The 55,877-nt window shown below is 63.0% G+C and carries 52 protein-coding genes and 11 tRNA genes (1 of these 63 running past the window's edge); 31 read left to right on the top strand and 32 right to left on the bottom strand.

Translation table 11 applies throughout. From position 1 onward, the window contains the following. Positions 1–328: the 3' portion of a GtrA family protein gene (locus tag VME63_RS14055; protein WP_325433980.1), read on the top strand. The gene continues 83 nt to the left of window position 1, outside the view; only the last 328 of its 411 coding nucleotides appear in the window; its start codon lies beyond the left edge, outside the window; the stop codon is at positions 326–328. Between the two features lie 137 nt (positions 329–465). Next, entirely contained in the window at positions 466–3,072 is a 2,607-nt protein-coding gene (gene gyrA, locus VME63_RS14050) for a DNA gyrase subunit A (RefSeq protein WP_325433979.1), read from the top strand. 94 nt (positions 3,073–3,166) lie between these two features. Here gyrA and VME63_RS14045 read toward each other — a convergent pair whose 3' ends face one another. Further along, entirely contained in the window at positions 3,167–3,451 is a 285-nt protein-coding gene (locus tag VME63_RS14045) for a hypothetical protein (protein ID WP_325433978.1), read from the bottom strand. A gap of 113 nt (positions 3,452–3,564) precedes the next feature. Continuing rightward, positions 3,565–4,053, bottom strand: coding sequence for a peroxiredoxin (locus tag VME63_RS14040; protein WP_325433977.1), 489 nt, complete (start codon positions 4,051–4,053; stop codon positions 3,565–3,567). 136 nt (positions 4,054–4,189) lie between these two features. Here VME63_RS14040 and VME63_RS14035 point away from each other — a divergent pair, with 136 nt between their 5' ends. Continuing rightward, complete coding sequence (locus VME63_RS14035; protein WP_325433976.1) at positions 4,190–4,636, top strand: Hsp20/alpha crystallin family protein; 447 nt, start codon at positions 4,190–4,192, stop codon at positions 4,634–4,636. Between the two features lie 95 nt (positions 4,637–4,731). Beyond that, complete coding sequence (locus tag VME63_RS14030) at positions 4,732–5,631, top strand: DnaJ C-terminal domain-containing protein (protein ID WP_325433975.1); 900 nt, start codon at positions 4,732–4,734, stop codon at positions 5,629–5,631. A 75-nt stretch (positions 5,632–5,706) separates the two neighbouring features. Here the strand turns inward: VME63_RS14030 and pilH are convergent, their stop codons facing one another. The 10 genes from pilH to purB form a co-directional block, all read right to left on the bottom strand. Continuing rightward, on the bottom strand, positions 5,707–6,072 hold the full coding sequence (pilH, locus tag VME63_RS14025; RefSeq protein WP_325433974.1) for a twitching motility response regulator PilH: 366 nt from the start codon (positions 6,070–6,072) through the stop codon (positions 5,707–5,709). Positions 6,073–6,254: 182 nt separating this feature from the next. Continuing rightward, positions 6,255–7,259 (bottom strand): YhdH/YhfP family quinone oxidoreductase, encoded by a 1,005-nt coding sequence (locus VME63_RS14020; protein ID WP_325433973.1) that lies wholly within the window; start codon positions 7,257–7,259, stop codon positions 6,255–6,257. 34 nt (positions 7,260–7,293) lie between these two features. Beyond that, the gene (locus tag VME63_RS14015) at positions 7,294–7,890 is read right to left on the bottom strand and encodes a TIGR00730 family Rossman fold protein (RefSeq protein WP_325433972.1); all 597 of its coding nucleotides are present in this window, start codon (positions 7,888–7,890) and stop codon (positions 7,294–7,296) included. 148 nt (positions 7,891–8,038) lie between these two features. Continuing rightward, complete coding sequence (lpdA, locus tag VME63_RS14010; RefSeq protein WP_325433971.1) at positions 8,039–9,478, bottom strand: dihydrolipoyl dehydrogenase; 1,440 nt, start codon at positions 9,476–9,478, stop codon at positions 8,039–8,041. Between the two features lie 124 nt (positions 9,479–9,602). Further along, on the bottom strand, positions 9,603–10,799 hold the full coding sequence (odhB, locus tag VME63_RS14005; RefSeq protein WP_325433970.1) for a 2-oxoglutarate dehydrogenase complex dihydrolipoyllysine-residue succinyltransferase: 1,197 nt from the start codon (positions 10,797–10,799) through the stop codon (positions 9,603–9,605). Between the two features lie 17 nt (positions 10,800–10,816). Next, positions 10,817–13,663, bottom strand: a complete 2,847-nt coding sequence (locus VME63_RS14000; RefSeq protein WP_325433969.1) for a 2-oxoglutarate dehydrogenase E1 component — start codon at positions 13,661–13,663, stop codon at positions 10,817–10,819. Between the two features lie 250 nt (positions 13,664–13,913). Further along, entirely contained in the window at positions 13,914–14,423 is a 510-nt protein-coding gene (locus VME63_RS13995) for a hypothetical protein (RefSeq protein ID WP_325433968.1), read from the bottom strand. Further along, positions 14,420–15,631 (bottom strand): cupin domain-containing protein, encoded by a 1,212-nt coding sequence (locus VME63_RS13990; protein WP_325433967.1) that lies wholly within the window; start codon positions 15,629–15,631, stop codon positions 14,420–14,422. Before VME63_RS13990 ends, VME63_RS13995 begins: the two co-directional genes overlap by 4 nt. Beyond that, positions 15,628–16,380 (bottom strand): sulfite exporter TauE/SafE family protein, encoded by a 753-nt coding sequence (locus VME63_RS13985; protein WP_325433966.1) that lies wholly within the window; start codon positions 16,378–16,380, stop codon positions 15,628–15,630. The genes VME63_RS13990 and VME63_RS13985 overlap by 4 nt, the downstream gene beginning before the upstream one ends. Before the next feature lie 67 nt (positions 16,381–16,447). Then, positions 16,448–17,815: an adenylosuccinate lyase gene (purB, locus tag VME63_RS13980; protein ID WP_325433965.1), complete on the bottom strand. Its 1,368-nt coding sequence runs from the start codon at positions 17,813–17,815 to the stop codon at positions 16,448–16,450. Positions 17,816–17,918: 103 nt separating this feature from the next. On the opposite strand from purB, the gene VME63_RS13975 reads away from it, so the two are divergent. Beyond that, a complete protein-coding gene (locus tag VME63_RS13975; RefSeq protein ID WP_325433964.1) occupies positions 17,919–19,316 on the top strand; it encodes a class II fumarate hydratase in 1,398 nt (465 codons plus the stop codon). 63 nt (positions 19,317–19,379) lie between these two features. On the opposite strand, the gene VME63_RS13970 is transcribed toward VME63_RS13975, so the two are convergent. The 7 genes from VME63_RS13970 to VME63_RS13940 all read right to left on the bottom strand — a co-directional run bounded on the left by VME63_RS13970 (position 19,380) and on the right by VME63_RS13940 (position 23,977). Next, positions 19,380–19,910, bottom strand: a complete 531-nt coding sequence (locus VME63_RS13970; protein ID WP_325433963.1) for a hypothetical protein — start codon at positions 19,908–19,910, stop codon at positions 19,380–19,382. Between the two features lie 41 nt (positions 19,911–19,951). Beyond that, the gene (locus VME63_RS13965; protein WP_325433962.1) at positions 19,952–20,491 is read right to left on the bottom strand and encodes a hypothetical protein; all 540 of its coding nucleotides are present in this window, start codon (positions 20,489–20,491) and stop codon (positions 19,952–19,954) included. Positions 20,492–20,540: 49 nt separating this feature from the next. Next, the gene (locus VME63_RS13960) at positions 20,541–21,506 is read right to left on the bottom strand and encodes a hypothetical protein (protein WP_325433961.1); all 966 of its coding nucleotides are present in this window, start codon (positions 21,504–21,506) and stop codon (positions 20,541–20,543) included. Beyond that, positions 21,503–22,360, bottom strand: coding sequence for an ABC transporter ATP-binding protein (locus VME63_RS13955; RefSeq protein WP_325433960.1), 858 nt, complete (start codon positions 22,358–22,360; stop codon positions 21,503–21,505). Before VME63_RS13955 ends, VME63_RS13960 begins: the two co-directional genes overlap by 4 nt. Continuing rightward, the gene (locus VME63_RS13950) at positions 22,357–22,731 is read right to left on the bottom strand and encodes a GntR family transcriptional regulator (protein WP_325433959.1); all 375 of its coding nucleotides are present in this window, start codon (positions 22,729–22,731) and stop codon (positions 22,357–22,359) included. Before VME63_RS13950 ends, VME63_RS13955 begins: the two co-directional genes overlap by 4 nt. Before the next feature lie 4 nt (positions 22,732–22,735). Continuing rightward, a complete protein-coding gene (locus VME63_RS13945; RefSeq protein WP_325433958.1) occupies positions 22,736–23,056 on the bottom strand; it encodes a hypothetical protein in 321 nt (106 codons plus the stop codon). 264 nt (positions 23,057–23,320) lie between these two features. Then, positions 23,321–23,977, bottom strand: a complete 657-nt coding sequence (locus tag VME63_RS13940) for a YidC/Oxa1 family membrane protein insertase (RefSeq protein ID WP_325433957.1) — start codon at positions 23,975–23,977, stop codon at positions 23,321–23,323. Between the two features lie 123 nt (positions 23,978–24,100). On the opposite strand from VME63_RS13940, the gene VME63_RS13935 reads away from it, so the two are divergent. The 4 genes from VME63_RS13935 (at position 24,101) to zipA (ending at position 29,299) form a co-directional block, all read left to right on the top strand. Next, positions 24,101–24,403: a YciI family protein gene (locus VME63_RS13935; protein ID WP_325433956.1), complete on the top strand. Its 303-nt coding sequence runs from the start codon at positions 24,101–24,103 to the stop codon at positions 24,401–24,403. After that, positions 24,400–24,660, top strand: a complete 261-nt coding sequence (locus tag VME63_RS13930; protein WP_325433955.1) for a BolA family protein — start codon at positions 24,400–24,402, stop codon at positions 24,658–24,660. Before VME63_RS13935 ends, VME63_RS13930 begins: the two co-directional genes overlap by 4 nt. Before the next feature lie 134 nt (positions 24,661–24,794). Then, positions 24,795–28,304, top strand: coding sequence for a chromosome segregation protein SMC (gene smc, locus VME63_RS13925; RefSeq protein WP_325433954.1), 3,510 nt, complete (start codon positions 24,795–24,797; stop codon positions 28,302–28,304). An 11-nt stretch (positions 28,305–28,315) separates the two neighbouring features. Further along, positions 28,316–29,299, top strand: a complete 984-nt coding sequence (gene zipA / locus VME63_RS13920; RefSeq protein ID WP_325433953.1) for a cell division protein ZipA — start codon at positions 28,316–28,318, stop codon at positions 29,297–29,299. A 69-nt stretch (positions 29,300–29,368) separates the two neighbouring features. Here the strand turns inward: zipA and VME63_RS13915 are convergent, their stop codons facing one another. Beyond that, a complete protein-coding gene (locus VME63_RS13915) occupies positions 29,369–29,947 on the bottom strand; it encodes an FMN-dependent NADH-azoreductase (RefSeq protein ID WP_325433952.1) in 579 nt (192 codons plus the stop codon). Positions 29,948–30,061: 114 nt separating this feature from the next. Between VME63_RS13915 and VME63_RS13910 the strand changes: the two genes are divergently transcribed. The 17 genes from VME63_RS13910 to VME63_RS13830 all read left to right on the top strand — a co-directional run bounded on the left by VME63_RS13910 (position 30,062) and on the right by VME63_RS13830 (position 43,244). Then, on the top strand, positions 30,062–31,051 hold the full coding sequence (locus VME63_RS13910; protein ID WP_325433951.1) for a LysR substrate-binding domain-containing protein: 990 nt from the start codon (positions 30,062–30,064) through the stop codon (positions 31,049–31,051). Between the two features lie 172 nt (positions 31,052–31,223). After that, entirely contained in the window at positions 31,224–32,369 is a 1,146-nt protein-coding gene (locus tag VME63_RS13905) for a pyridoxal phosphate-dependent aminotransferase (RefSeq protein WP_325433950.1), read from the top strand. Beyond that, positions 32,357–33,160, top strand: a complete 804-nt coding sequence (locus VME63_RS13900) for an amidohydrolase (protein ID WP_325433949.1) — start codon at positions 32,357–32,359, stop codon at positions 33,158–33,160. Before VME63_RS13905 ends, VME63_RS13900 begins: the two co-directional genes overlap by 13 nt. 188 nt (positions 33,161–33,348) lie before the next feature. Next, positions 33,349–33,425, top strand: a tRNA-Arg gene (locus VME63_RS13895). A 171-nt stretch (positions 33,426–33,596) separates the two neighbouring features. Then, positions 33,597–33,673 (top strand) — tRNA-Pro (locus tag VME63_RS13890). A 22-nt stretch (positions 33,674–33,695) separates the two neighbouring features. Next, positions 33,696–33,772: transfer RNA gene (locus VME63_RS13885), tRNA-Arg, on the top strand. A 14-nt stretch (positions 33,773–33,786) separates the two neighbouring features. Then, positions 33,787–33,863, top strand: a tRNA-His gene (locus VME63_RS13880). 17 nt (positions 33,864–33,880) lie between these two features. Beyond that, positions 33,881–33,956, top strand: a tRNA-Lys gene (locus VME63_RS13875). A 228-nt stretch (positions 33,957–34,184) separates the two neighbouring features. Continuing rightward, positions 34,185–34,270, top strand: a tRNA-Leu gene (locus VME63_RS13870). Between the two features lie 83 nt (positions 34,271–34,353). Then, complete coding sequence (gene tig, locus VME63_RS13865; RefSeq protein WP_325433948.1) at positions 34,354–35,646, top strand: trigger factor; 1,293 nt, start codon at positions 34,354–34,356, stop codon at positions 35,644–35,646. 82 nt (positions 35,647–35,728) lie between these two features. After that, complete coding sequence (gene clpP, locus VME63_RS13860) at positions 35,729–36,358, top strand: ATP-dependent Clp endopeptidase proteolytic subunit ClpP (RefSeq protein ID WP_325433947.1); 630 nt, start codon at positions 35,729–35,731, stop codon at positions 36,356–36,358. Positions 36,359–36,467: 109 nt separating this feature from the next. Next, complete coding sequence (clpX, locus tag VME63_RS13855) at positions 36,468–37,769, top strand: ATP-dependent Clp protease ATP-binding subunit ClpX (RefSeq protein WP_325433946.1); 1,302 nt, start codon at positions 36,468–36,470, stop codon at positions 37,767–37,769. Positions 37,770–37,939: 170 nt separating this feature from the next. Further along, positions 37,940–40,450, top strand: coding sequence for an endopeptidase La (gene lon, locus VME63_RS13850; protein ID WP_325433945.1), 2,511 nt, complete (start codon positions 37,940–37,942; stop codon positions 40,448–40,450). Between the two features lie 327 nt (positions 40,451–40,777). After that, positions 40,778–41,050, top strand: a complete 273-nt coding sequence (locus VME63_RS13845) for an HU family DNA-binding protein (protein ID WP_325433944.1) — start codon at positions 40,778–40,780, stop codon at positions 41,048–41,050. A gap of 17 nt (positions 41,051–41,067) precedes the next feature. Next, positions 41,068–41,142, top strand: a tRNA-Val gene (locus VME63_RS13840). A gap of 6 nt (positions 41,143–41,148) precedes the next feature. Further along, a tRNA-Asp gene (locus tag VME63_RS13835) sits at positions 41,149–41,225 on the top strand. Positions 41,226–41,321: 96 nt separating this feature from the next. Further along, positions 41,322–43,244 (top strand): SurA N-terminal domain-containing protein, encoded by a 1,923-nt coding sequence (locus VME63_RS13830; RefSeq protein WP_325433943.1) that lies wholly within the window; start codon positions 41,322–41,324, stop codon positions 43,242–43,244. Positions 43,245–43,338: 94 nt separating this feature from the next. Here the strand turns inward: VME63_RS13830 and VME63_RS13825 are convergent, their stop codons facing one another. The 3 genes from VME63_RS13825 to gloB form a co-directional block, all read right to left on the bottom strand. Continuing rightward, positions 43,339–44,121 carry an enoyl-ACP reductase FabI gene (locus tag VME63_RS13825; RefSeq protein ID WP_325433942.1) on the bottom strand — a complete coding sequence of 261 codons (783 nt, stop codon included), beginning with the start codon at positions 44,119–44,121 and terminating at the stop codon, positions 43,339–43,341. Between the two features lie 100 nt (positions 44,122–44,221). Beyond that, a complete protein-coding gene (locus tag VME63_RS13820; protein ID WP_325433941.1) occupies positions 44,222–45,472 on the bottom strand; it encodes a LysM peptidoglycan-binding domain-containing protein in 1,251 nt (416 codons plus the stop codon). After that, complete coding sequence (gene gloB, locus VME63_RS13815) at positions 45,469–46,233, bottom strand: hydroxyacylglutathione hydrolase (RefSeq protein WP_325433940.1); 765 nt, start codon at positions 46,231–46,233, stop codon at positions 45,469–45,471. Before gloB ends, VME63_RS13820 begins: the two co-directional genes overlap by 4 nt. 213 nt (positions 46,234–46,446) lie before the next feature. Here gloB and VME63_RS13810 point away from each other — a divergent pair, with 213 nt between their 5' ends. The 3 genes from VME63_RS13810 to dnaQ are packed head-to-tail and all read left to right on the top strand — an operon-like array spanning position 46,447 to position 48,313. Continuing rightward, complete coding sequence (locus VME63_RS13810) at positions 46,447–47,124, top strand: methyltransferase domain-containing protein (RefSeq protein ID WP_325433939.1); 678 nt, start codon at positions 46,447–46,449, stop codon at positions 47,122–47,124. A gap of 32 nt (positions 47,125–47,156) precedes the next feature. Then, positions 47,157–47,600: a ribonuclease HI gene (rnhA, locus tag VME63_RS13805; RefSeq protein ID WP_325433938.1), complete on the top strand. Its 444-nt coding sequence runs from the start codon at positions 47,157–47,159 to the stop codon at positions 47,598–47,600. Beyond that, a complete protein-coding gene (gene dnaQ, locus VME63_RS13800; RefSeq protein ID WP_325433937.1) occupies positions 47,597–48,313 on the top strand; it encodes a DNA polymerase III subunit epsilon in 717 nt (238 codons plus the stop codon). The genes rnhA and dnaQ overlap by 4 nt, the downstream gene beginning before the upstream one ends. Positions 48,314–48,334: 21 nt before the next feature. Here the strand turns inward: dnaQ and VME63_RS13795 are convergent, their stop codons facing one another. The 7 genes from VME63_RS13795 to ppsA form a co-directional block, all read right to left on the bottom strand. Then, entirely contained in the window at positions 48,335–49,036 is a 702-nt protein-coding gene (locus VME63_RS13795) for a PP2C family protein-serine/threonine phosphatase (protein WP_325433936.1), read from the bottom strand. 127 nt (positions 49,037–49,163) lie between these two features. After that, complete coding sequence (locus VME63_RS13790) at positions 49,164–49,445, bottom strand: hypothetical protein (RefSeq protein WP_325433935.1); 282 nt, start codon at positions 49,443–49,445, stop codon at positions 49,164–49,166. Continuing rightward, positions 49,432–50,046, bottom strand: coding sequence for a type II toxin-antitoxin system HicB family antitoxin (locus VME63_RS13785; protein WP_325433934.1), 615 nt, complete (start codon positions 50,044–50,046; stop codon positions 49,432–49,434). The genes VME63_RS13790 and VME63_RS13785 overlap by 14 nt, the downstream gene beginning before the upstream one ends. Continuing rightward, positions 50,030–50,389, bottom strand: a complete 360-nt coding sequence (locus tag VME63_RS13780) for a hypothetical protein (protein WP_325433933.1) — start codon at positions 50,387–50,389, stop codon at positions 50,030–50,032. The genes VME63_RS13785 and VME63_RS13780 overlap by 17 nt, the downstream gene beginning before the upstream one ends. Positions 50,390–50,576: 187 nt before the next feature. Beyond that, a tRNA-Ser gene (locus VME63_RS13775) sits at positions 50,577–50,666 on the bottom strand. Positions 50,667–50,742: 76 nt separating this feature from the next. Beyond that, the gene (gene lepB / locus VME63_RS13770) at positions 50,743–51,441 is read right to left on the bottom strand and encodes a signal peptidase I (RefSeq protein ID WP_325433932.1); all 699 of its coding nucleotides are present in this window, start codon (positions 51,439–51,441) and stop codon (positions 50,743–50,745) included. A 155-nt stretch (positions 51,442–51,596) separates the two neighbouring features. Continuing rightward, positions 51,597–53,969: a phosphoenolpyruvate synthase gene (gene ppsA / locus VME63_RS13765; RefSeq protein WP_325433931.1), complete on the bottom strand. Its 2,373-nt coding sequence runs from the start codon at positions 53,967–53,969 to the stop codon at positions 51,597–51,599. 224 nt (positions 53,970–54,193) lie between these two features. Here ppsA and ppsR point away from each other — a divergent pair, with 224 nt between their 5' ends. After that, positions 54,194–55,009, top strand: a complete 816-nt coding sequence (gene ppsR / locus VME63_RS13760; RefSeq protein WP_325433930.1) for a posphoenolpyruvate synthetase regulatory kinase/phosphorylase PpsR — start codon at positions 54,194–54,196, stop codon at positions 55,007–55,009. Between the two features lie 34 nt (positions 55,010–55,043). Beyond that, positions 55,044–55,511, top strand: coding sequence for a DUF1249 domain-containing protein (locus VME63_RS13755; protein ID WP_325433929.1), 468 nt, complete (start codon positions 55,044–55,046; stop codon positions 55,509–55,511). Between the two features lie 66 nt (positions 55,512–55,577). Here the strand turns inward: VME63_RS13755 and VME63_RS13750 are convergent. Together VME63_RS13750 and VME63_RS13745 are read right to left on the bottom strand one after the other, a co-directional pair. Next, a tRNA-Asp gene (locus VME63_RS13750) sits at positions 55,578–55,654 on the bottom strand. An 82-nt stretch (positions 55,655–55,736) separates the two neighbouring features. Continuing rightward, a tRNA-Glu gene (locus VME63_RS13745) sits at positions 55,737–55,812 on the bottom strand. Between the last annotated feature and the right edge of the window lie 65 nt (positions 55,813–55,877).

Raw genomic sequence — 55,877 nt, 5'->3', positions numbered from 1 at the left:
CGTTAGCTTTGCGCACGTCGATCCTTATGCGGGCAGGGTGGTTTCTTTCCTGATCGCCGCCACGGCGACATGGTGGTGGAACCGCAGCCGCACCTTTGCGGCCCGCCACAGCGGGCGTTCGCTGGTTGGCGAATGGCTGCACTGGATGGCCCTCATGAGCGGTGGGGCGGCGGTCAATTACGGCGCTTTCGCCATCTGTCTGCTGGCTTTTCCCAGCTGGCACCGATGGCCGGTGCTGGCCGTGGCCGTGGGTTCGGTGGCCGCCGCCGTGGTCAATTTCATCAGCGCCCGGACACTGCTTTTCAAGCGCGCCAAAACCCACCCGTAAGTCATTGATTAAAAAGGCTTAAATAAGCCCTTTCCAGGCCTGTTTGTGGTACACTTTCAGCCTACTGTCTGACCCTCGCGGACACGCGTTTTCTGCGCCTGTCCGGGGTCGCTATTTGTCACCAGGGAAGCCGATTGATGGCAGAGCTCGCCAAAGAAGTCATCCGCGTCAATATCGAAGACGAAATGCGCCAAAGTTACCTCGATTACGCCATGAGCGTGATCGTGGGACGCGCCCTCCCGGATGTCCGAGATGGCTTGAAGCCCGTACATCGTCGCGTGTTGTTCGGCATGTACGAAGCCAACAACATGTGGAACCGCCCGTATGTGAAGTGCGCGCGCATCGTCGGCGACGTAATGGGTAAATTCCATCCGCACGGCGACAGCTCGATCTACGACGCGCTGGTGCGCATGGCGCAGGACTTCTCGCTGCGCTACCCGCTGGTCGATGGCCAGGGCAACTTTGGCTCGATCGATGGCGACGCCGCCGCGGCCATGCGCTACACCGAGTGCCGCATGGAGCGGCTGTCGGCCGAGCTGTTGCAGGATATCGACAAGGAAACCGTCGATTTCGTGCCCAACTACGACGAGAAGGAACTGGAACCTTCCGTCCTGCCCACGCGCGTTCCCAACCTGCTGATCAACGGCTCCGCCGGCATCGCGGTGGGCATGGCGACCAACGTGCCGCCGCACAATGTCGGCGAGGTGATCTCCGCCACCATCGCCTTGGTCGACGATCCAAGCTTGTCCATCGACGACCTGATGCAGCACGTGCAGGGGCCGGATTTCCCCACCGCGGGCATCATCAACGGCGCCGCCGGCATCGTCGAGGCGTACCGCACCGGGCGCGGCCGCATCCTGGTGCGTGCGCGCACCGAGATCGAAACCGAATCCAACGGTCGCGAGACGATCATCGTCCACGAACTGCCATACCAGGTTAACAAGGCGCGCCTGATCGAGAAGATCGCCGAGCTTGTAAAGGAAAAGCGCGTCGAAGGCATTTCCGAATTGCGCGATGAGTCCGACAAGGACGGCATGCGCGTGGTCATCGAAATCCGCCGCGATGCGATGGCCGATGTGGTGCTGAACAACCTGTTCCAGCAGACCCAGCTGCAGGTCACCTTCGGCATCAACATGGTCGCGCTGGTCGATGGCCAGCCGCGCACGCTCAACCTCAAGGAGATCCTCGAGGCGTTCATCCGCCATCGCCGCGAAGTTGTTACCCGGCGCACCATCTTCGACCTGCGCAAGGCCCGCGCCCGCGCGCATATTTTGGAAGGCCTCACCGTCGCGCTTGCCAACATCGACGAGATGATCGAGCTGATCAAAACCTCGGCCTCGCCGCAGGAAGCGCGCGAGCGCATGCTGGCGCGCACATGGCAGCCGGGCATGGTCGGCGCGCTGTTGGCGGCGGCCGGTGCCGAAGCATCGCGTCCGGAGGACCTGGACCCCCGCGACGGCCTGAAAGCCGATGGCTATCAGCTGTCCGACACGCAGGCGCAGGAAATCCTCGCCATGCGCCTGCATCGCCTGACCGGCTTGGAGCAGGAAAAGCTTTCCGACGAATACAAGGAAATCCTCGGTGCCATCCGCGGCCTGATCGAGATCCTGGAAGACCCCGCGCGCCTGCTGGCCGTCATTCGCGAAGAACTCGAAGCGGTGAAGACCGAGTTTGGTGATGCGCGCCGCACGGAGATCCAGCACTCGCAGGAAGACCTCAACGTGCTCGACCTGATCGCGCCCGAAGACGTGGTCGTCACCCTGTCGCACGCCGGCTACGTCAAGCGCCAGCCCGCGAACATCTATCGCGCGCAGCGCCGCGGCGGTAAGGGCCGCTCGGCGTCGGCGCTGAAGGAAGAGGATTTCGTCGAGCAGTTGTGGGTGGTCAACACGCACGACACGCTGCTTACCTTCACCAGTACCGGGCGCGTCTATTGGCTGAAGGTCTATCAGATGCCCGATGCAGGCCCGAACGCGCGCGGCAAGCCGATGGTGAACTTGTTGCCGCTGGCGGAAGGCGAGAAGGTGCAGGCCGTGCTGCCGGTGCACGAGTACACCGATGATCGCTTCGTGTTTTTCGCCACCGCGCAAGGCACGGTCAAGAAAACGCCGCTCACCGAATTCGCTTTCCAATTGCAGAAGGGCAAGATCGCCATCAATCTGGAAGAGGGCGATGCGCTGGTCGGCGTGGAGCTGACCGACGGCAACAGCGATGTATTGCTGTTCGCGTCCAACGGCAAGGTCGTTCGCTTCGACGAAAGCGAAGTGCGCCCGATGGGCCGTACCGCCACCGGCGTGCGCGGCATGAAGCTCACCGATAGCGCCAAGCTGGTCTCGCTGATCGTTGCCGCGGAAGGCGACATCCTTACCGCCACCGAACGCGGCTATGGCAAGCGTACGCAGTTGGATGAATTCCCCAAGAAGGGACGCGGCACGCAAGGCGTGATCGGCATCCAGTGCTCGGAGCGCAACGGTGCCCTGGTTGCCGCCGCCCAGGTGACCCAGGCGCACGAACTGATGCTGATTTCCAACCAGGGAACCCTGGTGCGTACGCGCGTGGCGGAAGTGTCGCAGCTTAGCCGCAATACGCAGGGCGTGACGCTCATTCGCCTTCCGGCCGAGGAGGCGCTGGTCAGCGTCGTGCGACTGGATGCCGACGAAAGTAACGGCGATGAGGCGGATACCGACGAAGGCTTGCCGCCCGAACAGGGCCAATCGCCCGATGCGTCACCATCTGCCGAATAAGCGTTGCGCAGATGCCAAGGAAAAGCCCCGATCATTCGGGGCTTTTCCGTCTAAGCGTCCAGGTTGTTGCGCGAAGCCGCCGCTGAGGAGCTGGCTACTGGTAGGTCGAGCTTATGACGATGGCGTTTTTCGGTGCGTAGCTGGCGTAGAAGTCGAGCACATGGCTTTGCAGCAGTTTTTGCGCCTTGTCGAGCGAATAGGTTTGCATCGTCCGTTGCGGCACCTGCTGACCTGCTGAGTGGAAGGTCATGGATGCTGAGGCGGGTAGATAAACCCGGCCGGTGAAATAAATGAATGCCGATGATGCGGTGCTGGCATGCGCGCAGGTTATCGACATGACCAGTGCTGCAAGGGTCATTGAGATGCGATGGTTCTTCATGGTCGTACCCCCTTCAGAGCGACTTCGCTTAAGCGCGGAGTCGAAGGCTTGTAGCTACTCTGTAGGAGAAGTCCTACCTCAGGTGTGACCATCATCTCATTGTTTTGTAGGCCTCACTGATGTATGGCTGTCAGCATGGCTTCGGCCGTCGAGACCCGAAGCTCGCCCGGGCTTTCAACGTGGAGCTGCTTGACTATGCCGTTTTCGGCATAGAGCGCGAAGCGCCGCGACCGCATGCCCAGGCCGTAGGCGCTGCCGTCCATCTCCAGTCCTAGCGCGCGCGTGAGCACGCCATTGCCATCGGCCAGCAATTTCAGTCCGGGCGGAACATGTTGCGAGGCGGCCCAGGCTTTCATCACGAAGGCGTCGTTGACGGCCATGCCCAACACATCGACCCCGATGGCCTGAAAGTCGGCAAAGTGCTTGACGTAGCCTGGCAGGTGCCGCTCTGAACAAGTCGGCGTGAAAGCCCCGGGCACGGCAAACAGTACCGCCTTGCGTCCTGCAAGCAGATGGGCGGTCGAAAGGCGCGCCACCGGCCCGTCGCCGTCAATGACGGCAATCTCTATATCCGGGAAGGGTTGTCCGATCTGGATGCTCATCCTGTACTCGCTGAAGGTAGGGCAACGCCGCGCATGCTAGCGCCCAGCTCGCGGCCTGTCGCCTTGAAACGCCGGACTTGGGAACTATCTAGGGCTCAAGCGGTGATCGCACCGCACACTTATTATGAGGTGAGTCATGAGTTTGAGCCGCAATGCCTTCTGGGGCACTACCCACGCCATTCCGTCGGATATCCGCCAGGCGTTCGACCGTTTCCTTCAGCAAAACGATCAATCCGACGTCGCGGCCGCGCAATGGGCGCCGCGGGTGGACATCAAGGAAGAGGCGCAGCGCTTCGTGATCTTCGTCGATGTGCCGGGCGTCGATCCGGCCAGCATCGAGGTAAGCATGGAAAAGAGCGTTCTGAGCATCAAGGGTGAGCGCCCGGCCGAGAAGCCCGAGCAGGACAGCCGCTTCACGCGCGTGGAGCGCGCGCATGGCAGCTTCCACCGTCGCTTTACCCTGCCCGATAGCGCCGATGCCGACAACATCGTCGCCAACGGCAAGCATGGCGTGCTGGAGATCGTGATTCCGAAGAAGGCGCAAACCGCGCCGCGTCGCATCACCATCAATACCGCGCATTAATCCGCACATCGCGCGATGTTGCGCAAGCCGCCCGCCACGGACCATGATCCGTGGCGGGCTGGTTGTGTTTATGCAAAGCAAGCCGGGGAGTGGCAGTGGAATTCAAAGACTATTACGACACCCTGGGCGTGAAGCCCGACGCCAGCGAGGCGGACATCAAGGCGGCCTACCGCAAGCTGGCGCGCAAATACCATCCGGACAAAAACAAGGAAGCCGGCGCGGAGGAGAAATTCAAGGCGATCAATGAAGCCAACGAAGTACTGCGCGATGCCGAAAAGCGCCGCGCTTACGACCAGCTTCGTGCTGGCGGCTATCGACCCGGCGAGCAGTTCCGGCCGCCGCCGAATTGGGGACAGGGGCAGGGCTTCGATTTCGGCGAGGCGGGCGAGGGCGATTTCAGCGATTTCTTCGAGAGCCTGTTCGGGCGAACCGGCCATCGCCAGCAGGGCCAGCCGCGCGCACGCCGGGGTCGTGACGTGCAGGCCCAGGTGCAGATCGATATCCAGACCGCCTTCGACGGTGGCCGCACGCGCCTGAACCTGGACGACGGCAGCGGCACCGAACGGGTGCTCGAGGTGAAGATTCCTGCCGGCATCCAGCCCGGCAAGGTGATTCGTCTGAGCGGCCAGGGACAGCCAGGAAGCGGCGGCGGCCCGAATGGCGATCTCTTGCTTGAGGTGGGCATTCGCGAGGACGCCCGTTTCAAGCTGGATGGCCGCAACGTGCTGCATGTGCTTGCGGTCAGCCCGTGGGAGGCCGCGCTGGGTGCCTCTGTGCCGGTTCCGACGCTCGCCGGTACGGTGGACCTGCGCATCCCGGCGGGAACGCAATCGGGGCGCAAGCTGCGCCTGAAGGGGCGTGGATTTCCCGGTCACACGCCGGGCGACCAGCTGGTGGAGGTATCGATCAGGGTGCCGGCGGCAGAGAGCCCGGCGCAGCGCCAGGCCTTCGAGGCGCTGCAGGCGCAGTTCCCGCACTACGACCCGCGGCATTGAGCGCGCCCGCAAGACGGAAAATGAAAACGGCGCCGCAGGGCGCCGTTTTCACATGACCCATCGCCGGGTGGGGTATCAGGCCGGCAGCAGTTCCTTCAGCGTCGCCACCAGCTCTTCTTCCCGGATCGGCTTGGTGACATAAGCCCTGGCACCCTGGCGCATGCCCCAGACCTTGTCCGTTTCCTGGTCCTTGGTGGTGACCAGCACGATCGGGATGTGCGCGGTGTCCGGATTCTTGCTGATCGTACGGGTGGCCTGGAAACCGTTGAGGTTGGGCATCACCACGTCCATCAGGATCAGATCCGGTTTTTCTTGCTTCGCCACTTCGACGCCAGCGGCGCCATCTTCGGCGGTGAGCGTCTCATGGCCGAGCTTTTCGACGATGCGCTTGATGCCCAGCAGCTGCGACGGGGAATCGTCGACAATCAGGATACGAGCCATAAGGTGGGAGTCCCCTTGTTGTTCCGTGACAATTCTAAAACGGCGCCGTGGCGCTTCCAAGTTGCCAGTAAGGAAGCTGTGATCCATTTTACGTCGCCGGCATGGTATCCATAGGCCCTGCGCCGCGCTGCATGGCGCCTGGCAACGGGTGACGCCCGCGTGTAAAAGGGATCAAGGCATCCTCAATCCGCGCCGACACGTACGAGGGTGCGCCCGAACGAACCGCCGTCCAGCATACGCCCGAACACGTCCGGCAGCTGCTCCAGCGTCACTTCCCGGGTCGCGATGCGATCCAGGTGCCGGGGTTTCCAATCGCTGGCCAGATGTTGCCACACTTGATCGCGTTGGTCGCGCGGGGTACCGGCGGAGGCGATGCCAAGCACGCTGGCGCCGCGGATGATGAATGGCATGACCGTACTTTCAAAGGCGATACCGCCGGCGTTGCCACAGACGGCGACGTTGCCATAGGGCACGATCAACGGCAGGAGTCCGGCGAGCATGGCCCCGCCAACGTTATCCAGGGCGCCGCCAAACCGCGCCGTATCCATCGGCTTGCCACTGAAGGCGAGCTGGTGGCGATCGATGCACTCGACCGCGCCAAGGCTGCGCAGGAAATCGAAGTGGTCGGACTTGCCGCTGATGGCGTGCACGTCGTAGCCGGCGCGGCTGAAAATATCGATGGCGAGCATACCTACGCCGCCGCTGGCGCCGGTGACGGCGATCGGGCCCATGGAGGGCTTCTGGTGGTTCTCCTGCATGCGCAGCACCGCCAGCGCAGCCGTAAAGGCGGCCGTGCCCATGATCATGCTTTCGCGCAGGCTCAAGCCCTTGGGCAACCCTACCGTCCACTGCGAGGGCAGGCGAATGTACTGGCCATAGCCGCCGTCCCGTGTCTCGGAGAGGCCGCTGCCGGTGCACAGCACCTGATCGCCCTCCTTGAAGCTCGGATCGGTGGACGCCACCACCACACCCGCTGCGTCGACGCCGCCGTTGAGCGGATACTTGCGCAGGATTTTGCCCTTGCCGGTGCCGGCCAGCGCATCTTTGTAGTTGACCGACGAGTACGCCACCTTCACCAGTACTTCGCCTTCGCTGAGGGCGGCGGTGTTCATCGTCTCGATGCCGCCGCGATAGCCGCCGGCATCGTTGTGGATGCGGAACGCTTGAAAGTCGGCGGGCGTATGCATGAGGGGTTTCCTGGCAACGTAATGAAAGAGCTATTCAGGCTTCGACGCTGCTGCGGTCGATCCATTTGGGCGTATATCCGCCTTGATGCTGCGCCATCCAGTCGAACAGTTGTTCGGTGCTGTCACCGAACCAAATCCAGTCGCGTTGTTCGGCGCGCACAAATCCTTCCGTCACCATGTGGTCCATCATGGCGCGCAGCTGCGCGTAGTAACCGCGCACGTCGAAAAAGGCACAGGGGTATCGATGCAGGCCCAATTGCGCCCAGGTGAGCATCTCGAACATTTCGTCCATGGTGCCGAAGCCGCCGGGCAGGGCGACGAAAGCATCGGACAATTCGTACATGCGCGTCTTGCGCTGATGCATCGTCTCGACCACGTGCATCTCGGTAAGGCCCGGATGGGCGACCTCGCGTTCCACCAACTGGCGTGGAATGACCCCGATGGCCTTGCCGCCGGCCGCGAGCACGGCATCGGCCACCGTACCCATGAGGCCTACTTTGCCGCCGCCGTAGATCAGTGTGATGCCGCGCCGGGCCATCTCCGTGCCGAACTCGCGCGCCTGCGCGGCGTAATGCGGATGCTTGCCCGAGCTGGAACCGCAATAGACGCACAGGGAGGTCGGCAAGGGCATGGCGTGGGACTCGGCTCGGCGGCGGGTTGATCGAAGTGGGCGTTGGGCATTCTGGGCGCAACGAGGTTGTCTTTTCGTATGCGCCTAAAAGGCAACGGCCCGCTCATGTTGCCACGAGCAGGCCGTTGGTCGGCAAGGCACGTGTGCCTTAGTTGCCTTTGTGGATCGCGCGCTTGTCGACCGAAAGCGCAGCTTCATGCACGGCCTCCGACAGCGTCGGATGGGCATGGACGATGCGGGCCAGGTCTTCGGCGGAACCCTTGAACTCCATTGCCACGACGGCTTCGGCGATCAACTCCGATACGCCCGGGCCGACCATGTGCACGCCCAGCAGGCGATCGGTTTCGGCGTGGGCGATCACCTTCACCTGGCCGATGGCTTCGTTCATGGCCACGGCGCGACCGATCGCGGCGAACGGAAAGGTGCCGATCTTGTAGGGCACGCCTTCTTCCTTGAGCTGCTTTTCGGTCTTGCCGGCCCAGGCGATTTCAGGTTCCGTGTAGATGACCCAGGGAATGGTGTCGTAGTTGATGTGGCCCGCCTTGCCGGCGATCCACTCGGCCACCGCCACGCCTTCCTCGGAGCCCTTGTGGGCCAGCATCGGGCCGCGCACGGCGTCGCCGATCGCCCACACGCCGTCGACGCCGGTGTGGTTGTGTTCGTCGACCACGATGCGGCCGCGCTCGTCGAGCTTCACGCCGGTATCGCCGGCCAGCAGGCCATCGGTGTAGGCACGGCGGCCCACGGCGACCAGCAGTTTGTCGACGGTGAGCTCGTGCTTGCCGTCCTTGTCTTCATAGGTAAGCTCGACCGCGTCGTTCTTGATCTCGGCCTTGCTCAGCTTGGCGCCGAGCTTGATGTCCAGGCCGAGCTTGCCAAATTCCTTCAGCGCGATCTTGGCGATGTCCGCATCGGCGGCGCCGAGGAAATCCGGCAGCGCTTCGAGCACGGTGACTTGCGCACCCAGGCGGCGCCATACGCTGCCCAGTTCCAGGCCGATCACGCCGGCGCCGATTACGCCCAGGCGCTTGGGTACTTCGTTGATGTCGAGCGCGCCAGCGTTATCGAGGATGTATGTGTTGTCGAATTTCGCGAACGGCAGTTCGATCGGCACGGAGCCGGAGGCGAGGATCACGTTGGTGGCGCTGATCGTCTGCGTGCTGCCGTCGTTGCCGGTGATTTCGACGCTTTTGCTGTCGCCTGCTTTGGAGCCGAGCAGCTTGCCCTTGCCGAAGAATGCCGTGACCTTGTTGGCCTTGAACAGCTGGCCGATGCCGCCGGTGAACTGCTTGACGATCTTGTCCTTGCGGCCGATGAAGGTAGCGAGGTCGACCTTGGCGTTCTCGACGCTGATGCCGTGTGCGGGCAGGTTGTGCGAGAGGTTGTAGAACTGCTTGGACGAATCGAGCAGGGCCTTGGACGGGATGCAACCCACGTTGAGGCAGGTGCCGCCGAGCGCCTGCTTGCCATCCTTGCCGACGAAGGCATCCACGCAAGCGGTCTTCAGGCCAAGCTGCGCGGCGCGGATGGCGGCCACATAACCGGCGGGGCCGGCACCGATGACGATGACGTCGAATTTTTCGCTCATGATTCGTGGGTCCTGGGAAACGGATCGTGCCGTATATGGCGGCGCGTCGGGGATTTCGAAAGGGCGTTGTCTTGGCGGTATGGCGAGGGTCGCGCCAGGCGCGCCCCCGCCAGCGGCCGGGGCATTACATGCCTAGCAACATGCGCTGCGGATTTTCCAGCTGGTTCTTGATATCGACCAGGAACAGCACGGCGTCTTTGCCGTCGATGATGCGGTGGTCGTAGGACAGTGCCAGATACATCATCGGCGCGGCGATGACCTGACCGTTCTCGACGATCGCGCGCTCCTTGATGGTGTGCATGCCCAGGATCGCGCTCTGCGGCGGGTTGACGATCGGGGTGGACAGCAGCGAGCCGAAGGTGCCACCGTTGGTGATGGTGAAGGTGCCGCCCTGCAGGTCGTCCAGGCCCAGCTTGCCCTCACGCGCCTTCTTGGCGTAGTTGGCGATGCCTTTTTCGATATCGGCGAAGCTCATGTTCTGCGCATCGCGCAGCACGGGCGTCACCAGGCCCTTGTCGGTGGCCACGGCGATGGAGATGTCCTGGTAGCCGTGATAGATGATGTCGTTGCCGTCGACCGAGGCATTGACGACGGGGTGGCGCTTGAGCGCCTCGGCGGCCGCTTTCACGAAGAAGCTCATGAAGCCCAGCTTCACGCCGTTCGTTTTTTCGAACTGCTCGCCCAGCGACTTGCGCATCTTGCTGACTTCGGCGAGGTTCACTTCGTTGAACGAGGTAAGCATCGCGATCGAGTTCTTCGACTGCATCAGGCGCTCGGCGATGCGGGCGCGGATGCGGGTCATCGGCACGCGCTCTTCCGGGCGCGAGCCCGGCGTCGGTGCCACGGCGGGAGCGGCCGCTGCGGCAGCGCCACCCTTGCCGTAGTTGACCAGATCTTCCTTGGTCACGCGGCTGTCGCGGCCGGTGCCGGCGACCTTGGACGGGTCGATGTTCTGTTCGGTAGCCACGCGCAGGCCGGCCGGCGAGAGATCGGCGGTGCCCGCGGCGGCCGCTTTCGGCGCGGCGGGAGCCGCTGCCGCCGGTGCCGGAGCGGGCGCTGCGGGTGCCGGCGCGGCTGCGGCGGCGCCTTCCTCGATGATCGCGATCACCTGCTGGCTGTTGACGGTGTCGCCGGCCTGGAACTTCAGCTCCTTCAGCACGCCATCGACCGGTGCCGGTACTTCCAGCACCACTTTGTCGGTTTCCAGATCGACCAGGTTTTCGTCGCGCTTCACGGCTTCGCCGGCTTTCTTGTGCCAGGTGGCAATGGTGGCGTCGGAAACCGACTCGGGCAGAACGGGAACTTTGACTTCAGTAGACATGGTTAATCCTTGGAAATTTATTCTGCAGAGTGATCGGGACCGACCGGCGCGACCAGCGCCTGTTCGACCAGCGCGGTCTGTTCGGCGATGTGATCGTTGAGGTGGCCGGCGGCAGGCGCGGGCGAGCGCGCGCGGCCGGCGTAGGACAGGCTCTGCTTGGCGCCGACGCACGCCTGCAGGTGATGGCGGATCTGGAACCACGCGCCCTGGTTCATCGGCTCTTCCTGGCACCAGACCACTTCCTTGGCGGAAGGGTATTTTTCCAGCTCCGCCGCCACTTCCGGGCGCGGGAACGGATAGAGCTGTTCGACGCGTACGATGGCCACGTCGTTGATGGCGCGCTTTTCGGCGTCCTCCAGCAGGTCGTAGTAGACCTTGCCGGCGCACAGCACCACGCGCTTGACCTTCTTGGCGGGCAGCTCGCGGTGCTCGCCGATCACCAGCTGGAAGCTGCCCTCGGCCAGTTGGTCCAGCGAGGACACGGCAAGCTTGTGGCGCAGCAGCGACTTGGGCGTCATCACGATCAGCGGCTTGCGCACCGGGCGCAGCATCTGGCGGCGGATCATGTGGAAATCCTGCGCCGGCGTGGTGGGCACGCACACTTGCATGTTTTCCAGCGCGCACAGCTGCAGGAAGCGCTCCAGGCGGGCGGAGGAGTGCTCCGGACCCTGGCCTTCGTAGCCGTGCGGCAGGTACAGCGCCAGGCCGCACAGGCGATCCCACTTCGCTTCGCCGGAGCTGATGAACTGGTCGATCACCACCTGCGCGCCGTTGGCGAAGTCGCCGAACTGGCCTTCCCAGATGTTGAGGGTGTAGGGATCGGTGGTGGCGTGGCCGTATTCGAAGGCCATCACCGCTTCTTCGCTGAGCAGCGAATCGATCACTTCGACGTTGGCGTCCGCGCGCAGCGTGGCCAGCGGCATGAAGGTGTGGCCGTCCTTCTGGTCATGCAGCACGGCATGGCGATGGAAGAAGGTACCGCGCCCCGAGTCCTGGCCGACGATGCGCAGGTTGTGGCCTTCGTCGATCAGCGTGGCGTAGGCCAGGTTCTCGGCGAAGCCCCAGTCGCCGGGCAGTTCGCCGGCGGCCATCTTGCGGCGGTCGTCGTAGATCTTGGCCACGCGCGACTGCAGCGTGAGGTCCTGCGGCAGGTCGAGAATGCGCTTGGCCAGCTCGATCAGCTTGGGCTTGGCCACACTGGTCTTGGCGGGGGTGGACAACTTGCCGCCGATGAACTGGCTCCAGTCCACTTCCACGTCCTTGGTCAGGGACGGATGCAGGTCGGTCATCGCGGCGCCGGCTTCGAGGCGATCGCGATAGGCCTCGAACTGCTTTTGCGCGTCGCCTTCGGCCAGGATGCCTTCCTTCACCAGCTCCTGCGCGTAGAGTTCGCGCGTGGGCGGACGCTTGCGGATGATCTGGTACATCACCGGCTGGGTGGCCGACGGTTCGTCCGCTTCGTTGTGCCCATGGCGGCGGTAGCACACCAGGTCGATCACCACGTCCTTGCGGAACTGCTTGCGGAATTCGTAGGCGAGGCGGGTCACCTGGATCACCGCTTCCGGATCATCGCCGTTCACATGGAACACCGGTGCGTTGACCATCTTGGCCAGGTCGGTGCAGTACAGCGTGGAGCGCGCATCCTGCGGGTTGGAGGTGGTGAAGCCCACCTGGTTGTTCACCACGATGTGCAGCGTGCCGCCGATCTTGAAGCCGCGCGCCTGCGACATGTTGAACAGTTCCATGTTCACGCCCTGGCCGGCCAGCGCGGCGTCGCCGTGGATCAGTACGGCCAGCGACTGCTTGCGCTCGGTGTCCTTGCGGCGCACCTGGCGCGCATGCACGGAACCGGCCACCACCGGGTTGACGATTTCCAGGTGCGAGGGGTTGAACGCCAGCGCCACGTGCACGCCGCCCTTGGGTGTGCGCACGTCGGCGGAGAAGCCCATGTGGTACTTCACGTCGCCCGAATGGGCCGGATCGTCCTCGGCGTGCTCGAACTTGCCTTCGAATTCGTTGAACAGCGTCTTCGGCGGCTTGCCGAGGATGTTCACCAGCACGTTGAGTCGGCCGCGATGGGCCATGCCGATGACCAGGTCCTTGATGCCGTTGTCGCCCGCGGCGCGCACGACGTCGTCCATCATCGGGATCAGGCTGTCGCCGCCTTCCAGCGAGAAGCGCTTCTGGCCGACGTACTTGGTGTGCAGGTAGCGTTCCAGGCCATCGGCGGCGGTAAGGCCATCGAGCACGCGCTGCTTGCCCGCCTTGTCGAGGCCGGCCTTGCCGTTGGCCTGCTCCAGGCGGCTGTAGATCCAGTTGCGCTGCGTGTGGTCGGAGATGTGCATGAACTCCACGCCGACCGTGTTGGTGTAGACACGCTTGAGGCGCGAGAACAGCTCGCGCAGCTTCATGCGCTGGCCGCCGCCGGCGAAGTTGCCGCAATCGAATTCGGTGTCGAGGTCGGCGTCGGACAGGCCGTGGAAGCCGAGGTTGAGATCGGGCGCTTCCATCTTGTGCGCCAGGCCCAGCGGATCGAGGTCGGCGGCAAGATGGCCGCGCGAACGGTAGGCGGTCAGGAGCCGAAGCACGCCCGCCTGCTTGCGCGCATGCTCATCGCTGACCGGCGCGGCACCGGCGGCGCCGTTGGGGCGCTGCTTTTGTGCGGCCTCTATACGCGCAATGGCCGCGGCGTGGGATACATCTCCCGACTCGCGGCCTTTGAAAGTCTTGAAGTAGCTGTTCCATTCGGCGGATACCGACTCGGGGTCGGCAAGCCAGGTTTCGTACAGGGATTCGATGTAATCGGCGTTGCCGCCTGCGAGTTGAGAGGACTCGGAAAACTCGCGGATCAGGTTTGTGCTCACGTCACCACCGGCAGGGAAGGGAGGCCTTGCAGCGAACCGTCTGACCAGAGCGGTTCGCTGGCGAAAAATCCTGTTAATTATAGCCTGGGGCTGCTGCGACGCGGCAAGCTGATTGTGGTGCGCAAGCGCACGGCTGGGCGGGTTGTCTTTCGGAACGAACGCAGCATCGGCAAGGGCTTAGCGCCTCGGGTCGGACCAGAACGAACCAAAACGTCCGGAATGCATCGCATATCCTTGTTCAGCCTGCGGTTTACAAACCCAGCGGCTGCAAGTGCGAGGCCGGAGCGGCGCGCTCCCACATCTGCTCGAACTGCAGCAGCAAAGGCGCCTGGCCGGGGCCATCGCACAGGGCGGCCCGACCTTCCGGGCGGCCGGCGTCGGGCAGGAAAAGGTAGCCGTAGGTGTCGTTGAGCAACCACGCCGAGGAGGCTCGGTACTCGGCCTGATCGTCGGCCGGCGTGCGGATTTGCAGTGCGCTGGGCAAGCGCTGGGCGAGGTCGATCAGCCGGTGGCCATCGCGTAGCAGGTCGGCGGTGTCGCCAAGCAGCACCCGGATCTCGGCACCACGCCCGGAGGTGGCGATACGGCGCAATTGTGCGACTTCGGCCGGACTGCTATAGGCGTCGGCCGGCAAAGACGGTAGGTAGATGGACAATTTGTAGCGGGCTGCCGCCAAAAGCTGCAGGCGTGCGTCGGCCAGTTCCTCGCGGTTGCCGACGGCGCGCGGACCGGTGTCCTGATCGGGCGGTACGGCGCTCATGTGCGCGATCCCCGTAGTTTGCGAAGCAGCACGTGGCCGTCATTGACCAGCGCCAGCAACAGCGCGCGTTCGGCGGCATTGAACTTATGCGGCGGCGACAGCGTGCGCTGCGTGCACAGGCGTTCGGCCAGGGGCGCGCTGGCCGGGTAGGCTTGGCCGTTGGCGTACAGGTTGCAATGCGAACGGCGAAGGGTCCACGCCATGCGCGACCATGGATGGCGCAGCACCGATGCGCCGCCGTCGAGATGCTTGGTCATCGCCGCTTCGGTAAGCGGCTTGTCCGGCACCGCCGGTGTTTGCGCGGCGCGGTAGCGGGTGATGAAGCGGCCGAACCAATCCAGCAGCGTTGCGTCATCCAAGGTCGCGGCGGTGGGCAATGCGCTGCGAAGGCGTTGCAGCGCGGCCTTGTCGATTTCGCCGGTACGTTTGGCGGGCGCAAGGTCCGGATCGGTGTAGCGAAGTTCCTCCGGCAGGTGTTCGGCCAGGTAGTCGGCCAGGTCGCCGACCAGTTCGGCTTGCGAAGGCGCGCGCATGCCCACGGAGAAGGTCATGCACGGACCGCCGAACGCCACGCCGTCATGCGGTACGCCGGGTGGCAGGTACAGCATGTCGCCCGGATCCAGCAGCCATTCGTGGGTGGGGCGGAAGTGCTGCAGCTGCTTGAGTTCCACGTCGCTGCGAAAATCCTTCGGCGCATTCGCATCGGTGCTGATCGCCCAATGCCGTTGCCCAAGGCCTTGCAGCAGGAACACATCGTATTGATCGACATGCGCGCCGACGCCGCCACCGGGTTCGGCGTAGGAAATCATTACGTCATCGACGCGCCAGCTGGGCAGGAAACGGAAGTGGTCGAGCAGGGCGGCGACGTCCATGTCCCACTTGTCGACGTCCTGCACCAGCAGTGTCCAGTTGGCATCGCCGGTCTTGGCAAAATCGCTTTCGCTAAGCGGGCCGGTTTTCACGCGCCAGCGTTGACGATCTTCATCGTGTTGAATCAACCGCGCCAGCGCACCTTCCTCGCATGCGAGACCGGCGAGATCCTCGGGGGCGACCGGCGACTGGAAATCGGCAAACGCGTTGCGGATCAGCAGCGGCCGCTTCTGCCAGTAATCGCGCAGGAATTGCGCGGCACTCATGCCCAGCGGCAACCTCGATGTGCCGCGAACTTCGATGGGCAACGGCTTGCGGGAAGGTTTTGAAAGCGTCATGGGCGCAGTAGCCGATAAAAGTTGTAGATGCCCAGCGCCAGCACGGTGAGGCCGGCCATCAGGGTGCACACGCGCGGGGGCAGGCGCCGTACCAGCCAGGCGCCGAAGGGCGCGGCGATCACGCCGCCCAGGATCAAGCCCAGCACCACGTGCAGTTTGCTCTGGCCGATGCTGAGCAAGAAGGTGATGCTGGCCGCCAGGCTCACGATGCATTTGGCCAGATGCACGCTGCCGATCACCATGCGCGGTTCCTGGCCGCGCGCCACCATGGTGGTTACGGTGAGCGCGCTCCAGCCGCCGCCGCCCGCCGCGTCGAGCAGGCCGGCGACAAAACCCAGCGCGCCGGTGCCCGCCGGCACGTCGGGGCGGCGGTCCTTGCGGCGGCTGGTGCGAAACACCAGGAACAGGCCCATGGCCAGCAGATAGGGCGTGAGGAAATAGCGAATCCATTGCGACGGCAGATGCGCCAGCAGGGTTGCGCCGATCACCGCGCCGATCACCCCCGGGATGGCCAGCAACCAGAACAGGCGCCGCTGCACATTGCCGGCCCACCAGTGACTGAGGCCGGAGGCGCCGCAGGTGAAGGTTTCCGCGTAATGCACGCTGGCGCTGGCCATCGCCGGTGGCATGCCCAGGCCCAGCAGCATGCCCGCCGAGGTGACACCGTAGGCCATCCCGAGCGCCCCATCCACCAGTTGGGCGAGCGCACCGATGCCGGCGAAGATCAAAAATTGCGAGAGAGGCACCATGAGGCTCGTTCGGGCCAACCAGGGGGCATCATGACAAAAGCCATGAGGGCGTGCCTGGCCCGGCCGGTCAGATCTTCTTCGCCAGCTCGCAGGCAAGCCCGGTGTAGCTGCCCGGCGTAAGGTCGAGCAGTCGTTGCTTGGCGTCGTCAGGAAGCGCCAGGCTGGCGATGAACTGGCGCATCGACGCCTGCGTGATGCCCTGGCCGCGCGTCAGCGCCTTGAGCTGTTCGTAAGGTTCGGGCAGCCCGTAGCGGCGCATGACGGTTTGCACGGCCTCGGCCAGTACTTCCCAGCTGGCGTCGAGATCGGCGCCCAGACGGTCTGCGTTGACATGGAGCTTGCCCAGGCCCTTCTGCAGCGATTCCAGCGCGACCAGCGTGTGGCCGGAGGCGGTGCCCAGCGCGCGCAGCACGGTCGAATCGGTAAGGTCGCGCTGCCAGCGGCTGATGGGCAGCTTTTCCGCGAAGTGGCCGAGCAGTGCATTGGCCAGGCCGAAATTGCCTTCGGCGTTTTCGAAGTCGATCGGATTGACCTTGTGCGGCATGGTGGACGAGCCGACTTCGCCGGCTTTGAGCGCCTGTTTGAAATAACCGAGCGAAATGTAGCCCCACACGTCGCGTGCCAGGTCGATCATGATGGTGTTGGCGCGGCGCACGGCATCGCAATATTCGGCCACGCCATCATGCGGCTCGATCTGCGTGGTGTACGGGTTGTAGTCCAGGCCCAGGCCCGTAACGAAACGCTGCGAAAAAGCGCGCCAATCGACATCGGGGTAGGCGATGGCGTGCGCGTTGTAATTGCCCACCGCGCCGTTGATCTTGCCGGGAATCTCAACTGCGGCAAGTTGCTTGCGCTGGCGCTCCAGTCGCGCGACCACGTTGGCCAGCTCCTTGCCGAGCGTGCTCGGCGAGGCGGTCTGACCGTGCGTGCGCGAAAGCATGGGCAGTTCGGCGTTGGCGTGCGCCAGTTCGCGCAGCCTGGCGATAACCTTGTCCAGCCACGGCTGCAGCACGTTGGCGCGCGCGTCGCGCAGCATCAGCGCGTAGGAAAGATTGTTGATGTCTTCGCTGGTGCACGCGAAGTGCACGAATTCCTTGGCTTGCGCGAGCGAGTCGTCGTTGCCGATGCGCTCCTTGATGAAATATTCCACCGCCTTCACGTCGTGATTGGTGGTCGCCTCGATCGTCTTGATGCGCGCGCCGTCCTCGACGCTGAAGTCCGAGGCGATCGCCTTCAATTTGGCGATCTGCGCGGCGGTGAACGCCGGCAGTTCGCCGATACCGGGCTCCGCGGCCAGGGCCAGCAGCCATTCGATCTCCACGTGCACGCGCCGATGCATCAGGCCGAATTCACTGAAGATCGGGCGCAATGCCTCGGTCTTGCCGGCGTAGCGGCCGTCGAGCGGAGACAGGGCGGTAAGGGCGTGGGTGGACATCGGGCAGCTTCCGGGGGATCAGAACCCGGCATTTTACATTGAGTGAGGCGCTGGCGTTTTGAGGTTTATAGTGGCTCTCCTCCCCCGGCGTTGAGGTACCACCATGAGCGGCTTTCGCATCGAGCACGACAGCATGGGCGATTTGAAGGTCCCGGCGGATGCGCTGTATGGCGCGCAGACCCAGCGCGCGATCGACAACTTCCCGATCTCCGGGCTACACCTGCCACGCAGCTTCATCCGTGCACTGGGCCTGATCAAGGCGGCCGCGGCCGAAGCCAACCTCGGGCTGGGCCATCTGAAAAAAGGGCAGGCCGCGGCCATCCGCAAGGCGGCACTGGCGGTGGCGGAAGGGGAGTTCGACGCGCAGTTCCCGATCGACGTGTTCCAGACGGGGTCGGGCACCAGCACCAACATGAACGCCAACGAGGTGATCGCGCACCTCGCCGCCCGGGGCGGCGCCAAAGTGCATCCCAACGATCACGTCAATTATGGGCAAAGTTCCAACGATGTGATTCCCACCGCCATCCACGTCAGCGCCACCTTGACCGCGCACGAGGATCTCCTGCCTGCCCTGAAGCATTTGAGACGGGTGATCGATCGCCGCGCGCGCGAGCTGAAAAACGTACCCAAGACCGGACGTACGCATCTGATGGATGCGATGCCGGTCACGTTCGGCCAGGAACTGTCCGGCTGGTCGGCGCAAATCGAGGCAGCGATAGCGCGCATCGATGACAGCTTGAAGCGCATGCGCCAGTTGCCGCTTGGCGGCACGGCCGTAGGCACCGGCATCAACGCCGATCCGAAATTCGGCGCGGCGGTGGCGCGGGAGCTGAAAAAGATCACCGGCGTGCGTTTTGATTCGGCCGCCAATTATTTCGAGGGCATGGCCGCGCAGGATGCGGCGGTCGAGCTATCGGGGCAGCTGAAAACGCTGGCCGTGGGCCTGATGAAAATCGCCAACGACCTGCGCTGGATGAATTCCGGACCGCTCGCGGGCCTTGGCGAAATCGAACTGCCGGCCCTGCAACCGGGGTCGTCGATCATGCCCGGCAAGGTCAATCCGGTGATTCCGGAAGCGACCGCCATGGCCGCCGCGCAAGTGATCGGCAACGATGCATCGATCGCCATCGCCGGCCAGTCGGGCAATTTCCAGCTCAACGTCATGTTGCCGCTGATCGCCTACAACCTGTTGCAGTCGATCCACATTCTGGCCAACGTATCGCGTTTGTTGGCGGACAAGGCGATCGCCGGTTTCCGCGTCAACACCGAACGGGTGGATCAGGCGCTGGCGATGAACCCGATTCTTGTCACCGCGCTCAATCCGGTGATCGGCTACGAAAAGGGCGCGGCGATCGCCAAGCAGGCCTACAAGGAAAAGCGTCCGATCATGGACGTGGCGCTTGAGAAATCCGGGCTGTCAAAGGAAGAACTCAGGAAGCTGCTCGATCCGCGCGCGTTGACCAAAGGCGGCATCCACGGCAGCGGCGGCGCGGGCGGCTGACATGGCCGCTACCGCGGGCATCGCTCCTTCCCTGGAGCGGTGCCATGCACACGGTTATGGGCCTTACTGGTCTTTGCGGCAATCGCCCACGTCGCTGCCGCTGATGACGTTGGCGTAGGGCTTGAAGGCCGGCAGCTGTGCCACGAGCTGGTCCTGGTTGATTTTGACGTTGGCCAGGTCCTGGCAGATTTTCATTGCCGCGTCGGTAACGGCCTTGGTCTTGGCGTCGATCTGTTGCTGGATCTGGTCGCTGTTGCCGTTGGCCAGGCCTTGCGCGACGCTTTTCATGGCCTGCGCACCGACAGCGACACCGGCCTTGCCGGTGGCGATGCCGTCGGTGCGGATCATCAGCACGTTGTCGTAGTAGCGCTTGAGCAGCTCGCGTTCGGCGGGGCTGGTCTGGATCGCCTGCTGGTCGATCGTCAGATCGCCGTTGGCGCCGATCACCGCATCCGGCGCGTCTTTGGCGTGCAGCGTGATCTGGTCATGGCTCAATCGAATGGAGCCGTTCAACATGTCGCTGTCCGCATCGTTGCCGCAGGCGGCGATGACGCCACACAGCAACACGGTTGCAAGCAAGGCTGCGCGATTCATGGAGTCTTCCCCGTTGTTCAGTGGTGGCTTGACGGTAACGCTCAGTTGCCGTGCGCATCCTTGCGGCAATCGTCCACGTCCTTGTCGCGCATGATGCCGCCGTACGGCTTGAAAGCCGGTAGCTGGGCGGCGAGCTGATCCTGCACGGACTTGATGTCCGCCTGGTCCTGGCACAGTTTGGAGGTGTACTGGTCGGCCTGTTGCGAGGCCTGGCTGTCGCGTTGTTTCTTCGCGGCGGCGCTGTCCTCGCCGCTGAGCTTGTCCCTTAGCGCAGTCAGGCCGATCTTCGCACCGGCGGTGCCCAGGGCCAGGGCCTGATCGTGCACGGCCTTTACGTTCTGCACGTAAAGCATCAGCAGCCCCTTCTGCGACGGCGTGGTCGATACGGGCTTGTCGTCGATGGCCAGGTCGCCCGCGCTGCTGATGGTTGCGTCGGGCGAGCCGTCCACATGCAGGGTGACATCATCGCCGCTCAGCGAGATCCGGCCGCCTTCCCCGTTCGAAATCATGGTGGAGGGAACGTTGCAGGCCGTGGTGGCCGCCATCAGCACAAGCAAAGGAATGATCCGGTGGTACTTCATGATGCGCTCCCCGATCTGATCATGTTGGCCAAGCGGCAAGTGTCGCCAGTTAGCTGTCGTCGCGCCAGCGGCGGAACCATACGGCGCCGGCCAGCATCGCGATACCCGCCGCCGCGCCAATCCAGATTTCCGCCGTGCCCAGTGCGGCATAGGAGGTGGACAGGCTGAAGAATTGGCCGATGCTCGCCGGATCTTTGCCCAGTCCGGTCTCCGCGCCGTGATGCAGCCAGCCGCCCGGGAACACGCTGAACAGTGCGCGTGCCAGTATTTCCCGCCAATACCACGTGCTGTGGAAACCATCGCTGCTGAGCAGGTTGAACCAGCTGATCATGACGCCCAGCGCCACCGGAATCACCACCGCCCAAAGGAACGGCTTGGTGCGGGCCCAGGACGAGCAAAGCATCAGCCAGCCGACGGTCGGCAACGCCCACAGCAGATAAAGCGGGATGCTGCCGACCAGGAAGCCGATCATCTGGAACGGATGCGCCAGTACCAGCAACGACCACACGCTTACGCCATGGAAGGATAGCGCGATGGCGAACATGATCAGCATCGCAATGCCGGTCAGCACGCCGCAGATCACCACCGCAATCGGCGCGATCAGCACCGCTGCGATGACCTTGGAAAGCACGGTGCTGGTATCGGAGATCGGCAGCGATTTCCAGAACAGGATACTGCGATCGCGCCGATCGTCGTAAAGCGCGCCCAGGCAGTAGAAAAACACCACGAAGGCGAACACCAGGCTGATCAGTCCACTGGAAGAAAGCATGGCAAGATCCAGGGCCGCTCCCACTTCCTGCAACTGATGCACATCGAGCGACTGGATTTTCGAGGCGATATCCTGCCCATCCAGCGAGCCCAGATGGAAGCCGTGGCGAGAACCGAACACTTCCCCGCTCACGATGCCCATCAGATTCAACACCAGAAACACCAGTCCGGTGATCACCGGCGCCCAAATGAAGCCGCCGCGGTGTTCCCAGAATTCGCGTTTGACCAGCCAGTAGAGGGTTTTCATGCGTAGGTCCCTTTCATGGTGGCGACGAACAGATCGCTGACGGAGGGGCGACGGACTTCGCCCAGGGTCTGCAGTCGCGAGTGATCGACGCCGTCGAACAGAAAGATGCTCTTGCCGAACACCTGGCGCTCGTCCAGCGGATTGAGCTGGCGGGCGTTGGCGGCCATGTCCGCGTTCACCAGCACTTCGGCGAAGCGTTCACCCAGCGCTTCCATATCGGTGTTCAGCACGATCTTGCCGTCGCGGATAAACATGAGGTCGGTGAGAATGTGCTCGATTTCTTCCACCTGGTGCGTGGTGACGATGATCGTCTTGTTGTCATCGAAATACTCTTCCAGCAGGCTCTGGTAGAACTGCTTGCGATACAGGATGTCCAGGCCCAGCGTGGGCTCGTCCAGCACCAGCAGTTTGGCGTCAATGGCCATCACCAGCGCAAGGTGCAGCTGCACGATCATGCCCTTGGACATTTGCCGCACGCGCATGTCGGGCGCGAGCTTGGTGCGGCTGAGAAACGCCTGGCATTTGTCGCGGCTGAAGCGCGGATGCACGTTGGCGACGAAGTCCACCGCCTCGCGCACGCGGATCCAGCGCGGCAGTACAGCGACGTCGGCGATAAAGCACACCTCTTCCATAAGCTTGTTGCGCTGGCTGCGAGGGTCCAGTCCCAGCACATTCAACTGACCCTGGAAATCGGTCAGCCCGAGGATCGCCTTGAGGGCGGTGGTCTTGCCGGCGCCGTTGGGGCCGATCAGGCCCACGATTCGGCCCGGCTGGATCTCAAAATGCACCTGGTCCAGCGCGATGGCGTTCTTGTAGCGCTTGGTCAGGCCATTGGCGGTGACGACCGCGTTCATGAGTGGCTCTCCGTGTCCTGCGGCGCTTCGCGCAACAGGGTTTTCAGATCCAGGCCAAGGCGCTGCAGGCGTGCATACAGTGCAGGCCACTCTTCGCGCAGAAACCGCTCGCGTTCGGATTTAAGCAGCGCCTCGCGCGCTCCGTCGGTAACGAACATGCCCAGCCCCCTCCTTTTTTCCACAAGTTGGTCGTCGACCAGTTCCTGGTACGCCTTCGATACGGTGAGCGGATTGATTTGAAAATCGGCCGCCACCTGGCGTACTGACGGCAGCGGGTCGCCCTCGTTCAAGGCGCCGTCCAGGATCATCGCCACGACGCGTTCGCGCAGTTGACGATAGATCGGGACGCTGTCGTTCCAGGTGATGGACATGGATTTATTCCTTGCTGATGCCGGCGAATTTGGTCGAGCCAAACGAATAGTAGGGCATGGTCAGCTGCGCTCCGAGCAGGCTTGCGTTGCTTTCGCTGGCGTTGGCGATCGGCGAGTTGGCGATCGTCAGGCTGGCGGTGCTCAGCATGGCGGCGGCGCGCTCGTCCTCGGCGGTGGGGCGGACCTCGACCGGGGCCAGGTTGATGACCTTCAGGCCATCGATTTCGGCAACCGGCAGCTTGGGGGTGTTCGGGCTCAGGGCGATCAGGCTTACCGTGGTAAACAGAACCGCGGCGGTCAGGGCGATCGGGTTCGGTGCTTTCATGACGGCTCTCCTCTAGTGATCTCGTGGACCGGTGTTGTAGTGAACTATAACACCATCTTCGAGACTGTCAACAACCGTGTGGCATGACTGATGGCCTAGCGGGGGTGCGACACGTCGAAAATGGCTTCCCGCCGCGGTTTGGGGCTCAGCTGGAACGAGCAGCCGGGTCCGGTCCGGGGCAGGGAAAGCGTGCGCGCAACGTGCGCGGCGGGGCAGCGGAGGCTGTCAGGGATCGCTCCTGACAGGTATCACACGACCCCCGGCTCAGCGTCTGGGGGATGGGGCCGGGCGGGCGGCCCGATGGACCCGCCGGCGCAGCAGGGCTGCCTGCAGCACGCCCACACTGCCCGCACCCGCCCAGTACAGGCACAAGCCCGCACTCAAGTGCCAGGTCACCAGCAAGGTAACGATCACAGGCAGCCAGTGCAGCAGAGTCCGGGTCTGTTCCGGGAGGGCCGGGTTGAGCAGGATCGCCGCCCCGCTCAGCAGGGCCACCATGAAGGCCAGCCACAGATCCGGCCGCGCAAGGCGTCCGATCCACAGAAAGGAGCCCGCCCCGGCCACGCTGTGCCGGATGGCGGCGTAAATGCCGGCTCCCAGCGGTGCCTGCACCATGGCGGTGAGCATGCCGCTGCCCAGGCCGCCGGTGACGTGGTGCTTGCGATAAAGCGCCTGCAGGGCGCTTGCGTAGGCCGACGGATCCTTGGCGTGGCGTTCGCGCAGCCGCGCCAACTCGGGCTTCAAGCGCGCCAACGTATGCTGGCGATGCCAAGCCTGTTCGGCCGCGTGCAGGGTCATCGGCAACAAGGCCAGCCGAACGACAATGGCCATGACGATCACCGCCGCGCCGTAGCTGCCGTCCAGCGCATGCGCCCATTGAGCCAACAGGGCGCCTAGCGCGTCCACGAACGCCGACCACATAGCTTCAGTCCCCTCGGATGGATGGGCTGCCAATGGTGGTCCTGCGGCGCCGATTCAAGCATCCGCGGGAGTTCCGGCGCGGTGTCGGATAAAATCGCCGATCACCCTGAGGGAGTTACGCACATGTGGTACGCCATCACCGGCACGGACCATCCCGAATCGCTTGAGCGCCGACTTGCCGCGCGCGGCGCCCACCTGGCCCGGCTGGAACAGCTGCAGCAGGAAGGCCGGCTGCTGTTGGCCGGACCGTTTCCGGCCATCGATGCCGAGCAGCCGGGCCCGGCCGGCTTTACCGGCAGCCTGATCGTGGCCGAATTCGCTTCCTTGGCCGAGGCCGAGCAATGGGCGCAGCTTGACCCATACGTGGAGGCCAACGTCTACCTCAGCGTCAGCGTCAAGCCTTTCCGCAAGGTGCTGCCGGCATGACTGCCGCGATGGTGCATGAGATCCGCCGCCGCCTTGACGCGGCGCTGCATCCTGTGGAGCTGGATGTGCTGGACGAGGGCCACAAGCATGCCGGCCACGCCAATGAAGGAAAGGGGCATTTCCACGTCCGCGTCGTCAGTGCCCAATTCGCCGGCGTGCCGCCGCTCAAGCGTCATCGCCTGGTCTACGCGGCGCTGGGCGAGCTGATGGATAACGGCATCCACGCCCTTTCCATCGATGCGAAGGCGCCCGATTGAGGCCAATCAATCGGTTGGACCCCATTTCTCCGGTTGCCGCTGGCGTCGAACGCATTGCGATGCTGTCACGCGTTTGGCACAGTGACCCGTCGTCCGCCGGGGCGGACCACCACTTTCCGAGCTGCTGACCCTGCATGCGCCTAACCACGATCAAACTCGCGGGATTCAAGTCCTTCGTCGACCCGACCACCCTGCATCTGCCCACCAATATGACGGGGGTGGTGGGGCCTAACGGTTGCGGCAAGTCCAACATCATCGATGCCATCCGCTGGGTGATGGGCGAAAGCGCCGCCAGCCGGTTGCGCGGGGATTCGCTGACGGACGTGATTTTCTCCGGCTCCAACGCGCGCAAGCCGGTGGGCCAGGCCACTGTCGAGCTGATCTTCGACAACGCCGACGGCACCATCCAGGGCGAGTATGGCCAATATGCGGAAATCTCGGTCAAGCGCCAGGTGACGCGCGACGGGCAGTCGGCGTATTTCCTCAACGGTGCGCGCTGCCGCCGCCGCGACATCACCGATCTGTTCCTTGGCACGGGCCTGGGGCCGCGCAGCTATTCGATCATCGAACAGGGCATGATCAGCCAGATCATCGAGGCGCACCCGGAAGAACTGCGCACGCACCTGGAAGAAGCCGCCGGCATTTCCAAATACAAGGAACGCCGCAAGGAAACCGAAAGCCGCATCAAGGCCACGCGCGAAAATCTTGACCGCGTGCGCGACGTGCGCGACGAAGTGGACAAGCAACTGGAGCATTTGAACCGCCAGGCCCGCGCCGCCGAGCGCTGGAAAGCCTACAAGGAAGAACAGACGCGCAAGGAAGCCGAATTGCGCGCACTGGAATACCGCGGCCTCAAGAGCCAGCACGACGGACAGGGGCAGGGGCTTTCGGCCGCCGAAATCGAGATCGAAAAGCGCCTGGCCGAACAGCGCCAGATCGAGGCGCACATGGAAAGCGCGCGCGAACGCCATGCCGACGCAAGCGAACACCTCAACACGGTGCAGGCCGAGGTCTACAAGGTCGGCTCGGAAATCGCGCGTGTCGAGCAACAGGTTCGCTACAACCGCGAAACCGCCGAGCGCCTGCAGCGCGCGCAACTGGAAGCGGAGCGCGAACACAGCGAATTGGCCGCGCACATCGCCACCGACCGCGAGCAGGTTGAAACGCTGCGCATGGCGCTGGCCGAGGGCGAACCCAGGCTCGAAGCCCTGCAGCAGATGCAGGACGACACCGCCGACGCACAGCGCGACACCGAAACCAAGTTGGCCGACTGGCAACAGCGCTGGGACACCTACACCCGCACCGCCGGCGAGGCGAGCCGGGCGGCGGAGGTGGAGCGCACCAAGCTGGCCTATCTCGATCGCCAGTCCATGGACCTGGGCAAACGCAAGGAAACGCTCGAAAACGAGCAAAAAGCCACCGACGTCGCCGCGCTCGACGCTGCCGCCGAACAACTGCACGTCGAGCACGATACGCAGCGCGAACGCGTCGAGTCGCTGGGCAGCCTGCTCGACCAGCACAAGCTGTCGCACGAAAAAGTGCTCGATGAGGAGCGTCAGGTTCAAACCGTGCTCAACGAAGCGCGCCAGCAGCTGCAGACGGCGCGTGGGCGCCTGGCTTCGCTGGAAGCCTTGCAGCACGCCGCGCTGGGCCAGGAAGAAAGCGCCGCCAGCCACTGGCTGTCGACGTTCGGTTTGGACAAGAAGCGCCGTCTGGGCGAAGCGCTGCAAGTGGAGGCCGGCTGGGAAACAGCGGTCGAAACCGTGTTGTCGGGTTTCATCGACAGCGTGCTGGTGGATGGGGCGCACGATCTGGCGCGTGAATTTCCCGGGCTGGAAAATGCCGACGTCGCCTTGCTCGATGCGGCCGAAGGCAATGCCGGCGCCGCGGGCACGCTGGCCGCGCACGTGCGCGGCCCGGCTCCGGCGATCGCGATTCTTGGCCACGTGCTGACCGCCGAAAACGTCGACGAAGCGCATCAGCGTGTCTACGGGCTTTCCGCGCTGGCGCCGTATCAATCGGTCATCACCCGTGCGGGTGAATGGCTCGGCCCAGGCTGGGCGCGCGTGCGCCGCGCGCAGGGCAACCAAGTGGGCGTGCTGGCGCGCGAACGCGAAATCCGCGTGCTGACCGAGCAGACCCAAACGCTTGAAGCGCGGATCGATGAAGCCACCGAACAACTCGATACGTTGCGCACCAACAAGTTCGAAACCGAGCGCGCGCGCGACGACGCGCAACGCGATCTGTACAACGCGCACCGCCGCCAGTCGGAGCTGGCAGGGCAGTTGCAGAGCCACCGCGGCAAGGTCGAAACCGCGCGTGCACGTGCTGAAAAAGTAGCGGGCGAACTGTCGGCGTTGCTCGAGCAGATGGAGGAGTTGCAGACGCAGACGCGTGAGGCACGTGCGCGGCTGGACGAATCGGTCAACAACATGGGCGACCTGGAAGACCAGCGTCGCGAACTGGAAAACGAACGGCGCGCGCTGCTGGAAGCGCGCGAAGAGGCGCGCATGAACGCGCGCGAGGCAGCCGACCAGGCCCATGCGCTGGCGTTGAGCCTGGAGTCGAAGCGTTCCTCGCTGACCTCGCTCGATCAGGCCTTGTCGCGCATGGACAACCAGATCCGCCAGATCGATGCGCGCCGCAGCGAAATCGCCGAGCAGCTCGCCGCCGGTTCCGATCCGATCGCCGAACTGGAAGCCGAACGCCAGACCTATCTGGACCAGCGGCTGCTGGTCGATCGCCAGATGGTCGAGGCGCGCCGCGCGCTGGAAGAGTGCGACATCGCGTTTCGCAAACTCGAACAGCAGCGCCACAACATCGAGCAGGAGCTGTCCGGCCTGCGCGAAAAACTGTCCGAACAGAAACTCGCCGCCCAGGCGCTGCAAATGCGCGCCGACCAGCTTGCCGAAGCAATCACCGCATCCGGCCTCGATCTGGAAACGCTGCTGGCGGAACTGGCCGAGGACGTCGACGCCACGCAATGGCGTCAGCAGCTGGCCGACCTGGCGCAGAAGATCGCCCGCCTGGAGCCGGTGAACCTGGCGGCGATTCAGGAGCACGCCGAGCAAAGCGAGCGCAAGACCTACCTCGACACGCAGCTGACCGATCTCACCAGCGCAATGGAAACGCTGGAAAACGCGATCAAGAAAATCGACCGCGAAACGCGCCAGCGCTTCAAGGAAACCTTCGACCGCGTCAACGCCGGCGTGCAGGAACTGTTCCCACGCCTGTTCGGTGGCGGCCACGCATATCTGGAGCTTACCGGCGATGATCTGCTCAGCACGGGCGTGTCGATCATGGCGCGTCCGCCGGGCAAGCGCGTGTCCAACATCACCTTGCTCTCCGGCGGTGAAAAAGCATTGACTGCGGTATCGCTGGTATTTGCGATCTTCGCGCTGAACCCGGCGCCGTTCTGTTTGCTGGACGAAGTGGACGCGCCACTGGACGAGGCCAACGTGGGCCGTTTCTCCAACATGGTGCGCGAGATGAGCGAGAAGGTTCAGTTCATCTTCGTGAGCCACAACAAGGCCACCATGGAAGCGGCGAGCCAGCTCTGCGGCGTTACCATGCGCGAGCCGGGTGTTTCGCGTCTTGTGCAGGTCGATCTTGCCGAGGCAGCCAAGCTGGCCGGCGCGGCCTGAGGAGTCACATCATGTTGCCTGGAATCGAACTGGCTGTTTCCTGGGATCCGGCCATTGGCATTCCCACCGTCGTGGTGGGCGCGATCGTGCTGGTGCTGGTGTGGCTGTTTGGCCAACCGAAGAAAGAGCAGGGCACGCGGCGCCCCGCGCCCGAGCCGGCTGCCGAGCGGCGCGAGCCGCGGCTGGGCGATGGCGTGGACGAAGACGATGCGTTCAGGGATATCGGCGAGGAACGGATCGACCCGCGCTTCTCCCAGGCAACGCCGCAACAGGGCGAGCTCGACATGGGGCTCAGCGCAGAACTGGAGAAGCTGAGCGCCACGCTTGCCGACGAACGCCACGCCGCGCTTCAGGTGCCCAAGCCGAGCGGGCATGCGGCCTCCATCGTCGAGGCCTTGCGTGCGCCCTCGCACCCTGCCGAGCCGGTGCACCGGCCCGCGGAACCAATGGCCGTGACCGCCCCGGCTCCCGCACCGGTGGCCCCGGCGCCGGCTCCCGCGCCACGGGTCCCGCCGCGTTCGGACCTGGGCAAGCGCCCGGCGCAGGTGCCGGTGGAGCGCATCGTCAGCTTGTTTGTGATCGCCCGCGAAGGCCACGCTTTCAACGGTGCGGATCTGATCGTGGCCGCCGAAAAGGCGGGGCTGGAATATGGCGACATGGGTATCTACCACCGCCTGGTGGACGGCAAGCGCGAGCTTGGCCCGATCTTCAGCGTCGCCAACATGCTCAAGCCCGGCAGTTTCGACCTGACCCGGCTCGATGCGCTGCGCACGCCAGGGCTGAGCTTCTTTATGGCCTTGCCAGGGCCTGTGGCGGCCCTTGACGCCTGGGACGCGATGTTGCCCACCGCGCAGCGACTGGCCGAGTTGCTTGATGGCCAGGTGCTGGATGAAGAGCGCAACGCGCTCGGCCGCCAGCGCATCGCCCACATTCGCGACGAGTTGCGTGGCTGGGATCGCGAACATGATGGCGGCGAAATCCGCTTTGGCCGCTGATCGGGGCGCGGCAAAACAAAGGAGCGCCCCGTAGGGCGCTCCATGATCGCTGTGTGGGGTACCGCGCGATCAGGCGGCTTTCACGGCGAGGGAGCCGATGGTGTCCCGGGCCGACGCCAGCGCCTTGGCCTTGGTTTCAGCACTGACGGCGACGCCTTCGGCACGCACGAATGCCACATCCTGGATGCCCAGGAAGCCGAACACGGCACGCAGGTACGGTTCCTGGAAATCCAGGCCCGCCATCGGGCCCGCGTAGATGCCGCCACGGCTGGACGCAATGACGACCCGCTTGCCGCCGGCCAGGCCTTCCGGACCGTTTTCGGTGTAGCGGAAGGTCTTCCCAGCCACCGAGACGCGATCGATCCAGGCCTTCAACTGGCTGGGGATGGAGAAGTTGTACATCGGGGCACCGATCACCACCACGTCGGCGGCGAGGAATTCGTCCAGCACGCCCTGGCTCTGCTTGGCGGCGTCGCTATCGGCATCTACGACCGGCACCCAATGCGGCAGGGGGTGGGCGGTCAGGTCGCGGTAGGTCACGTTTACCGAAGGGTTCGCCTGGGCGATCTGAGCCACGATGGCAGCGCTCAGTTCGCGCGATACGGAGTGCTGGCCCAGGGAGCTTGCGTCAAGATGCAGCAGTTTCATGGTTCTATCTCAGTTCCAGGCCGGGCGGGCCGGCGTTGGAATAAAGATAAAATTTGAACGAACAAACGATAAGATGGCCAAAATCGAACTTATCGTTCCAAATAGGAAACAAAGATGACCACCTTACCCGGTGCCATGCAGGACCTCAACGACCTGTATTTCTTCGCGGCCGTGGTGGAACACGGAGGTTTTTCATCGGCGGGGCGCGCCCTTGGAGTGCCCAAATCCCGCCTCAGCAAGCGTATCGCCCAATTGGAAGAGCGCCTGGGCGTGCGCCTGCTGCAGCGGACCACGCGCCGCTTCGTGGTGACCGAGGTGGGCGAACGCTTCTACGGCCATTGCCGCGCGGTGCTGGAAGAGGCGCGCGCCGCGCAGGACGCCGTCGAGGAACTGCGCGCCGAACCGCGCGGTGTGGTGCGGCTCAGCTGCCCCGTATCGATCGCGCAGACCGTGCTGGCCTACATTCTGCCCGAATTCATGGCGCTGTATCCGAAGCTGCAGGTGCGGGTGCTTTCCAACAACCGGCGAGTGGACCTGATCGGCGAAGGCTATGACCTGGCCATTCGCGTACGTACCAAGCTCGATACCGACGCGAACATGATCGTGCGCAGCTTCAGCCAGTCGCGCATCCTGCCGGTCGCCAGCCCGTCGCTGTTGAAAGCCTACGGATATCCCGCGCATCCGGAGGATCTGGCGCGCATGCCTGCGCTTTCCAATCAGGAGCACGAAGGCGCACAGATCTGGGAGTTGATCGACGCCAAGGGCGAGCGTGTGAATGTGGAAGTCCAGGCGCGGTTGATCACCGGCGATTTTGCCGTGTTGCTGGAAGCGGCACGGCGCGGCCTGGGTGTCACGCTATTGCCGGAATTTGTCTGCGCGCCGGCGATCACGCATGGCGAACTTGAAGTGGTACTGCCCGAATGGAGCGCGCCGCAAGGTGTCATGCATTTTGTCTATCCCAGCCGCCGCGGCATGCTGCCGGGCGTGCGCGCGCTGGTGGATTTTCTTGCCGAGCGGCTGCCCGAAGCGACCCGCCTGCAGCACGAGCAGTGCATGAAGCGTCCGCTCGAAGCGCTTGAACTTCCTGGGCAGCCTGCGCCTTGAGGAGGCGCTGTGCAAACCACGCGCGCGTCGCCGGTCTTGTTTGCTTGCAGGCCGTAGAGCCATCAGCGAAGGCAGGGCGGGCCGTTTGGATCTTCATGGTGTCCACGCAGAAGCGGTCAGGGCGTCGGTGACCCATGCTAGTCTTGGCGTTTGGACATCTAAGCTTCCGGTCATGACCATCGAAACCAAGCTCCCGAAAGTCGGCACCACCATCTTCAGCGTGATGAGCCAACTGGCCGTGCAGCACAAGGCGGTCAATCTTGGTCAAGGCTTTCCCGATTTCGAACCGCCGCAAGCATTGCGCGATGCGGTAAGCCGCGCCATGGCTCATGGTCTCAATCAATATGCGCCCGGCATCGGCACCGCTGCGCTGCGCGAGCAGATCGCCTTGAAAACCGAGCGGCTCTATGGTCATAAGGTTAGTGCCGATAGCGATGTCACCGTCACCTCCGGTGCGACCGAAGCCTTGTTCGCCGCCATGGCCGCGGTGGTGCGCGCGGGCGACGAAGTGATCGTGTTCGATCCCGCTTACGACTCCTACGAACCGGCGATCGATCTGCAGGGCGCGCGCGCGGTGCATATTCCGCTGACCGTGCCGGACTTTTCGATCGACTGGCAGCGCGTGCGCGAGGCGGTGACGCCCAAAACGCGCATGATTTTAATCAACAGCCCGCACAATCCTTCGGGGGCGGTGCTGTCGGCGGCGGATCTGGACCAGTTGGCCGCGATCGTGCGCGATACCCCGATCGTGGTGCTCTCCGACGAGGTGTACGAACACATCGTGTACGACGGCGCCGCGCACGAGAGCGTGCTGCGTCACCCTGAGCTGGCTGCGCGCAGCATCGTGGTGTCCAGTTTCGGCAAGACCTATCACTGCACCGGCTGGAAGCTCGGCTACGCCGTCGCGCCGCCCAAATTGTCGGCGGAATTTCGCAAGGTGCATCAGTATCTGACGTTCTGCACCTTCCACCCGGCGCAGGCCGCATTCGCCGAATTTCTTGCCAGCACGCCCGGGCATTACCTCGAGCTGCCGGCCTTCTATCAGGCCAAACGCGACCGTTTCCGCCATCTGCTCGCACCCTCGCGCCTGAAGCTGCTCGATGTGCCGGGCGGGTATTTCCAGTTGGTCGACTATTCGTCCATCAGTGATGAAGACGATGTTGCCTTCTGCCAGTGGCTGGTGAAGGAAGGCGGCGTGGCGGCGATTCCGTTGACGCCTTTCTACGACAAAGCACCGGGCACGCGCCTGGCGCGCCTGTGCTTTGCCAAAAGCGATGCAACGATGGAAGCAGCGGCGGAGCGTCTATGCAAACTTTGAACGTTTCGCTGGTGCAGGGCGCGACACGTTGGCACGACGCCCCGGCCAATCGCCACTACTACGGATCGCTGGTACGGCGCGTGGCCGGGCAGAGCGATCTGGTGGTATTGCCGGAAACCTTCCTGTCCGGCTTCAGCAACGACACGCGGGCCAGCGCCGAAACCATGGACGGGGAGGGTATCGCGTGGATGCGCGCGCTGGCGGCCGAAGTCGGCGCCGTGGTCACCGGCAGCCTGGCCATTCGTGAGGGCGAGGTGGTCTACAACCGCTTGATCTGGGCGCGTCCGGACGGCACGTTTTCGCAATACGACAAACGCCACCTGTTTCGCATGGCGGGCGAGCACACGCGCTACGGCGGCGGGTCCGAGCGCCTGATCGCAGAACTCAAAGGCTGGCGCATTCTGCCGCAGGTTTGCTACGACCTGCGGTTCCCGGTGTGGTTGCGCAACCGCCGGCTGGCATCGGCAGCGGGCGGCATGGACTACGACTTGTCGTTGTTCGTCGCCAATTGGCCGGCGCCGCGCCGGCAGCCGTGGCGAACGCTACTGCGTGCCAGGGCGATCGAAAATCTCGCCTACGTGATCGGCGTCAATCGCGTGGGCGTCGATGGCAACGAATTGCCCTACGCCGGCGACAGCGCGGTGATCGATCCGGTGGGCGAGGCGGTCATCGAGCTGGGTTCGCAAGAGCAGGTGGTGACCGTATCGATCGATCCGGCACCGATGCTCGCGCACCGCGAGCGGTTTCCGGCGTGGATGGACGCCGATGATTTCGCGCTCTTGCCCACGTGATGCGCTCAAGCGATCGGCGAACCCGATCGCGTGGATGAGCCACGCAAAACAGTCGGCCACATGAACCGAATGTTTCAAAAAACTTCACAAAGAGTATTGACGGCTGCGGCCAGTACCTGAATAATTCCGCTTCTTGCTTCGGCGCCTTCCGCGGGTCGGTCCAGGCGGCAGCAATAAGATTTAACCACGCGCCCGTAGCTCAGTTGGATAGAGTACCAGGCTACGAACTTGGTGGTCGGGAGTTCGAATCTCTCCGGGCGCGCCATTTTTAGCAGATGCAATGCTTTTTCGGGTTGCGGATGCAAGGCAGGCAGTACATCGTTTGCCGAACCGGATAAAGTTTGAAATCCGGTGTGTTCGATACGGATTGACGGGGCAGAGTGCCGCCCGTAGCATTTCAGAGCTTCGGTGTGCGAAAGCCGACCGAGTTCGGAATCGGGGTATAGCTCAGCCTGGTAGAGCGCCAGCTTTGGGAGCTGGATGTCGTGGGTTCGAATCCCTCTGCCCCGACCAGCAGGTGTTCTGCTTCAGTCAAGCGCCTGTAGCTCAACCGGATAGAGCATCGGCCTTCTAAGCCGACGGTTGCAGGTTCGATTCCTGTCGGGCGCGCCAGATTCGTGTTTACGGTGGGCGTAGCTCAGTTGGTTAGAGTACTGGATTGTGATTCCAGTTGTCGTGGGTTCGAGTCCCATCGTCCACCCCAATTTCAAAGCAGTTCCTGGGCCGTTAGCTCAGCTGGTAGAGCAGTTGACTCTTAATCAATTGGTCGTAGGTTCGAATCCTACACGGCCCACCAGCTATCGAAGGACTCGCAGCGATGCGGGTCCTTTTTTCTTGGCCGGGCGAAAAACCTCAGGTTCCGGGCCGTTGGAGCGCTTGTGCTGGTCCGTCGCGCAACCGTAAAATGACCGGCTTGGCACAAGGTAATCATCGACTTAGGATCGCGGTCCGGCAGTTTTCAGGCGATTTCCATCGAAAACGGTGAAAATTGCTGAAAATCAAAGGCTTGCAATCGACAGCCGATGCGAAAGTGGCGGAATTGGTAGACGCACTGGATTTAGGTTCCAGCGGGTAACCCCCGTAAGGGTTCGAGTCCCTTCTTTCGCACCACAGACCTTGAGTTTGATTTGACTGGCGGCCGGGGGCCGCCGCGGCGCCGGTATGGGCCACTACAGGTAATTCCAGGAGACGTCATGCAGTTTTCCGTTGAAAACGTCGGCAAGCTCGAGCGCAAGCTCACGGTCAAGTTCCCGGCTGAGCGGTTCGAGACACAGGTCAGCGCCCGCATCGCCGAAATGAGCCGCACGGTGCGCCTGAAGGGCTTTCGCCCAGGCAAGGTGCCTGCCAACGTGATCCAGCAGCGCTTTGGCGCGCAAGTGCGTGGCGAAGTGCTCTCGGACCTGATCGGCAGCACGCTGCGCGAGGCGTTCGAAAAGGAAAACCTGCGTCCGGTCGCCAACCCCGCGATCAACACCACCGGTCAGCCGGAAAACGGCGAAATCGCCTATACGGCCACCTTTGAAGTGATGCCGGAGTTCCCGGACATCGACGTCGCCAAGCTGGACATTACCCGCCCGTCGGCCGAAGTGACCGATCCGGACATCGAGAAAATGATCGAAACCCTGCGCCAGCAGCGCCGCAGCTTCGACGAGGTGGAGCGTGCCTCGGCCGAAGGCGACTTCGTGATGTTCGAATATGCGGCCTCCGCCGGCGACTACCGTTTCCCGGGCGAAGGCCTGGAACGCGCCGGCAGCGTGATTGGCTCGGGCACCCTGTTCAAAGCGCTCGATGCGGCGCTCACCGGCCGCAAGGCCGGCGAGGAATTCGAAACCGACGTCGAGTTTCCCGCCGATTTCCGCAATGAAAGCCTCGCGGGCAAGACCGCCAAGGTCAGCTTCAAGATCGTCAAGGTGCAGGCGCCCAACCTGCCGGAAGTCGATGCCGAATTCATCAAGCTGTTCGGTATCGAGGACGGCGACATCGAGCATTTCCGCAAGGAAGTGCGCGCCAACCTGGAGCGCGAACTGAAAGCCGCGCTGATGGGCCGCCTCAAGGCCCAGGTGGCCGAGAAGCTGGCCAGCGCCCATGGCGAGCTGGAAGTGCCGAACCTGATGGTGCAGTCCGAGGCGCGCAACCTGGCCGCTGGCAGCGTCCCGCGCGGGCAGGAGCCGCCGCAGCAGCTGATCGACGCGGCGGCGCCGGCCGCGCGCATGCGCGTCATTGCCGGCCTGCTGATGGGCGAAATCGCCCGCAAGCAGGAGCTCAAGCTCGACCGCACGCGTCTGGCCGAGCAGCTTGCCGCCATCGCCTCGACCTACGAGGAGCCGGAAAAGGTCGTTGAACTCTACAACGGCGACCCCCAACTGATGTCCGGACTGCAAAACCGCGTAATGGAAGATCAGGTGGCCGAGTGGGTGGCTGAGCACGCCAACACCACCGTGCAGAATCTGAGCTTCGACGAAGTGATGCGTCCGGTCGGTGCCTGAGACGATTCGATCAGGTCCGGCTATAGTCAGACCTGATCCGACGAATCGTTCATTCAGTCCCCACACGCGGAGAATCGCACGCATGGCCATGGACCCCATCCAGAACCTCAACCTGGTGCCGATCGTTGTCGAGCAGACCGCTCGCGGCGAACGTTCGTACGACATTTATTCGCGCCTGTTGAAAGAGCGCGTGATCTTCCTGGTCGGCGAAGTGAACGACCAGGTCGCCAATCTTCTGGTGGCGCAGATGCTGTTTCTGGAGTCGGAAAACCCCGACAAGGACATCCATCTGTACATCAACAGCCCCGGCGGTGCCGTCACGGCCGGCCTGGCGATCTACGACACCATGCAGTTCATCAAGCCCGACGTAAGCACCATGTGCATCGGCCAGGCCTGCAGCGCCGCTTCGCTGCTGCTGATGGCCGGTGCCAAGGGCAAGCGTTATTCGCTGCCGAACTCGCGCGTGATGATCCACCAGCCCTCCGGTGGCGCCCGCGGGCAGGCCACCGATATCGAGATCCAGGCCCAGGAAATCCTGTACCTGCGCCGCCGTCTGAACGACATTTATGTTCAGCATACCGGCCAGCCCCTGGACAAGATCGAGCGTGACATGGAGCGCGACCGCTTCATGAGCGCCGAAGCGGCCAAGGAATACGGCCTGATCGATGCCGTTCTGGACCGCCGGGCCGTCGAAACGGTCAAGTCGGCCTGATTTCCGCCGAAATAATCTTTAGGCACAGATCGGTCCCGCGTCCGGGTGCGGATTCGGGACCCTGTGCTATCCTCGACCCGTACCGGGATTTTTCAGCAGGATCAAACGAATGAGCGACGAGCGGCAGGGCCGTTCCAACGACAGCGGCAAGATTCTCTACTGCTCCTTCTGCGGCAAGAGCCAGCACGAGGTGCGCAAGCTGATCGCGGGTCCGTCCGTGTTCATCTGCGACGAGTGCGTGGAGCTGTGCAACGACATCATCCGTGAGGAGCTTGAAGAGAAGGCCGCCTCCGGGCGCAGCCAGCTACCCAAGCCCAAAGAGATCATGGAGACCCTCGACCAGTACGTGGTCGGACAGACGCGCGCCAAGAAGGCGCTGGCCGTGGCGGTCTACAATCATTACAAGCGGATGGAATCGCGTCAGCGCAGCGACGATATCGAGCTGGGCAAATCCAACATCCTTCTGATCGGGCCGACCGGCTCGGGCAAGACGCTGCTGGCCGAAACGCTGGCGCGCCTGCTCAACGTGCCGTTCACGATCGCCGACGCCACCACCTTGACCGAAGCCGGTTACGTGGGCGAGGACGTCGAGAACATTATTCAGAAGTTGTTGCAGAAGTGCGACTACGACGTCGAAAAGGCGCAGTCGGGCATCGTTTACATCGACGAGATCGACAAGATCTCGCGCAAGAGCGAGAACCCGTCGATCACGCGCGACGTTTCCGGTGAAGGCGTGCAGCAGGCTCTGCTCAAGCTGATCGAGGGCACGCTGGCCTCGGTGCCCCCCCAGGGCGGTCGCAAGCATCCGCAGCAGGAATTCCTGCAGGTGGACACCAAGAACATCCTGTTCATTTGCGGTGGCGCGTTTGCCGGCCTGGAAAAAGTGATCCAGCAGCGCTCCGAAACAACCGGCATCGGCTTCTCCGCGGAAGTGCGTTCGAAAGAGCGCACGGAAAATCTCGGCAAGGTACTGGCCGAAGTCGAGCCCTCCGATCTGGTGCGTTTCGGGTTGATTCCTGAATTCGTCGGCCGTCTTCCCGTGGTGGCAACGTTGGACGAGCTCGATGAAGCGGCGCTCGTGAAGATTCTCACCGAGCCGCGCAATGCCGTCACCAAACAGTTTCGCAAGCTGTTCGAGATGGAAGGCGTGGATCTGGAGTTTCGTCCCGAGGCGCTGCAGGCCGTGGCCCGCAAGGCGCTCAAGCGCAAGACGGGCGCGCGCGGCCTGCGCACCATCCTCGAGCAAGTGCTGCTGGACACGATGTACGAGCTGCCGTCGCTGGAGCATGTCAGCAAGGTCGTCGTGGATGATGCGGTGATCGAAGGACAGGCCGAGCCCTATCTCATCTATCGTGGAAACTTGCAGCAGCAGGCGCGCATCAGCAGCGAAAGCGGCGACGCCGCAGCCTGATCGTCACACGGCTCTGTCCTGTGCGGCCCCGGCGGTTGATGCCGGGGCCGTTTGTTTTTTGTTGCCGGGCCAGCACTTGAGTGCTGGCCGCAAAGCCTCCACTTGACGAGACAGTGGCCTCGGCGCAGTGTCGGGGTCGTCCGTCTTACTTTTCGCGAGAGATTTCTGCGATGGCAAAAAATGCCGCATCTACCGCAACCACCCCGGGTGCTCTGCTCGACGCATTGCCGGTGCTTCCGTTGCGCGACGTCGTGGTTTACCCGCACATGGTCATTCCACTGTTCGTCGGCCGCGACAAATCCATGCGTGCGCTGGAGCGCGCGATGGAAGGCGAGCGTCAGATTCTACTCGTTGCCCAGAAGAGCCCGGATATCGACGATCCTGCCATCAAGGACCTTCACCAAATCGGCACCCTGGCGGGCGTGCTGCAATTGTTAAAGCTTCCAGACGGCACCGTGAAGGTGCTGGTGGAAGGACAGTCGCGCGTGGCCATCGAGGAATATCACGACGACGCCGGCATGCTCATTGCGCACTCGCGCGTGATCGAGCCGGTGTATAGCGTCAAGGAGCGTGAGCTCGATGTCGTCTCGCGCACGCTGGTCTCGCTGTTCGAGCAATTGGTCAAGCAAAGCCGCAAGCTGCCGCCGGAAGTGCTGGCGACGCTTTCGGGCATCGACGACCCTTCGCGTCTGGCCGATTCCATCGCCGCGCATCTCACCGTGCGCATGGCCGACAAGCAGAAGGTGCTGGAAACGGCCGACGTCGGCCAACGCCTGGAACTGCTAATCGGCCTTGTCGATGGCGAGATCGATCTGCAGCAAGTGGAAAAGCGCATTCGCGGCCGCGTCAAGTCGCAGATGGAAAAGAGCCAGCGCGAGTACTACCTCAACGAACAGATGAAGGCCATCCAGAAGGAACTGGGTGAAAGCGAAGATGGCCCCAACGAAATCGAAGAGCTGCAAAAGAAAATCGAAGAATCGGGCATGCCCAAGCCCGTGCTGGCCAAGGCGCGGCAGGAATTTGGCAAGCTCAAGCAAATGTCGCCGATGTCGGCCGAAGCCACGGTGGTGCGCAACTACCTGGATTGGCTGATCGGCGTGCCGTGGAAAAAGCGCAGCAAGGTGCGCAAGGATCTCGCCCTCGCGCAGGACGTGCTCGATGCCGATCACTTCGGGCTGGAGAAGGTCAAAGAACGCATACTCGAATACCTCGCCGTGCAGCAGCGCGTGAGTTCGATGAAAGGACCGATCCTGTGCCTGGTCGGGCCGCCCGGCGTGGGCAAGACCTCGCTCGGCCAATCGATCGCCAAGGCGACCAACCGCAAGTTCGTCCGCATGAGTCTGGGCGGTGTGCGCGACGAAGCTGAAATCCGTGGCCACCGTCGTACCTATATCGGTTCGATGCCCGGACGCATCGTGCAGAACATGAACAAGGTCGGCAGCAAGAATCCGCTGTTCGTGCTGGATGAAATCGACAAGATGTCGATGGACTTCCGCGGCGATCCGTCTTCGGCGCTGCTGGAAGTGCTCGATCCCGAACAGAACCACGCCTTTAACGACCATTACCTGGAAGTGGATCTGGATCTTTCCGAGGTGATGTGGATCGCCACCGCCAACTCGCTCAACATTCCCGGTCCGCTGCTGGACCGCATGGAAGTCATCCGCATTCCCGGCTACACCGAGGATGAGAAGCTGGCCATCGCGCAGAAGTACCTGCTGCCCAAGCAGATCAAGGCGAACGGCCTGAAGCCCGACGAACTCGCGGTGGATGAAGAAGCCGTGCGCGACATCGTGCGCTACTACACGCGCGAATCGGGCGTGCGCAACCTCGAGCGCGAGATCTCCAAGATCTGCCGTAAAGTGGTGAAGCAGCTGACGCTCGGCGAGCGCAAGAAAGACACCGAAAAGTCCGCGAGCGCCGAAAGCCGGAAGGGCAAGGCGAAAGCCGCGGCGCCCGGCAAGGTGCGCGTCGATTCGGCCAATCTCGATCAATATCTGGGCGTACGCCGCTTCGATTTCGGCCGCAAGGAACTGCAAAACGAAATCGGTCTGGTGACCGGCCTGGCCTGGACGCAGGTCGGTGGCGACTTGCTGAGCATCGAAGCCTCGATCGTTCCGGGCAAGGGCCGCCAGGTGCATACCGGCCAGTTGGGCGATGTGATGAAGGAATCGATCCAGGCTGCACTCTCAGTGGTTCGTGCGCGTGCCAGCCAGTTGGGAATCGAGCCCGATTTCCACGAGAAATTCGATCTGCACATTCACGTGCCGGAAGGCGCCACGCCCAAAGACGGGCCCAGCGCGGGTATCGCCATGTGCACGGCGCTCGTGTCGGCGCTGACGAAGGTGCCGGTCCGTTCGGAGGTGGCGATGACCGGTGAAATCACCTTGCGCGGCCGCGTGCTGCCGATCGGCGGCTTGAAGGAAAAGCTGCTCGCCGCGCATCGCGGCGGCATCACCACCGTGATCATTCCCGACGAGAACCGCAAGGATCTGGCCGATATTCCGCAAAACATCACCGGATCGCTGGAAATCCATCCCGTGCGCTGGATTGACGAAGTGCTCGATATCGCCCTGGAGCGTCCGTTGCAGCCGCTGCCCGCCAAGGATGCGGAATCGTCTGCATCCACGTCCGAAGGTACGCCGCACGAAGACGGCGCCGAGGTGCCCGCGCGCCCGCACTGACCCTGAGGCGCCGCGCAATGTGCGATGGGCGACACGTTATGCGTGTCGCCTTATCGCGTCCTGCAATACTGTTGTTAAACAACGGTTGCATGCGTGTGCCAGCGTGCGCCCGGATGTCGATGAACACCCGCAAAGCGTTGGTACTGCTTGTATTGCGGACCATTGGGGGCGCTGGTATAAAGGCTCACCGCCATCCTGGGGCTTCAGCAGAATGCACAGCGATGCGGGATCGCGTGGCAGCGCCATCCTCCAATCCATGATTCTTTCCTGCGTTGTCCCGTCCCAAACCTATCCGCGGGCCGTATACCTGTTCAAGGGAGTAACTCAATGAATAAAACCGATCTGATCAATGCCGTGGCCGAACATGCCGAGTTGACCAAGGCCGATGCCGGCCGTGCACTGGAGGCTTTTTTCGAAACCGTGCAGAAGGCGCTGAAGAGCGGTGAAGATGTGTCCGTGGTGGGTTTTGGCACCTTCACGGTGCGCAGCCGCGCCGCGCGTACCGGCCGCAACCCCCGTACGAACGAAGAGATCAAGATCGCCGCCTCCAAGGTTCCTGCCTTCAAGGCTGGCAAGACGCTCAAGGACGCCCTAAACTAAGCGGCCCCAAGGGGTCCGGGTGCTTAGCTCAGCGGTAGAGCGTCGCCCTTACAAGGCGAGGGTCGTAGGTTCGATCCCTACAGCACCCACCAGAATGTGGAGCGGTAGTTCAGTCGGTTAGAATGCTGGCCTGTCACGCCGGAGGTCGCGGGTTCGAGTCCCGTCCGCTCCGCCACGGTTTGCAAGGGCGCCCGCGTGGCGCCCTTGTTGTTTAGGATCACGTTGTTTCGGTTACGCGCCCAAACACGCCAACACATCGCGAGAAGAACTCATGCTGCAGTCGCTACGTGACAAAATACATGGATGGCCAGCCATTATCGTGCTGGGCGTCGCCGTATTTGCAATGTCCTTCTTCGGCATCGAAGGCTACTTCAGCGCTCAGGCGGAAACCTTCGTCGCCAAGGTGGGCAAGCGCGAGATCAGCCAGCAGCAGTTCCAGGACGCGATGAACGACAAGCGCAAGCAACTGCGCGCGCAGATGGGCGATCGCTTCGACCCGTCCCTGCTGGACAAGCCCGATTTCAAGCAGCACGTGCTCGACCAGCTGATCGGCCAGCAGTTACTGCTGAAGGCCAACGACGACATTGGCATGCGCGTACCCGACCAGGCACTGCGCGACTACATCGCGGCCATTCCCAGCTTCCAGGTCAACGGCAAGTTCGATCCGGAGGTCTATCGCGCCGCCCTGGCGGCCAATGGCATGACGCCGGAGAAATTCCAGAGCAGCGTACGCGACTCCATGCTGATCGGATTGCTTCCCGATGCCATCAGCGGCAGCACCATCGTCACCGATGCCGACGTCGACCGTTATCTGCAAGTGCAACGCCAGCGCCGCGACATCCGCTACTTCGTGTTGCCGCGCCCGGCGCCGGCCGATGCGCAGGTCACCGACGCCCAGGTGCAGGATTACTACAAGGCGCACCAGGCGGATTTCATGAATCCCGAGCAGGTGTCGCTGAAATATATCGAAGTGAATGCGGCCGATTTGAAGTCCGATGCGCAGCCGCCTAGCGAAGACGAGCTGAAGAAGCGCTACCAGGATGAAATCCAGCGCTTTGGCATGCCCGAGGAGCGCGAGGTGTCGCATATCCTCATCAACGTGCCGAAGAACGCGACGCCGGCACAGCAAAAGGCGGCGCTGGAAAAAGCGGACAAGATCGCTGCCGAAGCCACGCCGGAGAATTTCGCCAAGCTCGCCCAGCAGGACTCGGACGATCTCGGTTCCAAACTGCAGGGCGGCGACCTGGGCTGGCTGCAGAGAGGCGTGACCAACCCGGCCTTCGAGTCGGCCATGTTTTCGATGCAGAAGGGCCAGATTTCCAAGCCGGTTCTTTCCGAGGAGGGCTATCACATCATCTGGCTGCGTGATGTGCACAGCGGTCAGGCCAAGCCCTTCGCACAAGTACGCGACGAGCTGTTGAAAGAAGCCACCACCGCGGACCGCGATCGCATGTACAGCGACGTGGCCGGCAAGATGACCGACCTGACCTCGCAGAACCCGGGTTCGCTGGAGCCTGCGGCGCAAGCGCTGCAACTTCCGATCAAGGAAGTGCCGCTGTTTAGCCGTGACGGCGGGCAGGGGCCCGTGGCGTCCAATCCCAAGGTGATCGCCGCCGCGTTTTCGACCGACGTACTTGCCTCGGGCAACAACTCCAGTTTGATCGACCTGGGCAAGAATGACTCCATCGTGCTGCGAGTGGACAAGCATGTGCCGGCTTCGCCGCGTGCGGTGGCCGATGTGCGCAGCGTGATCGTGCAGAAGATCCTCGACCAGCGCATCGCCGATGCCGCGCACCAGAAGGCCGACGTGCTGGTCGACCGGCTGAGCAAGGGCGAGGACATGGCCACGCTCGCCCAGGCCGAACATGCGCAGCTGCAGACCGCCGCCGAGATCCAGCGCGTCGCGCTGCCCAACACTCCCGACGTGCCGGCGCCTGTGCGCACCAAGGCTTTCGTGACGCCCCACCCGGTGAACGGCAAGGCGCAATACGCTGACGTTGCCATGGGCAACGGCGTGTATGCGGTGCTCGCGGTCGACAAGGTCCAACCGGGCGACTTGTCCAAGATCTCCGCCGACGAACGCCGCGAAGAGTACCGCGGAATGATGCAGTACTACGGCGTGCTCGAAACGAACGGTTTCGTCGACATGTTGAAGGCGAATGCGAAGATCGAAATCGCCAAGGACAGAATGTAAGGCGCCTGGCGGCAAAATCGGTGGCGCCGCCGTGCGCTGCCCATAAAAAGGGCGACTCGACGAGTCGCCCTTTTTTGTCCCGCTGGCAGAAGGCTTAAACGCCGGTCATGCCCAGAATGTTGTAGCCGGCATCCACGTAGGTGACTTCGCCAGTGATGCCCGAGGCCAGATCCGAGCACAAGAACGCACCCACGTTACCCACTTCGTCAATGGTGACGCTGCGGCGCAGCGGGGCGTTGTCTTCGACGTGGTCGAGCATCTTGCGGAAGTTGGCGATGCCGGCGGCGGCGAGCGTCTTGATGGGACCGGCGGAAATCGCGTTGACGCGAGTCGTTTCCGGGCCCAGGTTCAGTGCCAGGTAACGCACGTTGGCTTCCAGGCTCGCCTTGGCCAGGCCCATCACGTTGTAGTTGTTCAGCGCGCGCTCGGCACCGAGGTAGGTGAGGGTGAGGATGGCGCCGTTGCGGCCGGCCATCATCGGGCGTGCGGCCTTGGCCAGCGCAGCCAGGCTGTAGCTGGAAATGTCATGCGCGACAGTGAAGCCTTCGCGGGTCAGATTGTCCAGGAACTGCCCCTGGAGCGCCTCGCGCGGTGCGAAGCCGATCGAGTGCACCAGGATGTCAAAGCCATCCCAATGCTTGCCCAGTTCGACGAAAAGGTTGTCGATCTGAGCGTCATCGGCGACGTCGCACGGCAGCACGATGTTGGAGCCAAACGCATTGGCCGCTTCGTCCACACGATCCTTCATGCGATCGTTGGGGTAGGTAAAGGCCAGTTGCGCGCCTTCGCGGTGCATTGCGTTGGCGATGCCCCAGGCGATCGAGCGCTGGCTGGCAATGCCGGTGATCAGGGCACGCTTGCCGTGCAGGAATCCCATGCGTCCTCCAAAAGGTTGTCACTGCGCCGGATAGCGCAAGGGACGCAGTTTAGCAGGCATGGCGTGGCGGGGCTTCCATACGTCCAGGCATGGAAAACCGTCAGGGCGTATCCAGCTTGAGCACCTGGCCCGGCTTGAGCGGCTTGCCGTGCAGGTTGTTGATGCGTTCCAGGGTGCGGACACTGACCGAATAGTGCTTGGCGATTAGCCATAGGCTTTCGCCCGAGCGCACGGTGTGCGTTCTCCCATGGTGCGGCGTGTCGGTTGCCGCGTCGTCATCCTGGCCGGCAGCGGACTTGTCCGCGAAGGGGGTGCGCACGGCGGCGTCCGATCCGGACAAGCTGGCTGTCATGTCCTGGTCGTTGGCCATCTGCATGGTGCTGCGCAGTTGCTCGGCGTTGCGGCGCGGCATCAGCAACTGCGGAACGTTTGCACCCAGCACATCGCCCTGCACCGCCGGGTTCAGCCGCTTGAGCACGCTGGTGTCCATGCCCGCATGGTTCGCCGCGCTGGATAAGGTCATGCCATGGGTGATCTGTACGGCTTCCAGATGCTGATCGGGCTCAAGCGTGGGCAGTTCGACGTTGAAGCGCGACGGATCGCGAATCACGCAGGAGATGGCCAGCAGCTTGGTCAGGTGTTCGCGCGTGACGTGCGCAATAGGCATCTTGGGAATCACCGGCTGCTCCGGCGGTTCGCCGTATTTCTGCACCAGCTTCTGCACGCCGAATTCGCCATGATTGAACGCATAATCGACCAGGCGCCAATCGTGCAGCTGCCCGTAGTACTGGTGCAGCATGCGCATGATGCCGTCGGTGGCGGCGGACGTATCCAGGCGGCCATCGTAGTTGTGATCCACGTGCAGGCCGATGACGTGCGCCGTGCTCAGTACGATCTGCCACATGCCGGCGGGAAGATTGCGGTGTCCAGGTACCGGGCGGTATTGGCTTTCGACCCACGGAAGCAGCACGAATTCGCCGGCGACGTCGTATTTTTCGGCCACCTGCTGCACGTAGACCAATTGCGACAGCGCGCCGCTCATCTGCGCCTGGAAGCGTTGCGGATCCTGCGTATAGCGATGCGCCCAAACCATGATCTGCGGATCGGCATCGCAGTCGGCCATGGCGAAACTGCCGCGCAATTTGTCCCACACAGTGGCCGTTTCGGCAGGCGAGGAAGGCGCTTGCGAAGAGGGTGAGGCAGGTGCTGCGGGCGTTGACGCTGGCGCGGGTGCCGGTGCTGGTGCAGGCACGGGCTTGGGTACACGCGTGGGGCCGACAGCCGAAGGCGTTGCGCACGCGGCCAGCAATGAAGCAAGCATGAAGGGAAGAATGCGCTTGGCGATTTTCATGCGCCGAATGCATCCTTGGCAGAGCGCAATGCCGCAAAGCGCGCGACCGGGTCGTTCGCCGCGCCATGCCGGCGGCACCAGTCCATCACGCCTGCGCTATCCACGCGCAGGAACGGATTGCAGGCCAGTTCGCTAGAAAGCGTAGCCGGCACGCTAGGGCGATGCTCGGCGCGCAGTCTGGCCACTTCGTCCGCGCGCTGTTGCAGGGCCAGGTTATCCGGCTCGACCGTTTGTGCGAAGCGAGCATTGGCGGCCGTGTATTCATGGCCGCAGCACACCAGCGTATCGCCAGGTAGCGCGGCGATGCGCTGCAGCGAGGACAACATTTGCGCGGGCGAGCCTTCAAATAGACGTCCGCAGCCCAGGCTGAACAAGGTGTCGCCGCACAACAGCACGCCTTCGCCCACGTAAACGATATGACTTAAGGTGTGTCCCGGCACCGCGATCACCTGCCACTGCGCCGAGGGTTTTTCCAGGCGCAAGGTTTGGCCGTCATTCACGCGATGCGTGGCGATGTCGATCCGCTCGTCGTTGGGGGCGTACACCGGTACGCGGTGATCGTCGCGCAGCCGGGCTGCGCCGCCGATGTGATCGAGGTGATGATGGGTCAGCAAGACGGCACGCAGCGTGAGCTTGCGTGCGCACAGGGCTGACTCCACCGGGGCGGCCTCGCCCGGGTCGACGACAACGGCATTGCCCTCGTCATCATGAAGCAGCCAAATGTAGTTGTCGGCAAGCGCCGGTAACGGTACGACGTGCAAGGCGTACTCCGCTGCGGTTTCGTATCGACTGGCGCAGGCTCATGGCTTGCGCATGGTGGCCGACTATAAGACCCCGGAGGCGCGCCCTCGTTAGATAAGTGTTAATCGAAATATAGTTCGAATGTTGTTGGGTACTGGTTCGTCTTTGCGAATCCAACCAGTAGACTCTTCTTTAGAATCTTTGGACCCCGCCCGGCGACAGGCCCTTCCTTCATGCCCAAGCGCGCCCACGACATCTACGCCAGCACGCCCATGCGCGGCTTGCTGGCGGACGAGGCCATCGCCTACACGCCGGATTTGCGGCGCTGCGCGGGGCGTCGCGCGCTGCTGCTCTCTGCGGCCCAGGAAGACCGGCCGCCCAATCCGCCCTATCTTGGCCAGTGGGTCACGCTGCGGCTGGTGCAGGAACGCCTGGAGGGCGATGTGCGGGCCAGCGCCAACGAGCCCCTGCCGTTCGCCGACGAGGCATTCGATTTCATCCTGTTGCGCCATGCGCTGGAGCCTACGCCGCTCTCGCTCGACGACATCGTGCGGGTGCTGGCCCCGGGCGGGATGCTGGTGCTGACCGGTATCAATCCGTTAAGTGGCTGGACGCCCTGGTGGCTGTGGCAGACGCGCGGTACGGCCGCCCATGCCAAGTCGCCCATTCAGCTTGCCGTGCGCCTGCGCCGGGCCGAACTGCAGGTGGAGCGTGTGCAGCGCGTGGGGAGGGTCTTGCCCATGCCCTCTAGCGGGCCAGGGGAGGCTTCGGGCCTGCTCGGGGGCGGCTATGTGCTGGTGGCGCGCAAGAAAGGCCCCATGAGCGTACCCACGCGCTTGCGGCCCAAGCCGGTGGCGGCCCAGGTTCCGGCCGGATTGGCCCCGGGCGCGCGGCGCAGCGCGGTCAGTTGATCATTACAAACAAGAACGTTGGAGCAGAATGCGTGGCGGATGTGGAAGCGTTTACCGATGGCGCCTGCCTGGGCAATCCTGGTCCCGGCGGATGGGCGGCACTATTGAGGGCAAAGGGTACCGAACGGCTGCTCAGCGGCGGCGAAGCGCAGACCACCAATAACCGGATGGAACTGTTCGCGGCGATCAGTGCGCTCGAAGCGCTTACGCGACCATGTGCGGTGACACTGACCACCGACTCCCGCTACGTGATGCAGGGCATCGAGGAATGGGTGCCACGCTGGATCAAGAACGGCTGGCGCACCGCCGACAAAAAGCCGGTGAAGAACCAGGATTTATGGCAACGGCTGGCGGCAGCGGTGGCACCCCACAAGGTGCGCTTCCAATGGGTGCGCGGTCACACCGGCCATCTCGAAAACGAACGCGTGGACCAGGCCGCGCGCGAACAGGCCGAGCAATACAGGGATCAAGCATGAGACAGATCGTCCTGGATACCGAAACCACCGGCCTGGAAGTGCGCCAGGGCCATCGCCTGATCGAAATCGCCTGCGTGGAAATGATCGAACGCAGGCCGACCGGGCAGCGCTACCAGACCTACCTCAACCCGGAGCGCGCGATCGATGAGGGCGCGCGCCAGGTCACCGGCATCGAGGATGAATTCCTGCTCGACAAGCCACGCTTCGCGGAAATCGCGGACGAGTTCCTCGCCTTTATCGACGGTGCGGAATTGATCATCCACAACGCGACGTTCGACGTCGGCTTCATTGATGCCGAACTGGCGCGCCTGGGCGAAAGCTACGGCCGCCTTGCCGATCGCTGCAGCGTGCTCGATACGCTGGCGCTGGCACGCGAACGCTATCCGGGGCAGCGCAACAGCCTCGATGCCTTGTGCAAGCGCCTGGGCGTGGACAATTCCGCGCGCGATTTGCACGGCGGCTTGATCGATGCGCAGTTGCTGGCCGACGTCTATCTGGCGATGACCTCGGGGCAGGTGGTGCTGGACCTGGGCTTCGAGGGCGCGGCCGATACGCGGGTGCGCATGGCTACCGCGCCGGTGGCGCTATCGCGTCGTCCGCGCGTATTGCGCGCCAATGCCCAGGAGGTCGATGCGCATCTGCGCCGGCTCGATTCGCTGGACAAGAGCGCTGGCGGCCAGTCGGTATGGCGGCGGCAGGAATCGGAAGCCTGAACCGGCGTGTGTTCCGGCGCGTCAGCGCACGCGCACGAGGATGGCGGTAACGTTGTCGCTGCCGCCGTGATCGAGCGCGGCCAGCAATAGATGATCCACGCATTCCTGCGCGGCCAGTTCTTGCCTTGCCACCATGTCGGCGATGGCCGCGTCGCTGACTTCCTCGGTCAAACCGTCGCTGCACACGAGAAAAGCCATATCCGGTACAAGCTGGCCCGTGGCCATGCTGACGTGCAATTGATCCAGTGCGGTAATGCCCAGGGCTTGAGTCAGCACGTTGCGATAAGGGTGGCGCGCGGCCTGCTTTTCATCCACCGCACCGGCCGCGACCAGGTGCTGCACCAGCGAATGGTCGTGGCTGACCCGGTGCAGGCCATTGTTCCACTGATAAATGCGGCTGTCGCCCACCCATGCAATGTCGTAGCCCTGGTCGCTGATGCGGATGGCAGCGATGGTGCTGCCCATCGGCAGGGCATCGTCGTAGCGCTGTGCGTGTTCCAGTACTTGGGCTGCCGCGCCATGTATCGCTTCGGCCAACGGCTGGCCGGCGCGCACGCGCGCTACCACGGTGTCCCGAGCCAGCGCTGCAGCGACTTCGCCATGCTGATGTCCCCCCATGCCGTCGGCGACCAGAAACAGGCCCAGCGCGGCGTCGGCGTAATAGGTGTCCTCGTTGCGCGTGCGGCGCAATCCGACATGGGTTCCGTGTCCAAACTCGATCATGGGTATCCGCACCAGCACAGCATGTAAAGAATCCATTCCTGAAGAACGGAGGGAAAGCTGCTCAATGAGGTTGATTTAAACGGTACGTGCTTCTGAAGAAAAGCCCAACACTGTTGGGCTTTTTAAACTATTTGGCCGCTTTTTTTGAGGCCGCAGGGGTCTTCGGATTTACTACTGCAGCATCGACAGTGAGATTCGTTTTTTCGGTGACTTTTTGCAGCCCAATCGCATCAATTATGGTCAAAACCGCGGGTCTCAGTTCTGTCGGATTTTCAGGGCGAGCAAAGTTGTTGACACCGAAGCCAATGGTAACGGCAACCTGCCAGATGCCTTCATGAATGCCCTGTTGCTTCAGTAGAGCAGTAGCAACTTCCTGATAGGAGAACGCATAGCTATTAGGTTGGGCCATGGATTACTTTCGCCTCTGTGCGTTTGGTGTTGTAGCTTATGAGAGTTATGTTTGGAACGTCTGCGATGAGTCGGTGCGAGTTGTTTGTAGCTATACGGGTATGCTGGAACATTTGTAGCTGCAACAGTTGCAAACCATCGACCAGGTAGTTTTCTACTTTTTTCGCCATTAAACGCGAGAAGTCATCCGCAACTTTGCCAGCAACCCCCTTGGCGCCTACATAACTCGCGATCGCGGCTAGCAATAATTGATTTACGCTTGTCTGTTCGCTAAGCGCTAATTCTGCAACTTGCTTATGAATGCCCCTGGGGATTCGTAGCGCAATTTTTCCGCTGTACCCGAAATTATCTATGGGTAGTGGAATTTCTTGTCCGAGATCTTGCTGTGCTTCAATCCATGATATTGCAGTTGATTCCAAATTCCTGAGCGCTTCGTCAGCGGTGTCACCTTCCGCGATGCAGCCTGGAAATTCTTGAATGGTAGCTGTGAACCCGCCATCTGGATCTGGCGTCAATTTGCGAGCATAGGGAAGCGACAAATAGTCTTTCGCGGATGATGGGATGCTCGGTCTAGCCGTGGCCAAATCAATCTTGGTTGTCATCGTTTTCGTCATCATCGTCATCCTGTCCGTCCGTGTCGTTGCCCTCAGGGGTTGTGCCTTCATTTATGTGCTGCTTCCAAACGTCTATGTCGTTCAGCAGCGCATCAATGATGCTCCTCGCCGTTCTGCTTTTAATGTCTTTGCCACCATGATCTGGGATAGAAATTGGTGGACACAAGACCGGGTCGCTTAAACGTACCCAGTTCGGTTCACTTCCACGTTTTGCCTTCTTTCGACCCAGTTTTTTGGCGATCGACTGCAACTCCTGTGCTCTGATCGGCCTAGGTGGATTAGCCAATGCAAGTAACTTCGCCTCAAGCTTTTTCAGCTTATTAAGGTTCATGATACTACCTGCGATATCATTACAGGCATGCGCCCTCCGCGCTAGGTCCGTTAACGTCCAAATTCTATGGCGCAAAAGTTAAGCGTCGTCTATCAGAGAAAATTTTTCCGGTGACCCTGGGGTTACCCGGTATATAGAAACAAAAATCCCGACGCTAGGTCGGGATTATGTAAATCACTGATATTACTGGCGGAGAGGGTGGGATTCGAACCCACGGTACGCTTACACGTACGCCTGATTTCGAGTCAGGTACATTCGACCACTCTGCCACCTCTCCGAAAGGGTGCGTGTGGTCCACGCGAGCCGGACATGATACGTGCTGGACGCGACCCTGACAACTGGCGCCCGGCGACTTATCGGCTTGCCGCGACGCCGGATCCGTCCAGCCGCGCCCCGAAGCGGGCTTCGCGCGGCAGGTAGTGATTTTCCGGATCCAGCGACATGGCGACGTAGCGCGAGCGCCCCACGATTTCATTGCGCGGGAAGAAGCCCAGGTAGCGGGAATCCTCGCTGTCATCGCGGTTGTCGCCCAGCAGCAGGTATTGGCCCGCGGGAACGATGACCGGTCCAAAGTCGCGAGCTTCGCTGGGATGGTAGACAGACAGCCGGACCAGGTGCCGCATGCCGTCCACCTGCTCGACCGCGTAGCGGGCGGGATCGAGCCGGTCGGCGTGGATGCCCCGCACCTGTGTTGGCGTGTAGCGGGCCGCCACGCCATTGACGTACAGCACGTTCGAGCGCAGCGCGATTTCATCGCCGGGAATGCCGATCACGCGTTTGACCAGGCGTTCGTCTGCCGCATGCGAATCGAGCACCACGATGTCGCCGCGACGAGGATCGGCCAGATGCAGCAGCGATATGTGCGTAAGCGGAAGGCGGATGTCGTAGGCGGCCTTGTCGATCAGGATGCGGTCGCCGATCTGGATCGTGGGCTGCATCGAGCCGGTGGGTACCACGGCCCAGTCGGCCAGGGCGCTGCGGAACATGATCAGGCACAGCATGAATGCGATGAATCCCTTGTTCCGATGGAGAAAGGACATCAGACGGCGCATGGGGCGCTCCTGTGGAGCCGGTGGCGGGAAAGGTGATCCGTTCCTGACCTGTGTGGACAGCGTATTTCGGGGGTGAGTTTCCGCAGGCGGACGGTTACGCACAGAAAAAAGGGGCGGTGTCGCCACCGCCCCAGGGTCTTGCGTCTTGCCCGTAATCAGCCCGCTTTGCGCTTGGCCAGGCGCAGCCAGGTGTCAACCACCGTGTCGGGGTTGAGCGAGACCGACTCGATGCCCTGGTCCATCAGCCATTCGGCGAGGTCGGGGTGATCCGACGGCCCTTGGCCGCAGATGCCCACGTACTTGCCGCGCCTGCGCGCCGTCTGGATGGCCAGCGATAGCAGCTTTTTCACCGCCGGGTCGCGTTCATCGAACAGGTGCGCAACCACGCTGGAGTCGCGATCCAGTCCCAGGGTGAGCTGGGTAAGATCGTTGGAGCCGATCGAGAAGCCGTCGAAAATGTCGAGGAATTCGTCCGCGAGCAGGGCGTTGGACGGCAGCTCGCACATCATGATGACTTTCAAATCGTGCTCGCCTTGCTTGAGGCCGTTCTTGCCCAGCACCTGGACTACCTTGCGGCCTTCGTCCAACGTGCGCACGAACGGGATCATCACCCACACATTGGTGAGGCCCATCACTTCGCGTACGCGCTTGACGGCTTTGCATTCCAGGGCAAACGATTCGGCGAAGCCCGCATCGACGTAGCGGCTCGCACCGCGGTAGCCGATCATCGGGTTTTCTTCGTGCGGCTCATAGCGCGAACCGCCGAGCAGGTTGGCGTACTCGTTTGATTTGAAGTCGGACAGGCGCACGATCACCGGCTTGGGATACACCGACGCGGCGATGGTGGCGATGCCCTCGGCGAGGCGATCGACGTAAAAGCTCACCGGATCGGCGTAGCCGGCGATGCGCTCGTCGATCTTGGCCTTGGTCTGCGCATCCTGCCTGCCGTATTCCAGCAGCGCCTTCGGATGCACGCCGATGTGGCTGGCGATGATCATTTCCAGGCGCGCCAGGCCGATGCCGGCGTTCGGCAGCATGCCGAAGTCGAAGGCGCGTTCCGGGTTGGCCACGTTCATCATGATCTTCAGCGGCGCTTCGGGCATCTTGCCCAGGTCCGCGGTGACACGCTCGAACTTCAGCTGGCCTTCGTAGATCGTGCCGGTGTCGCCTTCGGCGCAGGACACGGTGACGTCAAGGCCGTCCGGAATGGTATCCAGCGCGTTGCCGGTGCCCACGACGGCCGGCACGCCCAGTTCGCGCGCGATGATCGCGGCGTGGCAGGTGCGGCCGCCACGGTTGGTGACGATGGCCGAGGCGCGCTTCATCACCGGCTCCCAGTCGGGGTCGGTCATGTCGGCGATGAGCACGTCGCCGGGCTGCACCTTGTTCATGTCGGCGAGCGAGCGGATCACGCGCGCTTTGCCGGCACCGATCTTCTGGCCGATGGCACGGCCTTCGGCCAGTACCTTGCCCTTCTCGCTGAGGTGGAAGCGCTCCAACTGCGTGGCGTGCGCGCGCGACTTCACCGTTTCCGGGCGCGCCTGCACGATGTAGAGCTTGCCGGTGTTGCCGTCTTTGGCCCACTCGATGTCCATCGGGCGGCCGTAGTGCTTTTCGATCACCAGCGCCTGCTTGGCCAGTTCCTGCACGTCCTGGTCGGAAATGCAGAAGCGGTGGCGGTTCGCCGCCGGGGTTTCCTCGATCCGTACGCGTTCGCCCGGCTTGTTGGAGTACACCATGCGCTGCTGCTTCGCGCCCAGGCTGCGGCGCAGCACCGCCGGCTTGCCTTCCTTAAGCGTGGGCTTGAAGACGTAGAACTCGTCGGGGTTCACCGCGCCTTGCACGACCATTTCGCCCAGACCGTAGGAGCCGGTAACGAACACCACGTCACGGAAACCGGACTCGGTGTCCAGCGTGAACAACACGCCCGAAGCGCCCACGTCCGAGCGCACCATCAGCTGCACGCCGGCCGAGAGGAATACGTCTTCGTGCTTGAAGCCCTGGTGCACGCGATAGGCGATGGCGCGGTCGTTGTACAGCGAGGCGAAGACTTCCTTCACCTTATGCAGCACGTCCTCGATGCCGACCACGTTGAGGAAGGTTTCCTGCTGGCCGGCGAACGACGCGTCCGGCAAGTCTTCGGCGGTGGCGGAGGAGCGCACGGCGACGGCGATGTCGTCGCTGCCGGCGTCCTTGCACAGCTTGGCATAGGCTTCGCGGATGGCCTTTTCCAGCTCGGCGGGCAGGGCGGTATCGACGATCCAGCCGCGGATCTCCTTGCCGCCGGCGACCAGCGCATCGACGTCATCCACGTCCAGCGTCGCCAGGCGTTCGGCGATGCGCTTGGAAAGGCCACTTTTTTCCAGATACTGCTGGAAGGCGTCGGCGGTGGTGGCAAAGCCGCCGGGCACCGAAACCCCCAGCTGGGCCAGGTTGCCGATCATCTCGCCGAGCGACGCATTTTTGCCGCCCACCTTGCCAAGGTCGGTCATGCGCAGTTGGTCGAGCCAAAGCACCAGGTCGTTCAAGGGGAGTCTCCTCAAGAGCTCTAATTGATGGCTGGGGGCGGCGCGGGGAAAGCGGGCCGCATAAGACTGGTATTGTCCGCTGGGGATGGTGCAGGGCACAAGAAGACCATTACCGGCCGGCACCGCGCCAACTGCATACCAGTCAGGTGATGGTCAAGGAAGGACAGGTGTTCGCGCTTGCGATATGGTGCGGGGCAGGAACCACTCCCGCCCATGGACCCTGCATGCAGCGCTCGGTTTTTTTCATCTCCGATTCCACTGGTATTACAGCCGAGACGATCGGCAACAGCATTCTTGCCCAGTTTGAGGGCGTGCAGTTCGAGAAGCACCGTCTGCCGTTCATCGATACGCCGCAGAAAGCCGAGGCGGCCGCACTACGCATCAAGACGCGCTACGCCCAGAGCGGGGACCGGCCGATCGTGGTGAACACGATGGCCGACCGTGCCTTGTGCGACATCGTCGCCACCAGCGGCGCGCTGATGCTGGATGTGTTCGCGCCGTTCATCGGTCCGTTGGAAGACGAACTGGGTACCCGCCACTCCGGCGCCGTGAACCGTTCCCACGGCCTGGTGGACTTCGACAAATACGAGGCGCGCATCAATGCCACCAATTACGCGTTGAGCCACGATGACGGCATGGACGTGGACTATGCGCAGGCGGACCTGATCCTGGTCGGCGTATCGCGTTCAGGCAAAACCCCGACCTGCCTATACATGGCCTTGCATTACGGCGTCAGCGCCGCCAACTACCCCCTGACCGACGAGGACCTTGAAAAGCTCGAACTGCCCTCGCGCCTGCGCCCCTACAAACACCGCCTGTTCGGTTTGACGATCGAGCCGGAGCGGCTGGCGCAGATCCGCGAACAGCGGCGTCCGGGCAGTCGTTATGCCACGCTCAAGCAGTGCCGATGGGAGCTGGAACAGGCCGACCGGCTCTTGCGGCAGGCGAGCATTCCCTGCCTCAACACCACGCACGTGTCGATCGAAGAAATCGCCAGCAAGATCTTCGATCAGTTCGGTATCGAAAAAACCATGTTCTGACGTTGATGAGAAGAGAGAGGAGCGTCCTGCATTTATGAGTGTCGTGCTCGACCGCCGCACCGCCTTGCTGCCGGGACGTTTTGAGTTCCTGATGGGGCTCTATGCCGAAAATTACCATCGGCTTACGCGCCTGTTCGCGCCGCAGAAGCTGGCGGTGGGCGACTACGTATCGGATGTGGATGACGGACTGCCCGTGCACCTGGTCGTGCAGCAGTGCCATCCGTACACCCTGGAGCTTGAGCTCACCTATGGTTTCGTGGACACGCAAACGGGCATTCGCGCCCCTGCGGCGCAATTGCGCGTGTATACCGATGCCCACGTGGCCGAAGCCTTGCACTGCCATCCGGGGCGGCATCTGTGGCAGGTACTTGGACCTTTTCCGCCCGCGCACACCGTCTTCCAGCACCGTTTGCAGATGAATGGATTTCTCGCGCGCTGGCTGGAGTACCTGGGCGAGCAGGGTCATTCGAGCGGTACGTTGGAATCGGCGCCGAAGAAATAGCGCGCGCGGGCAACAAAAAAGCCCGCGCGGCGGCGAGCTTCTTGCGATCACAACGTTGTATGCAAATGGCGGAGCGGACGGGACTCGAACCCGCGACCTCCGGCGTGACAGGCCAGCATTCTAACCGACTGAACTACCGCTCCGCGTTGTATTGCCTTCCAAGCGTTTTACACACTAAGTCCATTTCCAACCTTACGTGACGGCCTTTTGGCTATCGCTTGAAGTTGGCGTCCCCACGGGGATTCGAACCCCGGTCGCCACCGTGAAAGGGTGATGTCCTAGGCCTCTAGACGATGGGGACGTATGTGTTGGTGGAGCCAGCCGGGATCGAACCGGCGACCTCTTGCATGCCATGCAAGCGCTCTC

The sequence above is a fragment of the Dyella sp. genome (assembly GCF_035503745.1).
Lineage (GTDB): Bacteria > Pseudomonadota > Gammaproteobacteria > Xanthomonadales > Rhodanobacteraceae > Dyella_B.
Note: the sequence above shows the minus strand (reverse complement) of the source record. Positions and strands in the feature narration are given on the sequence as shown.

Bases quoted from the DNA above. Each gene is read 5' to 3' on its own strand.
- VME63_RS14045 (WP_325433978.1), bottom strand. From the start codon at position 3,451: ATGAAGAACCATCGCATCTCAATGACCCTTGCAGCACTGGTCATGTCG.
- VME63_RS14040 (WP_325433977.1), bottom strand. From the start codon at position 4,053: ATGAGCATCCAGATCGGACAACCCTTCCCGGATATAGAGATTGCCGTC.
- ppsR (WP_325433930.1), top strand. From the start codon at position 54,194: ATGCAGCGCTCGGTTTTTTTCATCTCCGATTCCACTGGTATTACAGCC.
- VME63_RS13985 (WP_325433966.1), bottom strand. From the start codon at position 16,380: ATGGTGCCTCTCTCGCAATTTTTGATCTTCGCCGGCATCGGTGCGCTC.
- lepB (WP_325433932.1), bottom strand. From the start codon at position 51,441: ATGCGCCGTCTGATGTCCTTTCTCCATCGGAACAAGGGATTCATCGCA.
- VME63_RS13845 (WP_325433944.1), top strand. From the start codon at position 40,778: ATGAATAAAACCGATCTGATCAATGCCGTGGCCGAACATGCCGAGTTG.
- odhB (WP_325433970.1), bottom strand. From the start codon at position 10,799: ATGTCTACTGAAGTCAAAGTTCCCGTTCTGCCCGAGTCGGTTTCCGAC.
- VME63_RS13940 (WP_325433957.1), bottom strand. From the start codon at position 23,977: ATGTGGTCGGCGTTCGTGGACGCGCTAGGCGCCCTGTTGGCTCAATGG.
- VME63_RS14020 (WP_325433973.1), bottom strand. From the start codon at position 7,259: ATGCATACGCCCGCCGACTTTCAAGCGTTCCGCATCCACAACGATGCC.
- zipA (WP_325433953.1), top strand. From the start codon at position 28,316: ATGTTGCCTGGAATCGAACTGGCTGTTTCCTGGGATCCGGCCATTGGC.
- purB (WP_325433965.1), bottom strand. From the start codon at position 17,815: ATGTCCACCCACGCCCTTACCGCCCTGTCTCCGCTCGACGGCCGCTAC.
- lpdA (WP_325433971.1), bottom strand. From the start codon at position 9,478: ATGAGCGAAAAATTCGACGTCATCGTCATCGGTGCCGGCCCCGCCGGT.
- VME63_RS13950 (WP_325433959.1), bottom strand. From the start codon at position 22,731: ATGTCCATCACCTGGAACGACAGCGTCCCGATCTATCGTCAACTGCGC.
- VME63_RS13785 (WP_325433934.1), bottom strand. From the start codon at position 50,046: ATGACAACCAAGATTGATTTGGCCACGGCTAGACCGAGCATCCCATCA.
- VME63_RS13945 (WP_325433958.1), bottom strand. From the start codon at position 23,056: ATGAAAGCACCGAACCCGATCGCCCTGACCGCCGCGGTTCTGTTTACC.
- VME63_RS13960 (WP_325433961.1), bottom strand. From the start codon at position 21,506: ATGAAAACCCTCTACTGGCTGGTCAAACGCGAATTCTGGGAACACCGC.
- VME63_RS13910 (WP_325433951.1), top strand. From the start codon at position 30,062: ATGACCACCTTACCCGGTGCCATGCAGGACCTCAACGACCTGTATTTC.
- VME63_RS13825 (WP_325433942.1), bottom strand. From the start codon at position 44,121: ATGGGATTCCTGCACGGCAAGCGTGCCCTGATCACCGGCATTGCCAGC.
- VME63_RS13930 (WP_325433955.1), top strand. From the start codon at position 24,400: ATGACTGCCGCGATGGTGCATGAGATCCGCCGCCGCCTTGACGCGGCG.
- VME63_RS13995 (WP_325433968.1), bottom strand. From the start codon at position 14,423: ATGAGCGCCGTACCGCCCGATCAGGACACCGGTCCGCGCGCCGTCGGC.
- VME63_RS13830 (WP_325433943.1), top strand. From the start codon at position 41,322: ATGCTGCAGTCGCTACGTGACAAAATACATGGATGGCCAGCCATTATC.
- VME63_RS13975 (WP_325433964.1), top strand. From the start codon at position 17,919: ATGAGCGGCTTTCGCATCGAGCACGACAGCATGGGCGATTTGAAGGTC.
- VME63_RS13955 (WP_325433960.1), bottom strand. From the start codon at position 22,360: ATGAACGCGGTCGTCACCGCCAATGGCCTGACCAAGCGCTACAAGAAC.
- VME63_RS13905 (WP_325433950.1), top strand. From the start codon at position 31,224: ATGACCATCGAAACCAAGCTCCCGAAAGTCGGCACCACCATCTTCAGC.
- VME63_RS13780 (WP_325433933.1), bottom strand. From the start codon at position 50,389: ATGAACCTTAATAAGCTGAAAAAGCTTGAGGCGAAGTTACTTGCATTG.
- VME63_RS13965 (WP_325433962.1), bottom strand. From the start codon at position 20,491: ATGAAGTACCACCGGATCATTCCTTTGCTTGTGCTGATGGCGGCCACC.
- lon (WP_325433945.1), top strand. From the start codon at position 37,940: ATGGCAAAAAATGCCGCATCTACCGCAACCACCCCGGGTGCTCTGCTC.
- VME63_RS13820 (WP_325433941.1), bottom strand. From the start codon at position 45,472: ATGAAAATCGCCAAGCGCATTCTTCCCTTCATGCTTGCTTCATTGCTG.
- VME63_RS14015 (WP_325433972.1), bottom strand. From the start codon at position 7,890: ATGCCCTTGCCGACCTCCCTGTGCGTCTATTGCGGTTCCAGCTCGGGC.
- gyrA (WP_325433979.1), top strand. From the start codon at position 466: ATGGCAGAGCTCGCCAAAGAAGTCATCCGCGTCAATATCGAAGACGAA.
- VME63_RS13915 (WP_325433952.1), bottom strand. From the start codon at position 29,947: ATGAAACTGCTGCATCTTGACGCAAGCTCCCTGGGCCAGCACTCCGTA.
- VME63_RS13755 (WP_325433929.1), top strand. From the start codon at position 55,044: ATGAGTGTCGTGCTCGACCGCCGCACCGCCTTGCTGCCGGGACGTTTT.
- clpP (WP_325433947.1), top strand. From the start codon at position 35,729: ATGGCCATGGACCCCATCCAGAACCTCAACCTGGTGCCGATCGTTGTC.
- dnaQ (WP_325433937.1), top strand. From the start codon at position 47,597: ATGAGACAGATCGTCCTGGATACCGAAACCACCGGCCTGGAAGTGCGC.
- VME63_RS13810 (WP_325433939.1), top strand. From the start codon at position 46,447: ATGCCCAAGCGCGCCCACGACATCTACGCCAGCACGCCCATGCGCGGC.
- VME63_RS13990 (WP_325433967.1), bottom strand. From the start codon at position 15,631: ATGACGCTTTCAAAACCTTCCCGCAAGCCGTTGCCCATCGAAGTTCGC.
- VME63_RS13900 (WP_325433949.1), top strand. From the start codon at position 32,357: ATGCAAACTTTGAACGTTTCGCTGGTGCAGGGCGCGACACGTTGGCAC.
- VME63_RS14035 (WP_325433976.1), top strand. From the start codon at position 4,190: ATGAGTTTGAGCCGCAATGCCTTCTGGGGCACTACCCACGCCATTCCG.
- VME63_RS13935 (WP_325433956.1), top strand. From the start codon at position 24,101: ATGTGGTACGCCATCACCGGCACGGACCATCCCGAATCGCTTGAGCGC.
- smc (WP_325433954.1), top strand. From the start codon at position 24,795: ATGCGCCTAACCACGATCAAACTCGCGGGATTCAAGTCCTTCGTCGAC.
- tig (WP_325433948.1), top strand. From the start codon at position 34,354: ATGCAGTTTTCCGTTGAAAACGTCGGCAAGCTCGAGCGCAAGCTCACG.
- VME63_RS13795 (WP_325433936.1), bottom strand. From the start codon at position 49,036: ATGATCGAGTTTGGACACGGAACCCATGTCGGATTGCGCCGCACGCGC.
- VME63_RS13970 (WP_325433963.1), bottom strand. From the start codon at position 19,910: ATGAATCGCGCAGCCTTGCTTGCAACCGTGTTGCTGTGTGGCGTCATC.
- pilH (WP_325433974.1), bottom strand. From the start codon at position 6,072: ATGGCTCGTATCCTGATTGTCGACGATTCCCCGTCGCAGCTGCTGGGC.
- VME63_RS13790 (WP_325433935.1), bottom strand. From the start codon at position 49,445: ATGGCCCAACCTAATAGCTATGCGTTCTCCTATCAGGAAGTTGCTACT.
- clpX (WP_325433946.1), top strand. From the start codon at position 36,468: ATGAGCGACGAGCGGCAGGGCCGTTCCAACGACAGCGGCAAGATTCTC.